The sequence below is a fragment of the Brachybacterium halotolerans genome (genome assembly GCF_016623465.1).
Classification (GTDB): domain Bacteria; phylum Actinomycetota; class Actinomycetes; order Actinomycetales; family Dermabacteraceae; genus Brachybacterium; species Brachybacterium halotolerans.
The window spans coordinates 1-41,261 of the sequence record NZ_JAEDAJ010000017.1 but is presented as its reverse complement, the minus strand read 5'-3'; the positions used below and the strand labels follow the sequence as shown (position 1 = coordinate 41,261).

Annotated in this window: 26 protein-coding genes; 12 read left to right on the top strand and 14 right to left on the bottom strand. The window is 72.7% G+C overall.

What is annotated here, in order from left to right; genetic code table 11:
* A partial coding sequence (locus I8D64_RS16540) for an ATP-binding protein (protein ID WP_200503883.1) occupies nt 1–1,014 on the bottom strand: 1,014 nt, incomplete at its 3' end.
* Between the two features lie 626 nt (nt 1,015–1,640).
* Here I8D64_RS16540 and I8D64_RS16535 point away from each other — a divergent pair.
* Nucleotides 1,641–3,182 carry a sugar transferase gene (locus I8D64_RS16535; RefSeq protein WP_200503882.1) on the top strand — a complete coding sequence of 514 codons (1,542 nt, stop codon included), beginning with the start codon at nt 1,641–1,643 and terminating at the stop codon, nt 3,180–3,182.
* Nucleotides 3,183–3,260: 78 nt separating this feature from the next.
* Here the strand turns inward: I8D64_RS16535 and I8D64_RS16530 are convergent, their stop codons facing one another.
* Entirely contained in the window at nt 3,261–4,955 is a 1,695-nt protein-coding gene (locus tag I8D64_RS16530) for an FAD/NAD(P)-binding protein (RefSeq protein WP_200503383.1), read from the bottom strand.
* A 202-nt stretch (nt 4,956–5,157) separates the two neighbouring features.
* On the opposite strand from I8D64_RS16530, the gene I8D64_RS16525 reads away from it, so the two are divergent.
* From I8D64_RS16525 to manA, 5 genes are all read left to right on the top strand, one after another.
* Nucleotides 5,158–6,108: a serine hydrolase domain-containing protein gene (locus I8D64_RS16525; protein WP_200503382.1), complete on the top strand. Its 951-nt coding sequence runs from the start codon at nt 5,158–5,160 to the stop codon at nt 6,106–6,108.
* Nucleotides 6,109–6,288: 180 nt separating this feature from the next.
* Nucleotides 6,289–8,025: a pyruvate dehydrogenase gene (locus I8D64_RS16520; protein ID WP_200503381.1), complete on the top strand. Its 1,737-nt coding sequence runs from the start codon at nt 6,289–6,291 to the stop codon at nt 8,023–8,025.
* Between the two features lie 506 nt (nt 8,026–8,531).
* Complete coding sequence (locus tag I8D64_RS17695; protein ID WP_200503380.1) at nt 8,532–9,323, top strand: transglycosylase family protein; 792 nt, start codon at nt 8,532–8,534, stop codon at nt 9,321–9,323.
* 321 nt (nt 9,324–9,644) lie between these two features.
* A complete protein-coding gene (locus tag I8D64_RS16510) occupies nt 9,645–10,715 on the top strand; it encodes a hypothetical protein (RefSeq protein WP_200503379.1) in 1,071 nt (356 codons plus the stop codon).
* 40 nt (nt 10,716–10,755) lie between these two features.
* The gene (gene manA, locus I8D64_RS16505) at nt 10,756–11,952 is read left to right on the top strand and encodes a mannose-6-phosphate isomerase, class I (RefSeq protein ID WP_200503402.1); all 1,197 of its coding nucleotides are present in this window, start codon (nt 10,756–10,758) and stop codon (nt 11,950–11,952) included.
* A gap of 33 nt (nt 11,953–11,985) precedes the next feature.
* Here the strand turns inward: manA and I8D64_RS16500 are convergent, their stop codons facing one another.
* Nucleotides 11,986–13,068: a MauE/DoxX family redox-associated membrane protein gene (locus I8D64_RS16500; RefSeq protein WP_200503378.1), complete on the bottom strand. Its 1,083-nt coding sequence runs from the start codon at nt 13,066–13,068 to the stop codon at nt 11,986–11,988.
* A 101-nt stretch (nt 13,069–13,169) separates the two neighbouring features.
* Between I8D64_RS16500 and I8D64_RS16495 the strand changes: the two genes are divergently transcribed.
* On the top strand, nt 13,170–14,621 hold the full coding sequence (locus I8D64_RS16495) for an MFS transporter (protein ID WP_343068587.1): 1,452 nt from the start codon (nt 13,170–13,172) through the stop codon (nt 14,619–14,621).
* A gap of 240 nt (nt 14,622–14,861) precedes the next feature.
* Here I8D64_RS16495 and I8D64_RS16490 read toward each other — a convergent pair whose 3' ends face one another.
* From I8D64_RS16490 to I8D64_RS16445, 10 genes are all read right to left on the bottom strand, one after another.
* Nucleotides 14,862–15,650 (bottom strand): GAF domain-containing protein, encoded by a 789-nt coding sequence (locus I8D64_RS16490; protein WP_200503376.1) that lies wholly within the window; start codon nt 15,648–15,650, stop codon nt 14,862–14,864.
* A gap of 467 nt (nt 15,651–16,117) precedes the next feature.
* Entirely contained in the window at nt 16,118–16,807 is a 690-nt protein-coding gene (locus I8D64_RS16485; RefSeq protein WP_200503375.1) for a PIG-L deacetylase family protein, read from the bottom strand.
* A gap of 117 nt (nt 16,808–16,924) precedes the next feature.
* Nucleotides 16,925–17,902 carry a glycosyltransferase family 2 protein gene (locus tag I8D64_RS16480; protein ID WP_200503374.1) on the bottom strand — a complete coding sequence of 326 codons (978 nt, stop codon included), beginning with the start codon at nt 17,900–17,902 and terminating at the stop codon, nt 16,925–16,927.
* The gene (locus I8D64_RS16475) at nt 17,899–19,203 is read right to left on the bottom strand and encodes an oligosaccharide flippase family protein (RefSeq protein ID WP_200503373.1); all 1,305 of its coding nucleotides are present in this window, start codon (nt 19,201–19,203) and stop codon (nt 17,899–17,901) included. The genes I8D64_RS16480 and I8D64_RS16475 overlap by 4 nt, the downstream gene beginning before the upstream one ends.
* 77 nt (nt 19,204–19,280) lie before the next feature.
* Nucleotides 19,281–20,438 carry an aminotransferase class I/II-fold pyridoxal phosphate-dependent enzyme gene (locus I8D64_RS16470; RefSeq protein WP_200503372.1) on the bottom strand — a complete coding sequence of 386 codons (1,158 nt, stop codon included), beginning with the start codon at nt 20,436–20,438 and terminating at the stop codon, nt 19,281–19,283.
* The gene (locus I8D64_RS16465; protein ID WP_200503371.1) at nt 20,435–22,483 is read right to left on the bottom strand and encodes a polysaccharide biosynthesis protein; all 2,049 of its coding nucleotides are present in this window, start codon (nt 22,481–22,483) and stop codon (nt 20,435–20,437) included. The genes I8D64_RS16470 and I8D64_RS16465 overlap by 4 nt, the downstream gene beginning before the upstream one ends.
* Nucleotides 22,467–23,540, bottom strand: a complete 1,074-nt coding sequence (locus I8D64_RS16460; protein WP_200503370.1) for a YveK family protein — start codon at nt 23,538–23,540, stop codon at nt 22,467–22,469. Before I8D64_RS16460 ends, I8D64_RS16465 begins: the two co-directional genes overlap by 17 nt.
* On the bottom strand, nt 23,537–24,823 hold the full coding sequence (locus I8D64_RS16455; RefSeq protein ID WP_200503369.1) for a glycosyltransferase family 4 protein: 1,287 nt from the start codon (nt 24,821–24,823) through the stop codon (nt 23,537–23,539). Before I8D64_RS16455 ends, I8D64_RS16460 begins: the two co-directional genes overlap by 4 nt.
* Entirely contained in the window at nt 24,820–26,073 is a 1,254-nt protein-coding gene (locus tag I8D64_RS16450) for a hypothetical protein (RefSeq protein WP_200503368.1), read from the bottom strand. Before I8D64_RS16450 ends, I8D64_RS16455 begins: the two co-directional genes overlap by 4 nt.
* Entirely contained in the window at nt 26,070–27,242 is a 1,173-nt protein-coding gene (locus I8D64_RS16445; protein ID WP_200503367.1) for a glycosyltransferase family 4 protein, read from the bottom strand. The genes I8D64_RS16450 and I8D64_RS16445 overlap by 4 nt, the downstream gene beginning before the upstream one ends.
* Before the next feature lie 336 nt (nt 27,243–27,578).
* Between I8D64_RS16445 and I8D64_RS16440 the strand changes: the two genes are divergently transcribed.
* The 4 genes from I8D64_RS16440 to I8D64_RS16425 all read left to right on the top strand — a co-directional run bounded on the left by I8D64_RS16440 (nt 27,579) and on the right by I8D64_RS16425 (nt 35,396).
* Nucleotides 27,579–28,667 (top strand): glycoside hydrolase 5 family protein, encoded by a 1,089-nt coding sequence (locus I8D64_RS16440; protein ID WP_200503366.1) that lies wholly within the window; start codon nt 27,579–27,581, stop codon nt 28,665–28,667.
* A 91-nt stretch (nt 28,668–28,758) separates the two neighbouring features.
* Complete coding sequence (locus I8D64_RS16435; RefSeq protein WP_200503365.1) at nt 28,759–29,760, top strand: methylenetetrahydrofolate reductase; 1,002 nt, start codon at nt 28,759–28,761, stop codon at nt 29,758–29,760.
* Nucleotides 29,757–32,165: a 5-methyltetrahydropteroyltriglutamate--homocysteine S-methyltransferase gene (metE, locus tag I8D64_RS16430; protein ID WP_200503364.1), complete on the top strand. Its 2,409-nt coding sequence runs from the start codon at nt 29,757–29,759 to the stop codon at nt 32,163–32,165. The genes I8D64_RS16435 and metE overlap by 4 nt, the downstream gene beginning before the upstream one ends.
* Before the next feature lie 291 nt (nt 32,166–32,456).
* Complete coding sequence (locus I8D64_RS16425; protein ID WP_200503881.1) at nt 32,457–35,396, top strand: YML083C domain-containing protein; 2,940 nt, start codon at nt 32,457–32,459, stop codon at nt 35,394–35,396.
* A gap of 214 nt (nt 35,397–35,610) precedes the next feature.
* Here the strand turns inward: I8D64_RS16425 and I8D64_RS16420 are convergent, their stop codons facing one another.
* Nucleotides 35,611–37,023: an MATE family efflux transporter gene (locus I8D64_RS16420; RefSeq protein WP_200503362.1), complete on the bottom strand. Its 1,413-nt coding sequence runs from the start codon at nt 37,021–37,023 to the stop codon at nt 35,611–35,613.
* Between the two features lie 182 nt (nt 37,024–37,205).
* On the opposite strand from I8D64_RS16420, the gene I8D64_RS16415 reads away from it, so the two are divergent.
* The gene (locus tag I8D64_RS16415) at nt 37,206–41,204 is read left to right on the top strand and encodes an efflux RND transporter permease subunit (protein ID WP_200503361.1); all 3,999 of its coding nucleotides are present in this window, start codon (nt 37,206–37,208) and stop codon (nt 41,202–41,204) included.
* Nucleotides 41,205–41,261: the final 57 nt, after the last annotated feature.

The window sequence follows — 41,261 nt, the reverse complement described above, 5'->3', positions numbered from 1 at the left end:
GAGATGCCACTGGCCCCACTCGGGCGCGTCCCCGGCGGCGGTCGCGGCGAGCTTCTCGTGGAGGGACTGACGAGCGTGTGCGGTCTGACCCCAGTAGACCGAGGAGCGCAGGGAGAGCGAGCGCAGCCGCACCAGGCCGCCCGTGCGGGTCACCAGTCCGGAACCGATCAGGTCGTCGAGCGCCACGGCCGACGCGCCTGGGTCCCCGCACGCGAGCAGCGTGGTCTCGGGGGTCGCGGGCGCGCTCGAGAGCACCTGCACCAGCATCATCTGCTCCTCGTCGAGCGGGCCGAGGAGGGCCCGATGCGCCTCCTCGAGCCGTGCATCCGCGGGCAGCGGCACCTGGAGGGGCGAGGTGCCGTCCAGGGCCTCAGGGAGAGAGGCGTCGATGAGCCCCTCGAGGGCGAGGGGGTTCCCGCCGGCGGCGGTCGCGAGCAGCAGCAGGACGGCGGGATCCGCGCCCTCGGGTGCGAAGTCCCCCGCGAGGCGGCGCATGGTCTCCAGGTCGAGGTCGGGCAGGCCGATCGTCTGGCGTCGGCCGGAGTCGGGGCCCTGCGCATCGGGCCGGATCGCGAGCGCGCAGCGCATCCCGTGCGGGGCGCAGCGCAGGGTGACGACCTCGAGGACGGTGCGGCTGGGCTCGTCCAGCAGGTCGGCGTCGTCGACGATCACGAGGAAGTCCGTGATCGATCGCCGCTCGATCTCGGAGGCGATGCCGCGGGCGAGCGCGGGCAGGTCCGCCGGGTCGTGCGCGTCGAGCACGGGGAGCGTCTCGGTGCCGAGCAGTCCGTCGATCGCGGCCAGGACGCTGGAGAGGCCCCCGAGGGTCCAGTCGGAGGGGGCCGACCCGGCCCGGACGATGGTCGAGGGGAGGGAGGCGCTGCCCCGCAGCGCGTCGAGCAGGAACGACTTGCCGCTGCCGATAGGGCCGGAGACCGTGAGCGTCCTGCCGGCGGGATCCCGGAGCGCGCGCTGGAGCAGAGCGAGTGCCTCCGGACGCGCGACGAACACCATCTCTCCACCTCCTGCTGACTGCTGATCTCCGGTCCCCGTCCTGGGGCGGGCGCCTCTGCGGCGTCACGATCCCGTCCGCGCCGACGCCTGGAGGGCGCCGTCCGTGCGGCTCGGGTGGGGCGATGCGGGTGCTTCTGCGTGGTGCGGGTCGCACCGCAGTCTCCGCGACGGGTTCCGGGCCGCTCCGGATGCGCGGAACGGGGTAGATCGAGGATGCCACGTCGAGCCCGAAGTGTCCGACTTGCGAGGAATATACGGGATGCGCATCACATCCCGTTTCCGTCATGGCGCGGACCGGCCCCTCTGGGACGCGTCGCGGCCCCCGAGACGCGTCGCTCGACGGGGTCTCCGATGGGCGCGGAGCTCCTTGCGGGATGGCCGGATATCCGCAATGGCTCGCAGTGGAACCACATCCCACGGCCGTGGATCGATGGTGACCCGCAAGTAGCCCGCACCCCCCTTCGCTTCGGGTTCGAGCATCCCTAGGCTGTCCGAAGTGTCCGTATTCGTTCCGGTTGTCCGGAACATGAGGTACGTCGGAGATCGGGGGCGGGGTGCCCCGCCGACGGCTCGGCCAGGACGTGGAGTCCGGCCGGGAACGAGAGTCGACTTCAGGGGGCCTTCCTATGAGTATGCAGGTCGCGGAGGTGCGCGGGAACCGCGCATCCGCAGCGGGCGAGACGGCGCAGAGCGCCGCCGATGTCGAGGAGCACGCGTCGTCGCTCCTCCTTCTTCCGGACACGGGCTTCGCGGAGCCCGGCGCGGAGATCGCCGCGAGCGCGAGCGCACGCAGCGCCGAGAGCCTCGTGGTGCCGCTGCGGCCGGAGCTCGCTCCCGCCGCACCGCATGCGGACCCTTCCCCGGCGCGTCTCGGGGCCCACGGTCGCCGCGTCGCCCTCACCGCGGTGCTCTCCCTCGCCGTCGCCGTGATCACGGTCGGTGCGAGCGCCCTGATGACCGCGGCGCCCCTCGCGGCCGCGGGCACCCTCGCCGTCCTCGCGCTCGCGTGGGCGGTGATGATGAGCGCCCAGTCCTCGCGTCCGCTCGACAGCGCGCGAGCGGACGCCACGCGTCCCCTCCTGCTCGTCGTCCTCGGAGCGCTGCTGCTGGCGCTCTCGCGTCCCTTCCTGGGGGAGATCGTCCCCTCGGGCCCCGCCCTGCTCGCCCTCGCCCTGACGCTCGGCGCGGGCGGCGCGGTCATCGTGGGGCTGGGCCGCGTCCTGCACCCCGTGCGCTCCGTGCTCGTGTCCACCGAGCCCGTCGACCCGATGGCCTCGGGACTCCTGGAGGAGGAGACCGCAGTGCTCGTGGGCGGCGAGGCCGCGCCGATGGACGAGCAGGTCCAGGACGTGCTCGATCGCGTCGAGGAGACGGGCAGCGAGGTCGTCGAGGTCCGCGGCGCCGCGCCCGCGCAGCTGCTCACGCACCTGAGCTGGGAGCTCCGCGGCCGCGGCATCCCGCTCAAGCTGTCCTTCATGGCCCCGGGAGCGCGTCGGTCGCGCGTGCGGGTCGTCTCCGGCGCCCGCGGCGCCTCCGTCGTGATCCGGCCCCCGCGCCAGCCGGTGCCGGTGCGCATGGCCAAGCGCGGCTTCGACATCCTCGGCTCCGCGCTGCTGCTGGCCGCGCTCTCGCCGCTGCTCATCGTGGTGTCCCTCGCCGTGCGGCTGGACGACCACGGGCCGATCTTCTACCGCCAGGAGCGCGTGGGCAAGGACGGCAAGCCGTTCCGCATGTTCAAGTTCCGCAGCATGGCCGTCGATGCCGACGCGAAGCTGGCCGCGCTGCTGCGCGAGCAGCAGACGGACGACAAGCCGCTGTTCAAGATCCAGAACGATCCCCGCCTGACCCGCATCGGCGGCTTCCTGCGCCGCTACTCGATCGACGAGATCCCGCAGCTGCTCAACGTCCTGGGAGGCTCCATGAGCCTCGTCGGGCCGCGTCCCCAGCGCGACGGGGAGGTGGCGCTCTACACGGGCTCCGCGTTCCACCGTCTGGGTGTCGTGCCCGGGATGACCGGCCTCTGGCAGGTCTCCGGCCGCTCCGCGCTGAGCTGGGAGCAGGCGCAGGCGCTCGACGTCCGCTACGCCCACAACTGGTCGCTCGGCATGGACCTGTGGATCATGCTGCGCACCGTCAAGGCCGTGATCGGCAAGGACGGCGCCTACTGAGGCGTCGCTCGGCGGGCGCCATGACTCAGCGCCCAGGATGACGAGAGGGGGGGGCCCCCCCCTCTCGTGCTGTGCGCGTCAGACGGGCTCGAGCTCGGTGGCGCGGAGGTGGGCCGCGATCTCGGCGCCGATGGTGTCGGCCATCGCGAGGATCCGTCGGCAGCTCTCGAGGTGCCACACGCGCAGGGCGCTGTTGAGGTTCCCCGCGAGCAGCGGGCCCGCCACGAACACGCCGGGGGCGGCCTGGAAGTGCTCGTCGACCTCGAACCCGGTGCGCGAGGTCGAGGAGCGCAGCCCCGACTCGTCCTGGAGGGAGCGCAGGAACCCGTCGCGGGTCTCGGCGACGTTCTCGAAGCCGGCGCAGTTGATGATCACGCCGAAGGTCCGCTCGAGCGTGGAGATGCCCTCCTCGGTCGAGGTCGTGACCCTCCAGCCGGCGGCGCTGTTCTCCGCGTGCTCGAAGTGGCCGCGCTCCGCGTGGACGCGCCCGGACTCCAGGAGCTCCGAGGCGGTGCGCTGGTAGTCGCCGCCGGTGGGCCGGGCGAAGCGCCCCACCTTCGTGCCGTACACGTCGACGTAGAGCTTCTGCTCGGGCGCGGGCAGGCGCTCGAACAGCTGCGAGCACAGCTCCTTGAGCTCATCCACGGTGTCCTGCTCGCAGAAGCCGCTGGCCATGGCGTCGTCCACGTCCCGCACCACCGCGTCGAACACCGCGCGGGCGGTGAGGTCCGCGTCGGGCGTGCGCGCGGCGTAGTCGGCGAGGTGCCGGGAGCGGTACTCGCTGCGACGGTCCGGGTGGACGGTCCAGGCGTCGGGGATGCCGTGCGTCGCCAGCACGGTCACGTGGTGGTCCCAGGCGCGCTCGAGGCCGGCGCGGACGGCCGCGTGCAGCAGCTCGAGCGCATCCGCGTTCGCGCCCACGACGAGGATGTCGCGGCTCGCGCCCTCGGGCATCGCCCGGATCGCCGCGCGCGCCTCCTGCAGGAGATGATCCATGCCGTGGACGTGTGTGTCGTCGAGGAAGCGACCGCTGCCGGCATCCGCTGGATCGTGCCCGAGCACGCGCGTGGGCGGGCTGCCGACGGCCAGGACGACGGAGCGCCCGCGCACGCGCGTGATGCCGCCGGGGGCGCCGTCGGTCCCGTCGCTCGCGCTGCTGACGGGACCGTCGGGGGACCCGTCCTCGACGCGTCCGCCCGGTGCGGCGACGAGGATCTCGACATCGCCGTCGGAGTCTCCGTCGGCCCGCGCGGCGGTGCCGGTCCGGCGCAGCGCACCGGCCTCTCCGGTGATCCGGATGACCTCGACGTCGGACGTGCTCGCGAGGATGTCCTCGACGCGGCCGCGCAGGAAGTGGCCGAACAGCCGGCGGGGGATGAACAGCGAGTCCCACTGGCCGCCGCGGATCTCCTCCGCGTGCTCCTCCGCCCAGTGCGGGGAGATGCCCAGCGACGCGTCGGCCGCCAGGATCCGCTCCTTCCGGGCTTCCAGCCAGGCGATGAAGTCCTGGCGGATCCCGTCGGGCAGGAACTCGTCGAGCGAGGTGACGATGAGTGACGCGCTGCCCGCGCGCGAGCCGTAGGGCAGACCCGTGAACATGTCGTCGCTGCGATCGATGACCGCCACGCGGAGCCTGTCCGTCCCTGTGGTCCCCGTGCGCTGCTCCTCGAGGAGCCTCAGCAGTGTCGATGTCCCCGACACCCCTGCGCCGACGATGATGACGTCGGCCGATACGTCGTCCCTGATGTCTTCCGAGATCTTCTGAGTGCTCATCCGCGTTCTCTGTGATGTTCCGTGTGCAGCAGGATCGGACGCACAGCGGCCGGGGGGATCCGCCGCGTCCGAGGCGCCCGTCCACCGCGAGCGCGCCAGGGCGATCCTACCCTCCAGTACGGGCAAATCGCCCAGATCGGGCGACGGGAATCTCGTGCGCGCGGAGCACCCCCGCGCGGCGCCGCGCGTCTAGGGTCGGGGCATGACCCCTGCGCCCGTCCCGTCCGCCTCGCCGTCGGCCCCCGTGCCCGATCCGCTGATCCTGCTGCCCCTGCGCCAGCGCATCCTCGAGAAGCGGCTCGGGGTCCGCGCGGTCCACCTGCACCGCGAGGGGCGCGAGGACCTCGAGGTGCGCTTCGTCGAGGACACCTCGGAGAACGTCTGGTCGGTGTCCAAGACGGTGACGGCGCTGGCCGTCGGCATCGCGCAGAAGGAGGGTCTGCTCGACCTCGAGGACCGTCTCATCGACCACCTGCCCGCGCCCGCCGGCGGGTACGGGCGCGGCATGGAGCTGGTGCGCCTGCGCCACCTGATCACGATGACCTCCGGCAACCCTGTCACCGTGTTCCTGGACTCCGAGCGCGAGGACCCGCACCTCACCGACCTGCTGCTGCGCACGCCGCTGGTGCGCGAGCCGGGGGAGAGGTTCGAGTACTCCAACGGGTCGATCTTCCTGCTCGGGCGCACCATCGCCGAGCGCTCCCGCGTGAGCCTGCGCGACTACCTGATGCCCCGGCTGTTCGAGCCGCTGGGGATCGTGAACCCCCAGTGGCACTCCGACCGCGAGGGCCGCACCTGGGGCGCGACCGGCCTCCACCTGCGCACGCGCGAGGTGGCCCGTATCGGCCGAGTCCTGCTGGAGCGCGGCGCCTGGGAGGGCGAGCAGCTCGTGCCCGCGGACTGGATCGACGCGATGCACGCCGAGTCGTCCTGGGTGCCCACCGGTGAGCTCGAGCCGGAGAACACCCGCTACGGCTACGGCGTCTGGAAGTGCTCGGTGCCCGGGGCCTGGCGGGCCGACGGCGCCTACGGCCAGTTCTCGATCGTGCTGCCGGACCAGCGCGCCGTCGTCACCCTCACCTCCCATCACGAGGGCGGGCCGACGCAGGAGATCCTGCGCGCGGTCTGGCAGGAGCTGCTGCCGCTGCTCTGAGCCGGCGAATCGGATCCGGCGATGCTCTGAGCTGCCGCTGTTCAGAGCCCCGGATCCGACGTCCGACCTGTCTTCTCGCCCACGTCCGGGCGGTGGGCGCAACGGCCGTTCACTAGGCTGGATCACGTCATGCGACCCGCAGGACGGGTCGCGGATCCGCCGAGTCGTCAGGAGCACGCCATGGCAGTCACCCTCGCCCAGCACCTCGTCACCCAGCTGCGGGACTTCGGTGTCGAGCGCATCTACGGGGTCGTCGGGGACTCCCTGAACCCGATCGTCGACGCCGTCCGCACCACCAAGGGCATCGACTGGGTGCACGTGCGCAACGAGGAGGCGGCCGCCTTCGCCGCCGGCGCCGAGGCCCGCGTGAGCGGGAAGCTCGCCGTGTGCGCCGGATCCTGCGGCCCGGGCAACACCCACCTCATCCAGGGCCTCTACGACGCCCACCGCGACGGCGCCCCGGTGCTCGCGATCGCCTCGCACATCCCCAGCGGCAAGATCGGCACGGGCTTCTTCCAGGAGACCCACCCCGAGCGCCTCTTCCAGGAGTGCTCGCACTTCTGCGAGATGGTGAACTCCGGCCAGCACGGCGCGGACATGCTGCACATCGCCGCGCAGACGGCGCTCGCCAAGCAGGGCGTCTCCGTGCTCGTGATCCCCGGCGACGTCGCCGACGAGGAGGTCGAGTCCGGTGCCACCAAGGACCTCGCCACCCGCTTCGGCCGCGTCCAGCCCGATCCGCAGACGGTCGAGGAGCTCGCCTCCCTCGTGAACCGCGCGAACTCCGTGACCCTGTTCGCCGGGGCCGGCGTGCGGGGCGCCCGCGAGCAGGTGCTCGCGCTCGCCGAGGCCGTGAAGGCCCCCGTCGGCCACGCCTTCGGCGGCAAGGAGTGGATCCAGTACGACAACCCCTACGACGTCGGCATGAGCGGCCTGCTCGGCTACGGCGCCTGCTACGAGGCGATGCACGAGGCGGACCTCGTGATCCTGCTGGGCACGGACTTCCCCTACAGCGAGTTCCTCCCGCAGAAGGACGTGACCGTCGTCCAGGTCGATGCCGACGGGTCCCGCCTGGGCCGACGCATCCCGCTGGACCTCGCCGTGAACGGCGACGTCGCCCTGACCATCGACGCGCTGCTGCCGCTGGTCCAGCCCAAGCGCTCGCGGAAGTTCCTCGACGCGCTGCTGCGCAAGCACGAGAAGGCGCTCAAGGGCGTCGTCTCGGCGTACACCCGCAACGTCGAGAAGATGAAGCCGATCCACCCCGAGTTCGTCGCGGCGACCCTCGACGAGCTCGCCGACGACGACGCGATCTTCACCGTCGACACCGGCATGTGCAACGTGTGGGGCGCCCGCTACATCACGCCCAACGGCAAGCGCCGCGTGTTCGGCTCGTGGCACCACGGCACGATGGCCAACGCGCTCCCGCAGGCCATCGGCGCCTCCGCCGGGAATCCCGGCCGCCAGGTCATCTCGATGTCCGGCGACGGCGGGCTGGGGATGCTCATGGGCGAGCTGCTCACCGTGAAGCTCCACCAGCTCGACACGAAGATCGTCGTCTTCAACAACTCGAGCCTGGGCATGGTCAAGCTCGAGATGCTCGTCGAGGGCCTGCCCGACTACGAGACGGACCACGAGCACGTCGACTTCGCGGCGATCGCCGCCGGCGCCGGCATCCACTCGGTGAAGATCACCGACCCCAAGAAGCTCAAGAAGGAGCTGGGGGCGGCCCTCAAGCACAAGGGTCCCGTGCTCATCGACGTGGTCACCGACCCCGCGGCGCTCTCGATGCCGCCCAAGGTCACCTCGCAGCAGATCCGCGGCTTCGCCATGGCCTCCACGAAGGTCGTGCTCGGCGGCGGCGTCGGCAAGATGCTCGACATGGCCGCCACGAACGTGCGCAACATCCCGCGCTGAGGCAAGGGGCGCTGAGGCAAGGGGCGCTGAGGCCCGCCAAGGTCCGCCGAGGCGCCCCGGCACCCTCCGGGGCGCTCCGCGGTGTCCACCCGCCGCCCATCACCGGCCGGCGAGGATCGTGACCAGGTTCTATGACAGATGACCGCCATTTCTGTCATAGAACCTGGTCACGGTCGCTCCGGGGGCGTCCGTGCGGTCGCTCCCGACGACGTCCGTGCGGTCGCGGCCCGCTGCGTCCGAGCGGGCCGTGTGCGGTGGGTCGGGATCCGGCCAGGGTGACCCGGCACGCGCCGCCGTGCACGCTGTCGACCCGACATGCCGTGCCTGGCGGGTAAAAGTTCGGCAAAACGAGCGGCCGGATGTGGTCACGAGGTCTTCTCGTGGTGCCGGGCCCGGTGCACGGTAAGGGGTATCCCACGACGGGAGTGCAGGTCACGCGATCGCGCGCTGGTGTTCCCCTCGTCTTCCCCGCCCTTCCCCCGCTTCCCGCACCCCAGGAGCACACCATGTCCGAGGCCCGCCGCACCCCCACCCATCGCGCCGAGGGCGCACCCGTCTACTTCCGGGGAGCGCGCGTCGCCCCGAAGCTCGCCGCCGCGACCGGCGGCGCGGTGATGGTCGCCGGACTCGGCATGGCCGGCGCGAGCGTCGCCGAGGCCAGCACCCCTGCGGTCTGGGACGACGTCGCCCAGTGCGAGTCGAGCGGCAACTGGTCGATCAACAACGGCAACGGCTTCTACGGCGGCCTGCAGTTCACCCGGTCGACCTGGATCGCCTACGGCGGCGGCAGCTACGCCGCGACCGCGGACAAGGCCACCAAGGCCGAGCAGATCGCGGTCGCCCAGCGCACCCTGCAGGACCAGGGTCCCGGCGCCTGGCCCGTGTGCAGCGCCCGCGCGGGCCTGACCAAGGCCAACGGCGGCGCCTCCTCGAGCGCGACCCCGTCGAGCAGCTCGAGCTCCTCGTCCTCGAAGGCCTCGAGCTCGTCCTCGGGCTCCTCGACGTCGGGCTCGTCCAGCTCCTCCTCGAGCGGCAAGCTCGTGGTCGACGGCAAGTTCGGGCCGAAGACCACCGCGAGCCTGCAGTCGTGGGTGGGCGTGAGGGCCGACGGCTCCCTGTCCACGAGCGACATCAAGGCCCTCCAGAAGAAGGTCGGCGCGGTCCAGGACGGCAAGATCGGCTCCGAGACCACGCGCAAGCTGCGCGCGAAGATCGGCTACTCGAACAACGGCGTGTGGGACTTCCGCACCTCCTACTCCACCGTGCGGGCCCTGCAGATCCACCTCAACAGCAACTGACCCCTCCCGGGCGGGGCGCTCCGCAGCCTCGCCCGATCCCGCCGGCCAGATGCCTGCCGCCCGGTCGTCGCGTCGCGACGACCGGGCGGTGGTGCGTGTGCGACAGTGTGAGCACCAGGCCGGGGAGCCGCCGGTCTGTCGAACTACGTGCGCCGCGGAGGAATGATGGCCGGTCTCGTCCACCCCGAGAGCATCGACCTGTGGCGGGACTGGGCTCGCTCCCGCGGGGGTCTCGCTCGGCACCGCGGCTCGGTCGCGGACGCGGTCCGCACACTGCGCGGCACGCGCAGTCGCGACGAGCACTGGGAGGAGCCCCGGTGGGTGCTCCACTCGCGTGACGGCGAGACCTCGGCGCGCGTGGTCATCGGCCTTGAGGACGCCTCTCCGCGCAGCCGCGCCGCCCTGCTCGCCTTCCTCCCGTATCTGCGCGTGGGGGTCGACGTGATCGCCCCGCGCGGCCTGATCGCCCCCGAGCTCGACGGGCCCGCCTGGCGCCGCCGCGCCTTCGAGTCCGCGCGCGACGCCGTCCCCTCCGACGCCGCCGCGGTCGTCACCGCCGGTCAGGGCGGGCCGACGGGCGCAGCCCTGCACTCGGTCGCCGAGCGCCGCGGCCTGCAGTCCTTCGTGGTCCAGACCGATGTGCTCACCCCGTACGCCGCGCCGCTGCCGACGGAGGCGACCGTCCTCTCCTGGTCCGCCGACGACGCCGACTTCTGGCGCTCCGGGCGCGAGGACCTCACCCTGCTGGCGGTCGGCTCCCAGCGTCTCTGGCAGCTCGGGCACCACAGTGGCGAGGACGATCCCGCCGCGGACGGGGCGCCGGGCAGTGCGGATACCGCCTCGAGGGCCAGTGCGGATCCCGCCTCGAGGGCCGGCGAAGGCGCCGACCCGTCGACCGACGCGCCCACCGACCCGTCGGCCGACGTGACCGAGGACCGCGCCGACCCGACGTCCGTGCCCTCGCCCGTCGTGCTGGGGCAGCTCTCGCGCATCGAGCTGCCGAGCCGACTCGCCGCCCGTGCGGCCTCCTCGTTCTGCCGCGACGGCGCCGCCCGCTATCTGCCCGAGGCGGAGGAGACCGGGCGGCTCGCGCGCACCCAGCACCGTCTCTGGGAGCGGCGGGGCATCGAGGTGCTGCCCGCGGGCACGGACCCGCTGACCCTGCGCGCGCCGGTGGTCTCGATCCTCGCGGCGGAGGTCCTCGAGGTCGCCGCCCGTGGGGGAGAGGCGTGGGTGCACGCGCCGGGCGCGCCCGGCTGGGTGCACGAGTTCTGGCACCGCTACGGGATGCGCCGCCACGGCACGCCCACCCCGGCGCCCGCGATGCCCGAGGAGGAGCCCGCCGCGCGCATCGCCCGGGAGGTCGAGAACCGGGTCGAGGGTGTCGCATGACGACCATCGGGCGATGCGTCACGGAGCGCGTCTCCGCATGATGCGCGCGATCGCCGGCCGGATCCAGCATTATGCGTGGGGGTCGTACACACGGCTGCCTCGTTTCCTCGATCAGCCGTCGGACGGCAGGCCGTGGGCCGAGGCGTGGTTCGGAAGTCATCCGCTGGCGCCTTCCCTCCTCGACGATGGCCAGACATTGATGGATCTCGTGGCTTCCGATCCGCCGATGCAGCTCGGAGGCGGTGTCGCTCGCAGCTTCGGTGGTGAGCTCCCGTTCCTCCTCAAGGCGATCGCGCCTGAGCGGCCACTCTCACTGCAGGTGCATCCGGATCAGGACCGTGCTGAGGAGTCCTTCGCCGCGGAGAACGCCGCAGGACTGCCCTTGGAGTCTTCTCGGCGCAGCTATCGGGACCCGAAGCACAAACCGGAGCTCCTCGTCGCACTGGAGCCGTTCACGGCGCTGTGCGGATTCCGGGCACCTCGCCGAGCCACCGAGATCCTCGAGGGCCTGGGCACGGATCTCTCGGATCGTCTGCATCGGCTCCTGCTGGAGAACCCCGATGCGCGCGGCATGCATGCGGCGCTGCGCGCACTCCTCTCGCCTTCGCTCCGCCCCGGACCACCCCTCGTGCAGCAGGTCGTCGATGCTTGCCGTGATCGTGAGCGACGCGGTGCATCCCCGTCGCCCCGCATCGATCGCATCGTCGTCGAGCTGGCGGAGCACCATCCGGGCGATGCGGGCGTGGTCGCTGCACTCCTGCTCAACCCTGTGTCACTGCAGCCGGGCGAGGCTCTCTTCATCCCCACGGGTACGCTCCATGCGTACCTCAGCGGGTTCGGGATCGAAGTCACTGCAGCGAGTGACAATGTGCTCCGCGCCGGCCTGACCGAGAAGCGCGTGGATGTCGACGAGCTGCTGCAGTGCGTGAGCGTGGTCGCTGCACCGCCGGTCCGGATAGCGCCTGAGCGACGCAACGAGATCACCGAGTCGTACTACGCCCCGGTCGATGATTTCGAAGTCTCCTTCACCGCTCTTGACGAGGCGACGCACTGGGGGGCCCGGCCGATGCTGGGCAATGGTCCGAGGATCGTGCTCGGCCTCGAAGGGGATCTTCTCCTCGAGTCGGCTACCAGCAGCATCGCGGTGCGCTCGGGGCAGGCTGTCTTCATCCCCGCGTCCGAGGGGGACGTCAGCGTGCGAGGCTCCGGCTGCATCGTGCAAGCGTGCGTTCCCTGATCGCTCCGCTTCCGGATCCGGCATCCGCCGGGGTCAGGCCGACGGCGAGATGAGCTCCCCTCGGTCCCGCGCCTGCCCGATCTGCTCGATGATCTCCTCGACGAACGCAGTCACGCCTTCCGCGCCGGCGACGGGACCGCCTGCCAGCAGTCCGTCGGCCCCCAGCAGGACGGCGGCAGGGGAGGAGGTCGCCCGGAGCGAGACCGCGAGGTTGCCCTCGATGTCCCTCGCCAGGCTGTCGCCGGCGCGCTCACGCACGGACGGGGCGAGGCCCGCCGGATCCGCACGGACGAGCGTGTGCACGCTCACGGTCTCCTCGAGTGCCGCGCGCCAGGCCCCGATCGCGTTCAACACCCTTTCGCACGGACCGCAGCCGGGACGCACCCAGATCAGCAGCGCCGCGCGCTCGGCGGTCAGTGCCGCGAGGGAGACGGGCTCCTCGCCACTCCTCTGCAGCATGCCGAACGGCGTCGGCGTGCGCTCGTAGTCGAGATCCGCATCGTCCGCAGAGGCCGCTCGCGGGTCCGCAGCGTCCGACGGCTCGTGCGCGGAGGGGCGATCGCCGACGACGGCCGCGCCCTGTCCGGTCTCGCTCCTGCGCGAGGTGCCCCCGAGGGTGAGCAGGGCGAGGAGCCCCGTGAGGAGCACCGCGAGGACGAGCTGCCCGAGGGCTCCTGGTGCGCCCATGATCGCGTGCGCGGGGAGAGAGCGGGCGGTGCCGATCACCGAGAGAGCCCCCAGCGCAAGCAGCAGCGTGTTGCGCACGAGGGTGGTCCGGGAGAGCGTCGGGGAGCCCAGGGTCCCGAAGCATGAGCAGGACACGGCCTCCTCGAATCCGAGGGCCCGGGCGATGATCGCCCAGTAGAGGACGAGCAGCACGACGATGAGCACGGAGAATGCGAGGGGCACGAGAGGAACGGGCAGCCAGATCCCGAGCGCGAGCACGATCTCCGCACCGGGCAGCAGCAGCGCCGCGGTGGCATGGGCACGGGGCAGAGGGAGGCGCAGGGACACCATCGCGTCCCGTGTCCCGCGCCTGTCACCGAGCTTCGCGGCACCGCTGATCAGCAGCGTCAGACTGACCAGCAGCTGGGCGGTGAGCAGCAGGATCGGCACCGGACCAGGGTACTCGAGCCGCTGCTGTCCGCGAGATGCCCCGCACACGAGAGAGTGCGTGCGCCGTCCCGACCCTGGACACCGTCCGTATCCTTGATCGGGTGAGCGCTCCCGACCCCAGCACCCGTCCCGCCTCGACCGCCCAGGCGCCCGCGCATCCCCGCCGGGTGCTGTTCGTGCTCCTGCTTCCCCTGTTCATGGCGCTGGTCGCGGTCTCGGTCATCAACGTCGCGCTCACGCCCATCGGCCACTCCCTGAAGGCCGACTCCGAGGGCCTGCAGTGGGTGCTCTCCGGGTACGCCCTCGCCTTCGCCGTGCTGCTCGTCCCCGCCGGGCGCGTGGGCGATGCGACCGGCAGGCGCCGCATCCTGCTGCTCGGCGTCGGCCTGTTCACCCTGGGCTCGCTGATGGCCGGGCTCTCGCCCAACGTGGGCGTCCTGAACCTCTCGCGGATCCTCCAGGGCCTCGGCTCGGGACTGCTGAACCCGCAGTCCATCGGGCTGATCCAGATGAACTTCCGCGGCCAGGCCCGCGCGAAGGCGTTCGCGATGTTCGGCACCACCGTCGCCGTCGCGACCGCCATCGGCCCCGTCATCGGAGGCCTGCTCATCCAGGTCCTCGGCGAGGACATGGGCTGGCGCTGGATCTTCTTCTCCAACGTCCCGATCGGCATCCTCGCGATCGTGCTCGGGCTGCTGTGGATCCCCAACGACAAGCTGCGCACCAAGGAATCCAAGCCCGACCTGGATCCCGTCGGCACCATCCTGCTCGCTCTCGCGATCCTCATGATCATGCTGCCGTTCCTCGAGCGCTCGGTCTCCGCGCTCGTGTGGCTGCTGCTGCCGCTGGGCCTGCTGCTCATCTTCGGCTGGGTGACCTGGGAGAACCGCTACCGCCGCGGTGGACGCCCGCCGATGGTCGACCCCGACATCTTCCGCAGCCCGCCCTTCCGCAACGGCATCATCATCGTCACCGTCTACTTCCTGGGCTCCACGAGCATCTGGATCGTGCTGCCGCTGTTCCTGCAGATGCACCTGGACCGCACGCCCTTCGAGGCCTCCATCATCGGCCTGCCGTCCTCGGTCGCGGCGATGATCTCCTCGCAACTGGGCGGGCGCTACGTGCTGCGCCTGGGCAGGCGCCTCGTGATCGCGGGCTTCGTCGTCGTCCTCGTCGGCCTCGCCCTGGTCGCGGTCATGGCCGGGGTCGTGGAGAGCGGCGTGCTGCCGTTCTGGACGCTGGCCGTGCCGCTCACGCTGGTGGGCATCAGCCAGGGCATGACGATCTCCCCGAACCAGACGCTCACCCTGAACGCGGTGGACCCGCGCTACGGCGGCGTCGCCGGAGGCATCCTGTCGCTGGGCCAGAGGATCGGCGCGGCCGTCGGCACGGCCCTCATCCCCGGAATCCTGTTCTCCCTCACGGAGAACGGCACGCCCTGGGTGGAGGCCTTCATCATCACCCTCACGGTGATCATGCTGATGGCGATGGCGGCGCTCGGCGTCAGCGTCGTCGACCGCAAGCGCGAGAGGGTGGCCGGGACCGACGCCTGAGGCGGACCTCGGGGGCTCCGACGACGGCCGCAGGTGGGGGTCCAGCTGAGGCGGGGGCGTGGCTGGGGCGCTTCGGGGGCAGCGCGCCTGCCGGCCGTCGTCGGTTGCTCGAAACATATGCCGCGGCACGTTGCACGAAGGTTGCACGGACGTGATCGCCCGGGTGACGCAGAGCAACAGGACGCTCTTCCCGCTGGTCACGGCCTTGTGCGGCGGCGGTGGCGGTCGGGTTCCGGGATCTCAGCGGACGTCCGCGCCCGTCCGCTCCTCCTGCCCCTCCGCCTTGAGGGCCTCGGCGCGCGTGCGCAGCAGATCGCTGCCGAGCTCTCCCTGCAGGCGGTAGGGGCGCGAGCCGAGCGTCAGCGCATCGCCCGTGAAACCCTCGAGGACGCGGCGCAGGCGCAGCACCTCGGCGCGCACCGTGCCCACGGCGTCGAGCGACCCGTACAGGGACTCCGCGAGCTCGCCCGCCCCCATGCCGTCGGAATGCAGGTGCAGAAGGGTCAGCAGCTCCGCGTGCCGTCCCGACAGGCACGCCGTGACGCGGCCGCGCCGGATCAGGGCCGTACGCCGGCCGGTGATCAGCAGCTCGAGATCGCCGGTGCGCGGGTCCGCGTCGGCCCGCTGGAATCGGGGCACGGGGGCGGTGTCCGCGCCGTCGTCCTCGCGCTGCGGCAGCTCCGCCTGGACGGCACGGGCGGCGGCCCGCAGCAGGGGCAGCACGAGCGGGCCGACGGCGCAGTCGTCCCCGGTGACGTCGATGACCCCCAGGACCTCGCCGGTCGCCGGGTCCAGGAGGGGGACCGCGCTGCAGCTCCACCCCTGGATCGCCTCGACGTAGTGCTCGGCACCCGCCACCTGGATCGCGCTGCCGCTCGCCAGGGCGAGCGCCGGGGCGTTCGTGCCGATGGCGTCCTCGGACCAGTCGGCGCCGACCGTGAAGCCGACGTCCTCGGCGCGGGTGCGCTGCCGCGAGGGACCCTCGAGCCACAGCAGACGACCCTGCTGGTCACCGAGGGCGACCAGCATCCCGTCCTCGACCGCGGGTCGATCAGACGCTCCTGGAGCAGGGGGAGGACGGCGCTGAACGCGTGGCGCCGGCGGGCCTCGGCGAGCTCGGCCCCGGAGAGGCCGGCGCGCACGGGCGACGCCGCATCGCGGAAGAGCAGGTCCAGGGAGCGCCGCCAGGACTCGAGCACGGGGTCTCGGACCATGCGACGGTCATTGTCGGGGGAGGTCGCCGCGGGCAGGTCCTCGTGCGCGCGCAGCACCTCGTGCCGGTATGCGGCGTCGTCCGGAATCCGGGCCGGTCGGGATGGCATGTGCATGCGCCACCTCCCGGTGCGGCTGCGCTCCCCGACTCTCGATGCGCGCCGACGAATCGAGCGTACGCCACGAAACGGACGCATCGACGGGGCGGGCGGGGCCGGTTACCGTTCCGAGACCGGGGGAGGAGACGGAACCCGGCCGGCTCCCGTGCGCTCGTCCGCCCGGGCTCAGAGCGCGAGCGACGCCGGGGTGTGCATGCGGGCGATCTGGAAGGCCTCGGCGTAGGGCACCGAGGACTGGCTCCCGCGCATCAGGGCGAGCGCCTCGAGCGCCTCCGTCGAGCGGGCGGAGGGGAACTCCTGGATCTGGCTGTCGAAGCAGCGGAACGCCTCGGTCTTGCGATGGACCGTCGAGGTCACGTCCACCGTCCAGTTCGGGGCGAACGTCGGCTCGGCGCCGGGGGCGTTCCAGAAGGTCTCGGAGATCGTCTCGTACATGGCGACGGTGCGGATCCCCCGGCCCTCGCCGACCGGACGCGTGACCACCATCGAGGCGTCGAACACGGCCTTGTGGTCCACGTGCCGGTCGGGGAACGGGATCAGCGCGAGCTCGGGCTTCACCCGGTCCACGATCGCCTGGAGGCCGGCGTTGAGCTGGGCCACGGAGTTGCGGGCGAGCTCCACGGCCTCGAGGTCGAGGAACACGGACTCGTGGACGCCCAGGACGGCGTGCGCGCGCCGGGCCTCCGCCTCGATCCGGGGCGCGACGCCCTCCTCGTACAGCGGAGGAAGGTTCGAGCACACGATCGCGACGGTGACCTCGGCCCCGGCGTCGGCGAGGCGGGCGATGGTCGCGCCGCAGCCCAGCACTTCGTCGTCCGGATGCGGGGCGATGACGAGGACTCTGGTGCTGCTCACGCTGGTGGGCCTTTCTCTGGGTGCGGAGCTCCGGCTGTGGAGCTCCTGGTGCGACGGGGGATGGAGGAGGAACGGGTTCTGGAGTGGGGTGAGGCGGGCGCGCCGGGGCCGGAGGGGTCAGCGCCGCCGCAGGTCCTTCACGCGGTCGTAGGCGCCGTAGGCCGCCTGGTGCAGCGGCATGGAGACCAGCGCGAGGGACCAGGAGGCGGCCTCGGAGCGGTGTCCCTCGGCGAGGAGGGCGCGCACGCCGGCGACGCTCATGCGGCTGCGGCACCACGCGCGGACCCGGCGGCGCAGGGGGGAGTCCGTCTTCTCGCGGGCCGCCGCGTGCAGCAGGTGGGTGACGACGTGCCGCTCGTGCACGGTGCGCAGCTCCGAGGCCTCGGGCTCGCCGAAGGTACGCACCAGGACCGGCTGGACCATGTCGACCAGCGCCGGGAGGTCGAAGATGCTCTCGCGGAGGCTGCCCGTGACCGAGTCGGAGTGGATGACGTACCGGTAGCAGGGCTCGTCGGTGAACGCCACCGTCCCGGCGCGGCTCAGCTCCTCGCGGGCGAAGAGGTAGTCCGCGTAGACGAGGCCCTCGTCGGCCCGCGTGACCGGGCGGCGGTAGAGGATGTGCTGGGAGAGCGGGAACTCCCCGTGGATCGCGCGCCGCAGGGCCTCGGCGCCGCTGATCGGACCCTCCGGGGGATCCCACGGGGAGACGCCCACCTGGTGGCCGTCCCGCACGTAGGCGGTGGGCGCGACGACGATGTCGGCCCCGGCGGCCTCGCCGGCGTCGAGCATCACCTCGAGGAAGCGCGGAGCGATCTGGTCGTCGGCGTCCACCCAGGTCATCCACTCGCCGCGGGCACGGTCCAGGCCCCAGTTCGTGACGCTCGGATGGCCCCCGTTCTCCGGCTTCCACTCGAGCCGCACGCGGGGGTCCGAGGAGAGATCGGAGGGGACGGGATCCTTCGTGGACCCGTCGTCGATCACGAGGACCTCGAAGTCCTCCATCGTCTGGTCGAGCACGCTCTGCAGGGCGGTGCCGACCACGGATCCGGCTTCGTAGGCGGCGATGACGACGCTGACGCGGGGCTTGTCGTTCATGAGGGATCCTCCTCAGGATCAGGGGCGGGCACTGCGCTCGCGGCGGCGCGCCGCCGCTGGACGAGGTCGCGGATGTAGAGGGCCGCCAGCAGCACCTCGGAGGCGATGAGTGCGGCCGAGGCGCCCACCGCACCCCACAGCCAGCTGGCGGGGATCAGCAGCGCCAGGTGCAGCAGGGCGCCGGTCATGGAGATGCGTCCGACGTCGCGGAAGCGATGGTTGGCCGTGGCGCGCAGCGCGAGCATCGAGCTCAGCCCCACGGGGAGCAGCGCGATGCCCATCAGCTGCATGACGGTGATCGTCGGGTCGAAGCCCTCGCCCAGGTACCACGGCACGAACCAGGGCGAGGCGACGATGAGCATGATCCCGGCGCACGTGTACGCCAGGACGATGCCCGTGCTGATCAGGCGCTGGATCGAGCGGGCGCCCGCGTCCTCGCGGGTCATCCGCGGGAGCATCGCGCCGGTGACGCCGTACATCACGCCGCGGGCCGCGTTGCTGAAGCGCTCGCCGGCGCCGAAGAACGCGACCTGACGGGAGGTCGAGAGGACGCCCAGCACCACGGTGTTCACGGTGCTCATCAGCAGGAACGCGACGCTCGAGATGAACAGGGGCCAGGAGTCCCGGATGGTCCCGCTCACTCCCGCCCAGCGGGGGACGACCCAGTGCGCCTCCTTCCACACGACCCGCAGCATGAACCAGCCGACGAGAGCGGAGAGGGCGAAGGGGAACTGCTGCCACAGCATCGCGAGGACCATGTCGTCCGCGGAGTTCACCGTGAGCAGCAGCAGGCCCAGCGAGATCAGGCGGGAGACCGCCGTGAGCAGTGCGAACTCCTTGACCCGCCCGGTGCCCTGCAGGAACCAGCTGGGGTACATCTCGCCGAGTCCGATGAGGAGCAGGCCCACGGCGTACATCAGCCACCGCTCCCGCAGCCCGGGGACGATCAGCACCGTGGACATCAGCACGAGCGTGCAGGCCGTCCAGATGAGCAGTTTGGCCGCGAGGGTCTCGGCCGCCACGCGGGAGCGCTCGGCGGTGGACGCCGAGACGGCGATGCTGCGCAGCGAGGACTGGTCGAAGCCGAAGTCGACGACGCTCTTGACGATCTGCAGGACCGCCAGGGCGAACATCAGGTGGCCGAGCTCCGAGGCCCCCATCACCCGCCCCAGGTACGGGAGCGAGACCAGCGGGTAGGCGAACGAGGCGAGGTAGCCCAGGCCGATGGCGAGCACGTCCGTGCTCACGCGCTTCGCGGAATCGGGCTTGCCGCGGCCCGGAGGGTCGGCCTGTTCTGGCATGTCGCCGCTCCTCGCCGTGTCGGGCCTGCTGGTCTCCGGTGGCCCGACGGACGGATCGGAGGTTCGGGAATCCTGCATCAGACGGCTGCCGACCGCGCGGGACGCGCGGGCACCGTCGCGCGGATGCGCTCGCAGACCTCGGCGATGTCGTCGGCGGAGGACGCGGGCGAGCTCGGGAGGCTGAGGCCGGTGCGGTACAGGCGCTCGGCGACCCCCGTGATCGTGCGGGGGAACGCGGACTCGTCGGCGAAGACCGGCTGCAGATGCATCGGCTTGAAGACGGGCCGCGACTCGATGTCGTGGGCGGCGAGGGCCTCGCCGATGCCCGCGGTGTCGATCCCCGCGACCTGCTCGTCGACGACGATCGAGGTCAGCCAGGCGTTGCTGCCGGGATCGCCGCCGCCGAGCACGGTGATGCCCGGGAGATCGGCGGCCATCTGCTCGTACGCCGCACGGTGCGCGCGGCGGACCGCGCAGAACTCGTCCAGCCGCTCCAGCTGCGCGAGCCCGATCGCGGCCAGGATGTTCGAGAGCCGGTAGTTCGTGCCGACCTCCTCGTGCTGGTAGTACGGGACGGGCTCGCGGGCCTGCGTGGCGAGCTTGCGGGCGTGGTCGGCGAGGGCGTCGTCGTCCGTGACCACGGCGCCGCCGGAGGAGGCCGTGATGATCTTGTTGCCGTTGAACGAGAGCGCCGCGGTGATGCCCTCGCTCCCGGCCGGGCGGCCCTCGCGCACCGAACCCAGGGACTCCGCCGCATCGACGACGAGCTGCGCGCCGTGGGCGCGCGCGATCTCGCCGAGCCTCCCGTGGTCGGCGATCCGGCCGTAGAGGTCGACGGGCACGACGGCCCGCACGCGGGCGCCGCGCGACTCCGCCTCCGTGAGCGCCTGCTCGACGAGGGCCGGGTCGAGGACGCCGGTCTCGTCGCAGTCCACGAACCAGGGTGTCGCCCCGCAGGCGACGATGCCGCTGGCCGTGGCGATGAAGGTCAGCGAGGGGCAGATCACGAGGTCGCCCGGGCCCACGCCGGCCACGCGCAGGGCCAGGTGCATCGCGGCCGTCCCCGAGGAGAGGGCCACGGCGCGGCGCCTCCCGGTGCGCTCGGCGAGCGCGGCCTCGAAGGCGTCGAGCTGCGGCCCGGCGGGGGCGATCCAGCCCGAGTCCACGGCCTCCAGCAGCAGCTCGCGCTCGCGCGTGCCGATCGTGGGCACCGACAGGGGGATGCGTGCGGTCACTTCGTCATCTCCTGGGGTCCATCGGCGCTCGTCGCCGCGGCGATCTGCGGGGTGCGCGCGGTCGCGGGGGTCTCGGGCACCGCGACCTGCGCGCCCGCGGGCCCGGGCGCCGGCGCGGGCGCGGGCGCCGGCTCAGGCGCGCGCGCCGTCGTGCCGGCGTCGGCGTCGGGCGGAACGACGGGCGACCCCTCGACGACCTGGTGCAGGTCGTTCTCGGCGAGCACCTGCGTGTAGAAGGCGTCGATGGCGCTCTCGGGCGCCGCCGGCGCGGGCAGGGCGCCCTCGGCGATCGGCTCGTTGCGCACGTGCCACACGCGCCCGCTGCGGGTGAGAACAGTGTTCTCGTCGGGCGTGAAGAGCTCCTCGGCGAGCTTCTCCCCGGGGCGCAGGCCCGTGAAGACGATCTCGCAGGAGACCCCGGCGAGGGAGATCATGCGCCGGGCGATGTCCACGATCTTCACCGGCTCGCCCATCTCGAGCACGAGGGTCTCGCCGCTGCGGCCCACGGAGAGCGCGAACAGCACCAGCTGGCACGCCTCGGGGATCGTCATGAAGTAGCGGGTGACGTCCTTGTGCGTGACGGTGACGGGGCCGCCGTTGCGGATCTGCTGGCCGAAGGCGGGGATCGCGGAGCCCCGCGACCCGATCACGTTGCCGAAGCGCACGCTCACGTAGCGGCGACCGGTGCGGTCGGCGGCGTCGGTGGTGAGGCCCTCGGCGACCCGCTTGGAGGCGCCGAGGATCGACGTGGGGCGCGCGGCCTTGTCGGTCGAGACGTTCACGAAGCGCTCCACGCCGTGCTGCTCCGCGGCGTCGATGACGTTGCGGCTGCCGTGCACGTTGGTCTTCCATCCCTCGGCGGGGAAGCGCTCGAGCATCGGCAGGTGCTTGAGCGCGGCCGCGTGGAAGACGACCTCCGGGCGGTGCTCGGTGAAGACCGCGTCGAGGGCCTCGCGGTCGCGGATGTCCGCGAGCACGTACTCGGGCTGGTCGAGCAGGGCGCTGCCCTGCAGGGACATCGAGAGAGCGTGCAGCGCGGACTCGTCGCGATCGAGCATGACCAGGGCCACGGGCTCGAGCTTCTTGATCTGGCGGCACAGCTCGGACCCGATCGAGCCGCCGGCACCGGTGACCAGCACTCGTCGGCCCGCGATCACCTCGCGCGCGGCGGAGGTGTCCGGGGGAGTGATCGGGCGGCCCACCAGGTCCTCCACGTCCAGATCGACCAGTCGGCCGATGCTGTCGCGCGTGAGCATCTCGCTGAACGTCGGGACCGTCCGCACCCAGCGGGCGCTCGTGTCGACCTGATCGGCCAGGCGGGAGAACAGATCGGAGTCGGCCTCGGAGATCGCGACGATCGCGCCGTCGGCCCCGGTCTCGTCCAGGACCCGGGCCAGGTCCATGGTGCGGCCCCGCACGGGGACGCCGCGGACCACCATGGCGCGCTTGGCGAGGTCATCGTCCACGAGCGCGACGGGGCGGTACTTGCTGTGCTTGTCGCTGAGCAGGTGGTCGATGAGCGAGGCGCCGAGGATCCCGGCGCCCACGATGACCACGTCCTGCGCATCGCGCGGCGCGCGCTCGCGGTCGAAGGCCATGCGGAGCGCCTGGCGGGCGCCGATCATGAGCACCAGGGCCGCGAGCCAGGCCAGCAGGACGCCGCCGAAGAAGCGGTCGCCGGCGAAGGCGAGGGAGCCCAGGGCCGCCGCGATCGCCGAGATGGCCGAGGCCAGCGCGACGGTGCGCAGCTCGCCGACGGAGCCGACGATGTACCGGTGCCGGTACACGCCCAGCAGCGCACCGGCGATGAACTGCACGGCGATCGAGACCAGGGCGAGGACGAGCGCCGGGACGAGCACGACGCCCGGCAGCAGCAGATCGGCCACCAGCCAGCCGAGCGCCCACATCACCAGATCGCACGCGCCCAGCACGAGCGCCACCACCCACGGGGTGTTGCGCTCGATCCCCGCCTGCGTGAACCGGCGGGGCCAGAGCGTGGTGCCCCGGTTCTGCTCGTCCTCGAGTGCTTCAGATGCGCCTGCCATCGTTCTCTTCCCCCTCGTGCGGCAGTTCCCCCGCCGCCTCGTGCTTCTCCGATTCCCCGACCTCGTCGAGGCGCTCTTCCGACCCGTCCGCGAGCATCACCACTCCGTCGAGCCGCTTCCCCCTCCAACGGGCCATCGCGGCCCCCCGTGCGAACCTGCTGACCCGGGCGCCGGCCGCGCCGACCAGGATCGTCGCCTCGTCGTCCCCCATCGCGACGAGGACGTCGGCGTCGGCGTCGAGGTCGATCGTGCGCACGGCGAGGCCCTCCTCCGAGAGCCCCTCCGCGAGCCGGCCGACGGGTGCGCCGTCGATGCCGAGCAGCGTCGTCCGTGCTCCGGGCGCCCCGTCCAGGCCGTGGATCGCGCCGGCGAGCCCCTGCAGCGTGCGGGGGCGCCCCTGCTCCGCGGCCTCCGCGGCGAGCCCGTGCTCGGAGGAGCCGAGGACGGCGAGGACGGGCGCCTCGGCGGCGTCCGCGGCGTCGTCGATCCGGCGCGGGCGCCGGTCGCGGCCGTTCAGCGCCAGCGCGGCGACGAGCCCCGCCAGCAGGCCGACGACCAGGCCGATCGGCGCGATGATCACCGGGTTGGGCGAGGACGGGCTGGAGGGGACGGCCGGCTTGAGCACGACCGACGCGGACACCCCCTTGTCCTTGCCGTCGCCGATGTTCTCCGACAGCGCGGTCGCCGCGGCGGAGGAGAGCCTCTGCGCGGTCGCCGGATCCTCGTCCTCGGCGGTGACCTCGATGATCGAGGTGTTCTCCGGGGAGGTCACGGACACGGACGACGCCACGTCGGCGGCGGCCATCCTCTCGCCCATGAGCTTCGAGATCTTCGTGACGGTGCTGTCGGCCGTGGCGAGCTCGAGGTACGTGGGGAGGTTCTGCGTGACCTCCGCGGACTGCGCGGCGTCCGCCTCGACCAGGATCTGGCCCTTGGACTCGTAGGAGTGCGGCAGGGCGGCGTTCACGATCAGTCCGCCGATCAGTCCGATGACGGCGCCCGCGGCGAGCAGCCACCAGCGCTCGCGCAGGGTCCTCCAGAGGGCGGCTGTGGTCATGAGCGGACTCCTTCTTCGTGTGCTGTGTCGGGCCTCGGGGCGGGGGGAGCCCCCGTGGCGTCCTCCACGTGCTCGGCGGCTTCGCCGGCGCCGGGCACGCGCGTGTCGAGGGGAGGGCGGACACCCAATGCACGATATGCGTCGAGTGTCCGCTTCGCCAGATCTGCGAGGTCGAACTCCTGGGTGATCCGGGCGGTGGCGGCCTCGCCCATCCGCCGACGCGCCGGGGCGTCGGCCGCGAGGGACGCGAGGGCGCGGAACAGCCCGTCGGCCGTCCCGTCGAGGACCCCGTTCTCGCCGTCCACGAGGATGTCGGTGACGCCGGTGACGGGATGGGCGACGCAGGGGATGCCCATCGCCTGGGCCTCGAGGAGCGCGATCGGCATCCCCTCGCCGGCGGAGGTGAAGAGCATGAGGTCGGCCTCGGCGAGCTCCGCGCGCAGCCGGGCGGGGGAGAGCCACCCCGTGACCTCGACCCCCTCCCCGAGGAGCTGGCGCTCGCCGTCGCCCAGCCAGCGGAAACGCGCCACGGGCAGGGCGCTGTCCCCGGTGCGGCGCTCCTGCTCCCACCGGCGTGCGATCTCGCCGAAGACGTCGGGGCGCTTCTGCGGGGCGACGCGTCCCACGTGCACGATGCGCAGGGGGCCGTGCCCGGTCCGTCGCGACGCGGGGCGGGCGAGCGCCGCGGCGTCCACGCTGTTGCGCAGCACCGCGGTGCGGACGCCGCGCAGGGAGCGGCGGGCGAGGCGCTCCTCGGAGCCGGAGACGAGCGCGAGGCGCGGGCCGAGGACCGCGCCGATCTGCTCCAGCCCCCGCAGGACGGCGACCGACGACGCCGAGGCGTCCGAGCGGTCGAAGGCGAAGGAATGCGGGCTGTAGACCGCGCGGCTCCGATGGCCCGTCACCAGGGCCGCGGCGCGCCCCAGCATCCCCGCCCGCGAGGAGTGCAGGTGCACGAGGTCGACCCGGCGGCGGGCGAGCAGCGCGAGGATCCCCACGGCGAACGCGGGGACCGCCGTGCGGTGGCTGCGGGAGAGGCGGATGACGCGGACGTGTCCATCCATCATCGCGGCGATCTCCTCCCGGGAGGGGGAGTCGGCGCGGGGGACGTAGGCGAAGGCGACGTCGAACCCCGGGAGTGCGGCCGTGGCCTTGGCGATCGCGGTCGCGGCGGCGAGCACGCCCGAGCTCGAGGCGTCGGTCGCGTGCAGGACGCGCACAGGGGCGCCAGGACCGGGGGCGCCGTCAGGAACGGCGCTGTCGGGAGCGGTGCGGGGGGTCATGGGGTCCCTCCGATCTGAGAGGTCACGGGTGGGGCGGACGGCCGGGGGCGGTGCGCGCGGACGGGCGGACGGTGCCGCGCCGAGCGCTCCTGCCGTCGTGCGGCGCGCGCACCGGGGAAGAGCGCGGCGGCCGCGTGCGAGCGGTCGGTCCCGCTCGGCAGCGCGGCGAGGACCAGCGGGAGCATCGGCGTCAGATGCTTGAGATAGGAGCCGTAGTCGGGCTCGAAGATCGCCTGCACCACGAGCAGCGCGAGCAGCAGCGACACGGCCCGAGCGGTGCGCACGCCGCTGCCCTGGGACGCGCCGGGGGTCCCGATCGGGGCGGCGCCGGGACGGGCGGGATCCGCGCCCCACCGGGCTCCGCCGGCGCGGGATGCGCGGCCCGTCGTGATGAGCTCGCCCCTGACGACGGGACGCAGGGCGACGGCCCAGATCGCCATGATCAGCAGGGCGCTGACCGCGTAGTACGGCGTGCCGGTCGATCCCAGCGGGACCGGGATGACGAGGAAGACCAGGGCGATGAGGGCCGAGAGCACGCCGAGCGGGCCGGTGGCGTCCGGGAACGCCGAGTCGATGACGGTGGCGACGTCCGCGTTCGCCTGCTGCTCGTTCGACCAGGTGCGCATCCCCTCGAGGGTCTGCCCGAGCGCGATCTGGAACGCGGGCTGCAGGAGCGCGTAGACGAGAGCCAGCGCGGCGACGATCACCAGCGGGTTGCGAGTGCGCGAGAGCAGGATCCGCCACCCCAGGTAGAGGACGGCGATGAGCAGCCAGTACGGCCGCAGCGTCGCGCCGTAGGCGACGCAGAGCAGCGGGACCGCGAGGTCCCAGCGGCGTCCGCGGGGCAGGAGGAGCACCAGGAGGACAAGTAGGAGCGTCACGTGCTCCTTGGAGTACTGGGCGAGGTACACGGCCGCCAGGCCGAGGGAGGCGGCGACCGCGGCGAGGCCGACGAGCGAGAGGTCGCGGATGCGCGTCCACCCGATCGCCGCGAACATGGCGGCGATGAACAGGGCGATGCCCAGCATCGCGGCCAGGGACTGCTGGTCGCCCAGGCCGAGCGCCGTGTAGATCGCGGCCACGCGCCGGAACGACTGGGCGTCGCCCAGAATGGGCCCGTGGATGGAGTGGTCGATGTGGCCGCCGTCGAGCACGAACTGCTCCGGCACGATCGACCGCATGACGGGAGCGGCGAGCAGCGCCGCGCCGGCCATGAGCACGACGGCGATCTGGTTCCCGAGGCCCCTCATCGTGCGCCCGTCCCTCGCCGCGGGGCCGCGCCGGATCCCGGCCGCTCGGTTCCCGCGAGCCGGCGGCAGGCCTGCACGAAGGCCTCGGCCATGTCCGTGCTCGATGCGCTGTGGCGTGACCGCGCGCGGGTGCCCATCGCCTCGAAGGCCTCGGGGTCCTGGGCGAGGGCGATGAGCCGCTCGGCGGCGGAATCGGTGTCCTCGCCCACGAGCAGGGCGTCGACGCCGTCGGCGGTGTCCGTGGCGAGTTCGCCGACGGGCGTGAGGGCGCAGACCATGCCGGCGGAGAGCGCCTCGTGGGCGGACATGGCGTACCCCTCGAAGTCCGAGAGCTGCACGAACACGTGCGCGGCGGCGGCGAGGGCGCCGATCTCCTCGCGCGCGCTCGCGCCGTGACGCGTGATGCGATCTCGGAGCCCGTAGGACGCGGCGAGGGCCAGGGCGCTCTCGAGCGCTCCGTCGTCCGGCCCGATCAGATCGAGCCGGGCGCCGCCGGGCCAGAGGGCATCCGCGCGGCCGAGGAGCTCGACGATGCGGTCCAGGCGCTTGGACGGAGCCAGGCGCCCCCAGAACACGAGGCGCAGCGGCTCGTCCGTCCGCGGTGCCCTGCGCGGGACGTCGTCGGAGAAGATCGGCGAGGCGCGGGGGTGCACGAGCACGTGGGGGACGCTCGTCCCCGCGCGGGCCAGTGCGGGTCGCACCACGTTCTCGTACGCCGAGGCGGAGTCCACCAGCACCATGTCCGTGCGGGGGATCGCCCAGCGGTGCACGGCCCGGTCGAAGCGGTTGGTGAAGCGGGAGCTGTGCACCCAGACGGCCCATCGGCCGCCGGAGAGCCTGCGGGCCAGGGCGCCCAGCGCGACGACCCGCCAGAGCGAGGTCACGGTGACCTGCGGGCGCAGGCGACGGGCCTCCCGGAGGAGTCGGAGCGCGGAGAGGGGCGAGTTCACGCCGGTGCCCTCGACGTCGGCGACCAGGGCCTCCTGGCCCTCCGGCGCGCCCGCGAGGGAGGCCACGCGGTATCGCACGTCGGCCGCGAGAGGCTCCGGGGTGCGGAGCGCCGCCTGCAGGTGCGCGGCGATCGCCTCGACGCCGCCGACCGTGGTGTCGTGGATCAGGTGCAGGACGCGCACGTCTGCCGGGGCGCGCTCGACGGAGCGTGCGTGCATGTCATTCCCCCTGGACAGCAGTCGTCGACGGCGTTGATGCGCTGCACGTCCCCCGCAGCGCCGGGCGTCGGCGCGTCGATGACCCGCCGGTAACTGCCCCGAATGACCAGAATCCACCCTTCTGTCCGATTCGCGAAGACATTGTGCGGCGGGTCACGGGTCCCGGGGGTGGGGTCGCCGCGGCGAGGAGGGGCGGCGCGGGGGACGGGCCGACTGTCGTGCAGCGGATCGGACGCCGGGCATCGCGCGCTGCCGGACGGCCCCGGCCGCGATCCGCCCGCCCGTCTATCCTGGAACGGTGCTCGCTTTCGTGATCGCCGCGTCCCGGATCGCACCATGACCCCCAGGAGCTCGCCTGGTCAGGCCCCTGTCGGCGCCGACATCGACACCGACGTCGGCGCGGCCCTTCCGGGCGCGCTCCCCTCGAGGCGACGGGTCGTGGGCGCGGCGGCCGTGGGGGCCGGGGTGCTCCTGACGGCCTCGGGCTCGGCCCGCGCGGAGCCCGCCGTGCCGCTGGGCCGGTTCGGCGTCACGATCGCCGGTTCCCGCGACGGCGGGCTGGGCATGGCGCGCGAGCTCGATCTCGCGACCGAGCTCGGGCTGGGCTGGGTCCGCTTCGGCGTCGACACCGAGTCCGTGCTGCGCTCGTGGGGCGATGCGGAGCGTCCCGTGGAGATGGACGAGAAGGGGCTCGAGGCGCTCGCGCGCGACGTCTCCGATGCGCGGAAGCGCGGACTCCAGGTCTGCCTGCTGCTCGTGGACGCGCGCACGGGCGACGATGTCGACGAGTCCGTGTTCCTGCGGCGCATGCGCGAGTACTGGGACGCCATCGCCCGGGCGGTCGGCGACCAGTCGTACGTGTGGCAGGTCTTCAACGAGCCCGACGGCTGGGATCCCCGCTCGACGGAGCCGCTCGAGGGCGAGGCGACGGCCGACTACCTCGCGTTCCTCGCGCGCGCCCTCGGCGATGCGCAGGCGGCCCTGCACCGGCATGCGCCCCACGGACGGGTGACGACGAACCTGTACGGATACCCGGTGGACGACGCCCGGGAGCGCCGCTGGAGGGAGATCTTCGACGTCATCGCGCCGAGCCTGGACGTGCTGACCGTCGACGCGTATCCCGACCTGGACGCCGCGGCGCTCGACGCCCTGCCGGCCCGCGCGAAGCGGCTGGCCGATCGGTACGGCGCCTCGATGATGATCGGCGAGATCGGCCTGCCCACGGGTGACGACCGGTTCGACGAGGCGGACCAGGCGGACGCGTACGCGCGGTACGTGAAGGTCCTCGACGATCCCGCGCTGCTGGCCTCCTTCTTCTACGAGCTCCGCTCCACCGACGGCAGCGGGTTCGGGATCCTGCAGGAGGACGGCAGCCCGAAGCCTGCGTTCACAGTCCTCCGCCGCGCGGCCTCGCAGAAGGACTGACCGGCCCGCTCACCAGGCCTTCCGTGAGACCGGGTTCACACACGGTCACCGTCCTTCGGGGCCGCCCGCTCCCTCCCGTAGCTTCCCGGGCATGACAGCGCCCACGACCCTGCCCGAGCTCGAGCGCACGGTGGCATCCCGTCGAAGGCCCGCGCTCAGCTACGAGCTGTTCCCGGCGCGCACCGACACCACCTTCGAGCGACTGCGCGACACCATCGCCCAGCTCGAGACCACCGCGCCCGACTACGTCTCCGTCACCAGCCGCACCGGCCAGCGGAACCTCGCGCGCGTCCTCGAGCTCACCGACCACGTGCTGCGCGAGACCGATCTGCGGCCCCTCGTGCACGTGACCTCGATCGGCTCGAGCCGGGCCGAGCTGCGCACCGTCGTCGAGGCCCTCCTGGACCGCGGGGTGCGCGGCATCCTCGCCCTGCGCGGGGACCAGGAGGAGGGGCACGACCTCGAGGACGACGAGATCCCCTTCGCCCGTCCGCTCGTGGACCTCATCCGCGAGGTCGAGCGCGAGCGCACGGCGGCTCTGGCCGGAGGACGCGTGAGCGTGGGCGTGGCCGCCTATCCGCACCGCCACCCCGAGTCGCCCACCTCCCAGCACGATCTGGAGGTGCTGCTGTCCAAGGAGCGCGCGGGCGCGGACTTCGCGATCACGCAGGTCTTCTTCGACCCCGCCGAGTACTGCGCACTGATCGCGAAGGCCCGCGACGCCGGCCTGCGGATGCCCGTGATCCCCGGTTTCGTGCCCGCCACGAACCCGCGCCGGCTCGAGCGCCTCGGCGAGCTCTCCGGCGTGCCGCTCCCGCGCGACCTCATGCACTCGCTGGAGACCGCGCGCGACGAGTCCGAGCAGCGGCGCATCGGCGTGCGCTGGACGGTCGACCTCATCACCCGCGTCCTGGACGCCGGCGCCCCCGGACTGCACCTGTTCACCTTCAACCGCCACGCCGAGTCCCTCGACGTGCTCGAATTCCTCGACCTGGACCGCTGGTCCGACCCGACCGCACCCTCCCCGACCACATCCGGCCCGACCGCACCCGGCCCGACCACAATCGACCCGACCACTGGAGATGCCCGATGACGAACGCTCCCCGCACCCCGGACGCCGCCCGCGCCCCGCTGCCCGCCGCTACGCCCGTCGGCTACCCGCGCATCGGCCCCGACCGCGAGCTCAAGAAGGCCGAGGAGGCCTACTGGTCCGGTCGCATCGACCGCGCCGAGTTCGCACGGCGCACCCGCGCGCTGCGCGACGAGACCCGCGCCCGCCTCGCCGAGCTCGGCCTCACCGGCCCCGCCGCGATCCCCGAGACGTTCTCCCTCTACGACCAGGTGCTCGACGCCGCGCTCGCCGTCGGCATCGTCCCGGACCGCTTCGCCGACGTCCTCGGGGCCGACGGCGCGAGCTCGGCCGACGGATCGGGCTCGGCCGACGGGACGATCGACCTCGACGGGTACTTCGCCCTGGCCCGCGGCACGGCAGAGCAGCCGCCGCTCGAGATGACCAAGTGGTTCGACACGAACTATCACTACCTGGTCCCGGAGATCGGCCCCGACACCGACCTGCACATCGCATCGACCCAGGTCATCGACCTGTTCCGCGAGAGCCTCGAGGGCGGTGCCGACGCCGCCGCGCGACCGGTCCTCGTCGGCCCCCTGACCCTGCTCCTGCTCGCCAAGGCGCAGGACGGCGCACCGGCGGGCTTCGACCCTCTGGACCGCCTGGACGACGTCGTCGCCGTCTACGCCGAGCTGCTGGCCCGCCTCCACGAGGCAGGCGCGACCTGGGTGCAGCTCGACGAGCCCGCGCTCGCCGCCGACCAGCGCATCGACCCGCAGGGCCTCGCCGCGCTGCTCGAGCGCGCCGAGGGCCGCCTGGCGTCGGCCGAGGACCGTCCGCAGATCCTCGTCACCACCCCCTACGGCGGCATCGGCGACCTGCTGCCCGGCCTGCTCGCCACGGGCATCGAGGCCGTCCACCTCGACCTCACGCGCGGCGAGATCCCGAGCGCCACGCAGCTCGCGGGCGTCGGCCGCACCGTGATCGCCGCCGGCCTCGTCGAGGGCCGCTCCGTGTGGCGCACCGAGCTGCCCACGGCCGCCGCCCGTCTCGCCCTGCTGCGCGAGCGCGTGGCCGAGGCCGGCGGGGACCCCGGCGCCGTCGTCGTCTCGACCTCGGTGTCCCTCCAGCACGTCCCGCACACCCTCGAGCGCGAGACCGATCTGCCCGCCGACCTGCGGGCGACCCTCGCCTTCGCCGACGAGAAGATCGCCGAGATCGTGGCCCTCGCGGGCTCCTCCGTCGCCCCCGGCTCCGTCGACGGGCCCCGCTCCGTGCCGCGCGATTTCGCGGGCGTGCGCCGCAACGATGTGCGCGAGCGCACCGCGGGCCTGACCGCGGCGGACCTCGAGCGCTCCGCCTTCGAGGTGCGCGGCGCCGCCCAGCAGTCGCGGCTCGGCCTGCCCGTGCTGCCTACCACCACCATCGGCTCCTTCCCGCAGGTCGCGGGCGTGCGCAGGGCACGCGCCGACCACCGTGCCGGGCGCATCGACGACGCCGCCTACGAGAAGGCGATGCGCGAGGAGATCCGCTGCGTCGTCGCGCTGCAGGAGGAGCTGGGCCTGGACGTCCTGGTGCACGGCGAGCCCGAGCGCAACGACATGGTCCAGTACTTCGCCGAGCACCTCGACGGCTTCGCGACCACCGCGCACGGCTGGGTGCAGTCCTACGGCTCGCGCTGCACGCGCCCGTCGATCCTCTTCGGCGACGTGTCGCGTCCCGCGCCGATCACCGTGGGCTGGTCGACCTTCGCCCAGTCGCTCACCGACAAGCCGGTCAAGGGCATGCTCACCGGTCCCGTGACGATCCTCGCCTGGTCGTTCGTGCGCGACGACCAGAGCCTCGGCGAGACCGCCGACCAGGTCGCCCTCGCGCTGCGCGACGAGATCACGGACCTCGAGGCGGCCGGCATCGGCATCGTCCAGGTCGACGAGCCCGCGCTGCGCGAGCTGCTGCCGCTGCGCGCCTCCGACCAGGACGACTACCTGCGCTGGTCCGTCGACTCCTTCCGCCTCGCCACCTCCGGCGCGGCCGACGCCACCCAGATCCACACCCACCTCTGCTACTCGGAGTTCAACGAGGTCGTCGACGCGATCGACGCCCTGGGGGCCGACGTCACCAGCATCGAGGCCGCCCGATCGCGCGGCGAGATCCTCGAGGCCCTCGATCCCGAGCGCTTCTCCCGCGGCATCGGCCCGGGCGTCTGGGACATCCACTCCCCGCGCGTGCCCGCCACCGAGGAGATCCGCTCCCAGCTCTCGGCCGCGCTCGACCGCGTGGGGGAGGGGCGGCTGTGGGCGAACCCCGACTGCGGGCTCAAGACCCGCGGCTACGAGGAGACCACCGAGAGCCTCCGGCACCTCGTCGAGGCCGCGCGCACTGTCCGCGAGCGGGCGGCGCGGGAGGGAGCGGGTCTGCCGGTCGGCTGACGGGGCGGGCCGCGCGGTCGCCCGAAGATCGAGCGTCCGATATGCGGTCGCCCGAAGATCGAGCGCCGGGAGATCGGGTGCCCGGAATTCGTGCGCCCCGGGATTGGGCGCCCGGAAATCGGGCGTCCGCACGTCGGGATTTCCCTGGATCTGTGGGTGGGCGGGGCTAATCTGAGAACAGGGTGAAGATCTCCCGCACGGACCCTGATCATCGGCTCCTCATGGTGGGCGCGAGCGGTGCGGGCGGGATCCGATCCTGCACACCACGGATCAGCACGAGGGGACCTTCCGATGACGACGCCCGATGACGGCACGTCCGCGCCCGACGGCACGACGCCGTCCGCGCAGCCGCCTGAGCACACCGCCGCGAACCCGCCCGAGGGCGAGCAGCGCACCACCGACTATTCGTACGGCTCGTACGGCTCGTACGGGCAGGACCCGACCCGGTCCGCCGACGGCCCGGCGGGCACCGACCAGCAGCAGGCCTCGGCCTCCGCCGGATCGCCGGCACCCGCCTCACCCGTCGGAGCGGCGCCCGGGCAGGAGTCGCCCGCGGCCCCCGCCCAGGGGTCGCCGTCGGCCCCGGGCCAGGGATCGCCCGCGGCCGCCGGGCCGCAGGCGATGCCGACCGCCTCGTCGTCGATGAGCACGGAGCAGGTGGTCGCGACGCTGCGGGGAGCGGGGCTGGAGAGCCCCCTGCGGTCGCTCGCGGTGGGCGGCGTCGCCTATGTCGGCGCGCTCCTCACCTCGCTGGTCGCGGTGCTGCTCTCGGCGGCGGCGATGGCTGTGGGAGCCGCGGGCACCGGGGAGGTCGGCGACGAGCTGGACTCCGCGGGCATCGACCCCGAGGGCGCGCTGAGCGGGATCGCGATGATCGTGCGCATGCCGTTCCAGCTGGTCGCGATGGCATCCTTCGGCTCCTGGGGGACGCACGCGGAGTTCGAGGGGGTCGCCCTGCGGGCCTCCGTGCGGCTGCTCCCGTTCGTCGTCACGCTCGTGATGGTGCTGCTGGCCTTCTACGGAGGCCGCTTCGTCCAGCGCGGACGCAGCACGGGGCTCCTCGGCATCTGGGTCAGCGCGCTGATCACGGGCATCGCCACCGCACTGTTCACGGTGCTCGCGGCCCTCGTCCTCGCCCAGCCCGTCCCGCTCGACGAGGGCTTCTCCCTGCGTGTGCACGCCGCGGGCTTCGATGCGTTCTTCGGCTCGCTGCTGCTGATCACCCTCGCGATCGGGCTCGGCCGGATGAGCCGGCGCGCACGCTGGGCCTGGTGGCCGCTGGTCGCGGACCTGCCGGCCGCTGCGAAGCTCGCCGTCGTCCACGCGCTCGTCATCGGCATCGCACTCGGGGTCCTCGGCGCCATCGGCACCACGATCCAGGCGCTCGCGGACGGGAAGCAGCCGCCGGTCTTCGTGCTCGTGCTCCTGCTGCCGCTGCTCGGCGGCCAGATGATCGCGGCGCTCACCGGGCTGCCGCTGCTGTCCTCGCTCACGGCGAAGGCGAACGCTCCCGACCTCCTCGGCGAGTTCCTGCCGTCCTCGAGCTTCACAGGCCGCGCTACGGTCTTCGACCTGCCCTGGTACGCGTGGCTGATCACGATCCTGGTGGGGATCGGCGTGCTGCTGGTGGTCTCGCTGCCGTGGAACCACGGCCGGCGCATCGTGCCCGGGAACATCATCGCCCTCGTCGTCTCCTGGGCCGCGCTCCCTGTGGTCTACTTCGCCGGCGGGATCGTGCTGCTCGTGCTGGCACGGGTCTCCGTGTCCGTCGGTGTGGAGGGCGGATTCTTCGGCGGCGGCGAGCAGATGTCCGGCTCCGTCGGCCTCGCCTGGTGGACGCCGTTCCTCGCGCTGCTGGCCGGGGTGATCGTCGAGGTGCTCTCGCGGTTCTTCGCCCCGCTGCTGGTCCCCGTTCTGTCGCGCCGCGCGCTCTCCTGGTTCCGCCGGCCCCTGGCGCCTGCCGACGCGTCTGCCGGCGCCAACGGCCCCGGCAGCCCGGCGACGGGAGTCGCCGAGGGAACCGCGACCGGTGCCCCGACCGGTGTTCCGGCCGGCGCCCCGTTCGGGAGTGCCGCGCTCGGCGGTGGTGCAGCGACCGGGCTCGCCGCTGGTGCAGCGACCGGCCTCGCCGGCGGTGCCGCCGCCGGCGGCGCGACGACCGTGGACATGTCGGGATCGGCGCCCGGGACCCAGGAACGACGCCCGCTCTCGAAGAAGGCGCGGCGCCGCCTCATCGCCGGGTTCGCCGGAGCCGGCGCGATCTGCGTCCTGGTCGTCGGCCTCGTCATCGCGTACAACGTGATCGCCCGGACCGTCTACGCACCGGAGAAGAGCGTGGACGCCTACCTCTCCGCCCTCGAGGACGGCTCGGCCTCGCAGGCGTCCGAGCTGGCGCCCGCGAACGTGCCCACCGCTCAGCAGGTGCTGCTGACCGATGAGATCGCAGGCGCGGCGGCGCAGCGTCCGGACTCCCACGAGATCACGGCCACCGACCGGCAGGACGACGGATCCGCGCAGGTCACCGCACGCATCACGCAGGATGGCGTCACCAGCGAGCGGACCTTCACGGTCGAGCGCGCGGGCCGCTCCGCCGTCGTCTTCCCGTCGTGGCGGCTGGGCGCCGTCGAGTACTCGACGCTCCGGCTCGTGGTCGACCAGGGCACGTCCACGATCCTCGTGAACGATCAGGAGGTCGACGTCTCCGACCTGGACCTGTCGCCGGGCTACGTGGACCTGCCGGCGCTGCCCGGCACGTACACCGTGTCGCTGCCCGCCGCCTCCGATCTCGTCACCGTGACGGACAGCGAGGTGCCGGTGCTCGTCGAGCCGAGCGGCGACGAGGACACCTACGCGAGCCCCTTCTACCAGCTCTCCGAGGCAGGTCTGAAGGAGGTCCAGAAGCAGGTGAACGCCAGGATCGACGAGTGCGCCACGAGCAAGGACGCCGCTCCCGAGGACTGCCCCTTCGAGGCGTACGTCTACGACCAGGTGGACGACTCCGGCTCGTGGAAGATCGAGGACTACCCGACGGTCACCGTCGAGGAGGAGGACGGCTGGTACTTCTCGACCGGGTACGAGGACGCCGGCTCCGCCGTCTACTCATACAAGCAGGAGCCGTTCCTGGACGACGAGAAGCCGACCGACGAGACGAGCGACAGCTCGATCACGGTCTCGGGCGCGGTCACCGTGGACGACGACGGGAAGCTCTCCGTCCAGTACAGCGAGTACTGAGCCCCCGCGGTCCGTCGGCCCGCAGGCCCGCCAGCCCGTCGGCCCGTCGGCCCCGGCCCCTGCGCCTGACGATGACCAGGATCTATGACAGGAACGGCCCGTTCCTGTCATAGATCCTGGTCATCGTCGCGTGTTCCCGCAGGGCACGTGGGGCACGGCGGGGTCCTCGGTGCGCGCCGCGCACCGTGCGCGCCCGCGCCGGATCCGTGCCGCCCTACGCCCCCGTGCGCATCCAGGCGTCCCCGCGCACGCGGACCCCGAGGGCGACGGCGCGGGCGACCATGAACAGCAGGTTCGTGGCGCCCCAGAGGGCGGCCAGTCCCAGCGGACCCGCCGGCGCCCAGAACCAGACGACGATCGCGCCGGGCATCACGGCGAGCATCGTGAGCATCCCCGCGCGGGCCAGGTAAGGGGCGTCGCCCGCGCCCATGAGGACGCCGTCGAGCACGAACACGTAGCCCGCGACGGGCTGGGCGATGACCAGCACCCACAGCGCCGCGCGCAGGCTCTCCTGCACGGCCGGGTCGGGGCTGAACCAGGACGGCACCACGTAGCTCGCCGCGAGCAGCACCACACCGACCACGGCCCCGCCGCCCACGCCCCACCGGGTGAGGCGGCTGGTCACGGCGTGGACCGTCGTGGTATCGGCCGCGCCCAGGTGTCTGCCGGTGAGGGCCTGGCCAGCGATCGCCAGAGCGTCGAGCGCGAGGGACAGCAGCATGAAAACAGTGCTCGCGAGCTGGTGGGCGGCCAGCTGCACCGCGCCGAGCCGCGCCGCGACGAGCACGGTGACGAGGGTGACGATGCGCAGGCTCAGCGTGCGCACGAGCATCGGGAAGGACTCGCGGCCGGTCGCGGCGACCGAGCCCAGATGCGGCCGCAGCGCCACGCCCTCGCGCCGCGCATGGCGCACCACCACGCCCAGCAGCACACCGGCCATCAGCCACTGGCTGATCACCGTGCCCGTCGCGCTGCCGGCGATCCCCAGGCCCAGGCCGAAGATCAGCACGGCGTTCAGGGGGATGTTCAGCAGCGCTCCGCCCACGGCCACGACGAGCGGGAGGCGCGCGTCCTGGAGCCCTCGGATCAGGCCCGTGGTCGCCTGCACCGAGAGCATCGCGGGCAGGCCGAGCGCGGAGATCCGCAGGTAGACGGCGGCCTCGGCGGTGACGTCGGCCCCCGCCCCGAACAGCGGGAGCAGCACCGGGCCTCCGACCACCAGCAGGAGCAGGCAGCCCGCGCCGATCATCAGGGCGAGCCAGGCGGCGTCGACCCCGCGGGCGATGGCCTCGCGCATGCGCCCCGCGCCGACGGCCCGCGCGACCGCCGCGGTCGTCGAGTAGGCGAGGAACACGGAGAGTCCGACGACCGTCGTCAGCACGGTCGAGGCGAGGCCGAGCCCGGCCAGCGACGTCGTCGAGACCCGCGCGATGAACGCGGAGTCGGTGATGACGAACAGCGGCTCGGCGATGAGCGCGCCCAGCGAGGGCAGCGCGAGGCGCAGGATCTCGCGGTCGACCGAGCGCCGCGCCGCCGCGGGCGAGGGCTCGGGCGGCCGCGCGGGGGAGGAGTCGCGCGAGGAGGCGGAGGAGGAGTCGGGGGGAAGATCAGGCGAGGGGTCGGGCACGCATCCATCGTGCCAGGGGCCGCAGGGTCGACGGGCGGGGCGCGGATCACACCCGATGCTCCGACCTTCGGCTGATGCTCGGGATGTCCGACCTGTGGTCGAATGCCCGAGGATGGCCGCCTCGCGTCGGCCGAGTCCGCACGCCCCGCTCGACCGTCCCGGCCCATCGGCCCAGGAGACTCATGAACCGTCTGGCCAAGCTCAGCCTGAACAATCGCCCGTTCATCGCGCTGGTCTGCATCGCCGTCTCGATCATCGGGATCTTCGCGATGACGACCATGCGTCAGGAGCTGATCCCCTCCGTCTCGCTCCCGCAGATCCAGGTGATGACCACCTCGCCGGGGGCCTCCTCGGAGCAGGTGCAGAAGCAGATCAGCAAGCCCGTCGAACAGGCGGTCACCGGCATCGAGGACGTCGAGAAGACCTCGTCGTCCTCCCAGGCGGGCGTCTCGGTGGTGACCGTCGAGCTCACCTACGGCACCGACACCGCACGCGCGACCAACCAGGTCGACGCCGCGATCGGGCGCATCGACGACCAGCTGCCCGAGGGCGCGGACCCGCAGGTCATCTCCGGCGGCACGAGCGATCTGCCGGCCGTGGTGCTGTCGGTCTCCTCCGATCTGAACCCGTCCGAGCTCGCCGACCGCCTCGACACGAGCGTCACCCCGGAGCTCGAGCGCGTGGACGGCGTCTCCTCCGTCGCGGTGATCGGTGCGCCCGAGAAGATCGTGCGCATCACGCCCGACGAGGACGAGATGAAGAAGCGCGGCCTCACCGACGACGACATCTCCACGGCGCTCGACGCGAACGGCCTCTCCCTGCCCGGCGGCAGCGTGACCGACAAGAAGCAGAGCATCGACGTGGTCATCGGCCACGAGATGACCAGCATCGACGACCTCAAGGGCATGGTCGTCATGCCCAGTTCGCAGGGTGCGTCCTCCGGCTCGTCGGACTCCTCCGGTGCCTCCGGCGGATCGGCCGACGGGTCGAGCGACGGCGCGTCCGGCGGCGACGCCGCAGGCCAGTCGGGTCAGCAGGGTCAGGCGGGCCAGCAGGGCCAGGCGGGCGCCGACCAGGGCGCCGCGACCGACCAGGGCCAGTCGGGCCAGGACCAGTCGGGTCAGCAGGGCCAGTCGGGCCAGGCTGGCCAGCAGGGTCAGCAGGAGGTCAGCACCCTGGGCGACGTCGCGAAGGTCGAGGAGACCACCGAGGATCCCACCTCGATCTCCCGCACCAACGGCCGCGAGTCGCTCGTGATGATGGTGACCGCGACCTCGGACGGCAACGTCGTGGACATCTCCAAGGATGTCTCCTCCAAGCTCGACAGCACTCTGGCCGAGGTCGGCGGCGACGCGAAGAGCGACGTGGTCTTCGACCAGGCGCCGTTCATCCGCGAGTCGATCGTGTCCCTCGCCGAGGAGGGTCTGCTGGGCCTGGTCATGGCCGTCGGCGTGATCCTGCTGTTCCTGCGGCGCCTGCGTCCGACGCTCGTCACCGCGATCTCGATCCCGACCTCGCTGCTCATCGCGTTCATCGGCATGCTCGTCACGGGCTACACGCTGAACATGCTGACCCTGGCGGCGCTCACGATCTCCATCGGCCGCGTGGTCGACGACTCGATCGTGGTCATCGAGAACATCACCAGACACCTGGCCTACGGCAAGACCCGCAGACGGGCGATCCTGGACGCGGTCAAGGAGGTCGCGGGCGCGATCACCGCCTCGACGCTCGCGACCGTGGTGGTGTTCCTGCCGATCGCGATCGTCGCCGGCATGGCCGGGGAGCTGTTCCGACCGTTCGCCCTCACCGTCGCGATCGCGATGCTCAGCTCGCTGCTGGTCGCGCTCACGATCGTTCCGGTGCTCGCGTACTGGTTCCTGCGCCCGCCCAAGAAGCAGCCGGTGCCGGATGATCCGGACGACGAGGCGCAGGTCGCGAAGGTGCGCGAGGCCGCCGAGGCGCGCGAGGAGCGCACCTGGCTCCACCGCCTCTACGCGCCCGTGCTGCGCCTGACCCTGAACTCGCTGCCGCGGCGCCTGATCACGGTCGCCGTCGCGATCCTCGTGCTCGTGGGCACCGTGTTCCTCACGCCGCTGCTGAAGATCAACTTCCTCGGCGACACCGGGCAGAACATCGCCTCGATCACCCAGACCCTCCCCGCCGGGACGAGCCTGGCGGACTCCTCGAAGAAGGCGAAGGACTCCGAGAAGGCCCTCATGGATCTCGACGGCGTCGAGACCGTGCAGACCACGATCGGCTCCGGCGGCGACGGCGGCGGCTTCAGCGCCGGAGGCGGCGGGGAGAACGAGATCAGCTTCTCGATCACCACCGACGCCGACTCCGACCAGCAGGCGCTGCAGACGAAGATGGTCCGAACCCTGCAGGACCTCCCCGACCCCGGGGACGTTGAGGCGGCCGACATGACGTCGGCGACCGGCTCCAGCACCGTGGACATCCAGATCACGGGGCCCACGGCCGAGGACCGCAAGAAGGCGAACGACGCCATCCTCGACCAGCTCGACCCGGCCCCCAGCGGCGTCAAGGAGGTCACGAGCGACCTCGAGGGCGACCAGCCCACCGCCGTGGTGACCGTCGACCGCAAGAAGGCCGCCGAGAAGGGCCTCACCGAGCAGACCGTCGTCGGCCTGGTCGCCCAGAAGATGAACCCCGGCTCCGTCGGCACCATCACCCTGGACGACGAGGACCTCGACATCTACGTCGAGCAGAAGGACGACGTCACCACGCTCAAGAAGCTCAAGGACCTCGACCTCGCCGAGGGCCTGCCGCTCACGGACGTCGCGAAGGTCAGCGAGGAGGAGTCCCGGCCTTCGATCGCGACGCAGGACAACGTCGAGACGGTCACCGTCTCCCTCGCCCCGACCTCGAGCGACAACGTCGGCGCGGTCTCCCAGGCGGCGCAGAAGGCGATCGACGACGCGGACCTGCCCAGCGGTGTGAAGGCATCGCTCGGCGGCTCGGCCTCGGACATCGACGAGACGTTCGGCCAGCTGGGCATCGCGATGCTCGCGGCGATCCTGCTGGTGTACGTGCTGCTGGTGTGGATCTTCAAGTCCCTCGTGCAGCCGCTCGTGCTGCTGGTGTCGATCCCGTTCGCGGCGACCGGCGCGCTGGGTCTGCTGGTCCTCACCGGCGTCCCGCTGGGGCTGCCCTCGATGATCGGCCTGCTGATGCTGGTCGGCATCGTGGTCACCAACGCGATCGTGCTCATCGACCTGGTCAACCAGTACCGGCGCGGGGGCATGGCCCTGGACGAGGCGATCCATGTGGGCGCCGCCAAGCGTCTGCGGCCGATCCTCATGACCGCGGCGGCGACGATCTTCGCGCTGCTGCCGATGGCCTTCGGCATCACCGGCAAGGGCGGCTTCATCTCCCAGCCGCTGGCCGTGGTCGTGATCGGCGGCCTGGTCACGTCGACCCTGCTCACCCTGGTGATCGTGCCGGTGCTCTACCGGCTCACCGAGGGCCCGGGCGAGCGTCGCCGCCTGCGTCGCGAGGCCGCCGAGCGCGATCGTCGCGAGACGGCGGAGCGCGACGCCCAGGCCAAGCGCGAGGCGCAGTCCAAGGAGCTCGGCGAGCGCGCGGCGGCCGCGGCGGCTGCGCCCGCGGCGTCGGGCGCGACGACGGGCGCGGCGGGTGCGCCCGCGGCGTCTGCGCCCGCGGCGTCGGGCACGGCGGCGGAAACGGCGTCGGAAGCGGCGTCGGGCTCGTCGGGTCCTGAGTCCCCGTCGTCCGGGCCGGGCACCGCGACGGATGATCCTGGGGCGGCGGCCGATACTGCGGCCTCGGCCCCGGCGGCGTCCACTCGGTCGGCCGGCGTCCCGGCGGCAGCGGGCTCGGCATCTGCGCCGGTCTCCCCGGCCTCGCCGGCCGAGGCGCCCGCCGGCGCCGCGACGGAGGGGGCGGCCGACGGCACATCGCCGGAGGGGGCGGCCGACGGTGCCTCACCGAGCGCCGACGCGTCGTCCGGTTCCGACACCTCGGCCAACTCGCACCGGGCTCCCGGCCCCGCGCACACGGCTCCCTCAGGGGAGAGCGGTGCGCACGCCGCCGGCCGTGGCGGCGCAGATGAGAGTCGCGCGGAGTCCGGGTCGGCCGGAGCCCGACGCTCGTCGGGACGCGGCGGTCCGCTGCGCAGGATCCGGAACCGCTTCCGCCGCTGAGCGGGGAAGGCCCCGCCGCGAGGCGGCCGGTCCCGCCGCGGGGCGGGTGCGGGTCGA

Excerpts from the sequence above, each read along its gene's own strand:
- I8D64_RS16450 (WP_200503368.1), bottom strand. The coding sequence starts at position 26,073 with ATGAGGGGCCTCGGGAACCAGATCGCCGTCGTGCTCATGGCCGGCGCG.
- I8D64_RS16525 (WP_200503382.1), top strand. The coding sequence starts at position 5,158 with ATGACCCCTGCGCCCGTCCCGTCCGCCTCGCCGTCGGCCCCCGTGCCC.
- manA (WP_200503402.1), top strand. The coding sequence starts at position 10,756 with ATGCGCGCGATCGCCGGCCGGATCCAGCATTATGCGTGGGGGTCGTAC.
- I8D64_RS16480 (WP_200503374.1), bottom strand. The coding sequence starts at position 17,902 with ATGAACGACAAGCCCCGCGTCAGCGTCGTCATCGCCGCCTACGAAGCC.
- I8D64_RS16440 (WP_200503366.1), top strand. The coding sequence starts at position 27,579 with ATGACCCCCAGGAGCTCGCCTGGTCAGGCCCCTGTCGGCGCCGACATC.
- I8D64_RS16455 (WP_200503369.1), bottom strand. The coding sequence starts at position 24,823 with ATGACCCCCCGCACCGCTCCCGACAGCGCCGTTCCTGACGGCGCCCCC.
- I8D64_RS16415 (WP_200503361.1), top strand. The coding sequence starts at position 37,206 with ATGAACCGTCTGGCCAAGCTCAGCCTGAACAATCGCCCGTTCATCGCG.
- I8D64_RS16490 (WP_200503376.1), bottom strand. The coding sequence starts at position 15,650 with ATGCTGGTCGCCCTCGGTGACCAGCAGGGTCGTCTGCTGTGGCTCGAG.
- I8D64_RS16465 (WP_200503371.1), bottom strand. The coding sequence starts at position 22,483 with ATGGCAGGCGCATCTGAAGCACTCGAGGACGAGCAGAACCGGGGCACC.
- I8D64_RS16435 (WP_200503365.1), top strand. The coding sequence starts at position 28,759 with ATGACAGCGCCCACGACCCTGCCCGAGCTCGAGCGCACGGTGGCATCC.
- I8D64_RS17695 (WP_200503380.1), top strand. The coding sequence starts at position 8,532 with ATGTCCGAGGCCCGCCGCACCCCCACCCATCGCGCCGAGGGCGCACCC.
- I8D64_RS16475 (WP_200503373.1), bottom strand. The coding sequence starts at position 19,203 with ATGCCAGAACAGGCCGACCCTCCGGGCCGCGGCAAGCCCGATTCCGCG.
- I8D64_RS16460 (WP_200503370.1), bottom strand. The coding sequence starts at position 23,540 with ATGACCACAGCCGCCCTCTGGAGGACCCTGCGCGAGCGCTGGTGGCTG.
- I8D64_RS16535 (WP_200503882.1), top strand. The coding sequence starts at position 1,641 with ATGAGTATGCAGGTCGCGGAGGTGCGCGGGAACCGCGCATCCGCAGCG.
- I8D64_RS16520 (WP_200503381.1), top strand. The coding sequence starts at position 6,289 with ATGGCAGTCACCCTCGCCCAGCACCTCGTCACCCAGCTGCGGGACTTC.
- I8D64_RS16530 (WP_200503383.1), bottom strand. The coding sequence starts at position 4,955 with ATGAGCACTCAGAAGATCTCGGAAGACATCAGGGACGACGTATCGGCC.
- I8D64_RS16425 (WP_200503881.1), top strand. The coding sequence starts at position 32,457 with ATGACGACGCCCGATGACGGCACGTCCGCGCCCGACGGCACGACGCCG.
- I8D64_RS16445 (WP_200503367.1), bottom strand. The coding sequence starts at position 27,242 with ATGCACGCACGCTCCGTCGAGCGCGCCCCGGCAGACGTGCGCGTCCTG.
- metE (WP_200503364.1), top strand. The coding sequence starts at position 29,757 with ATGACGAACGCTCCCCGCACCCCGGACGCCGCCCGCGCCCCGCTGCCC.